The sequence below is a fragment of the Paenibacillus barengoltzii NBRC 101215 genome (assembly GCF_004000745.1).
GTDB classification, from domain to species: Bacteria; Bacillota; Bacilli; order Paenibacillales; family Paenibacillaceae; genus Fontibacillus; species Fontibacillus barengoltzii.
Genome location: NZ_BILV01000048.1, coordinates 1 through 50,979, shown reverse-complemented (window position 1 = coordinate 50,979; position 50,979 = coordinate 1). Strand labels below are relative to the sequence as shown.

Annotated in this window: 44 protein-coding genes, 1 tRNA gene and 1 pseudogene; 14 read left to right on the top strand and 32 right to left on the bottom strand. The window is 52.0% G+C overall.

The window, feature by feature from the left end; all coding sequences use genetic code 11:
• A pseudogene (locus PBA01S_RS14205) lies at positions 1-229 on the top strand (hypothetical protein); the annotation flags it as partial.
• Between the two features lie 539 nt (positions 230-768).
• Here the strand turns inward: PBA01S_RS14205 and secG are convergent.
• From secG to PBA01S_RS14140, 13 genes are all read right to left on the bottom strand, one after another.
• Entirely contained in the window at positions 769-1,002 is a 234-nt protein-coding gene (gene secG, locus PBA01S_RS14200; protein ID WP_016313998.1) for a preprotein translocase subunit SecG, read from the bottom strand.
• Between the two features lie 120 nt (positions 1,003-1,122).
• Positions 1,123-2,799, bottom strand: a complete 1,677-nt coding sequence (locus PBA01S_RS14195; protein ID WP_127576221.1) for a glycoside hydrolase family 13 protein — start codon at positions 2,797-2,799, stop codon at positions 1,123-1,125.
• A 295-nt stretch (positions 2,800-3,094) separates the two neighbouring features.
• Positions 3,095-4,387, bottom strand: coding sequence for a phosphopyruvate hydratase (eno, locus tag PBA01S_RS14190; RefSeq protein ID WP_009224970.1), 1,293 nt, complete (start codon positions 4,385-4,387; stop codon positions 3,095-3,097).
• Between the two features lie 53 nt (positions 4,388-4,440).
• Positions 4,441-5,988, bottom strand: coding sequence for a 2,3-bisphosphoglycerate-independent phosphoglycerate mutase (gene gpmI, locus PBA01S_RS14185; RefSeq protein WP_016314000.1), 1,548 nt, complete (start codon positions 5,986-5,988; stop codon positions 4,441-4,443).
• On the bottom strand, positions 5,989-6,741 hold the full coding sequence (gene tpiA, locus PBA01S_RS14180) for a triose-phosphate isomerase (protein WP_016314001.1): 753 nt from the start codon (positions 6,739-6,741) through the stop codon (positions 5,989-5,991).
• 119 nt (positions 6,742-6,860) lie between these two features.
• On the bottom strand, positions 6,861-8,042 hold the full coding sequence (locus tag PBA01S_RS14175) for a phosphoglycerate kinase (protein ID WP_016314002.1): 1,182 nt from the start codon (positions 8,040-8,042) through the stop codon (positions 6,861-6,863).
• 221 nt (positions 8,043-8,263) lie between these two features.
• Positions 8,264-9,274 (bottom strand): type I glyceraldehyde-3-phosphate dehydrogenase, encoded by a 1,011-nt coding sequence (gene gap / locus PBA01S_RS14170; RefSeq protein ID WP_028538507.1) that lies wholly within the window; start codon positions 9,272-9,274, stop codon positions 8,264-8,266.
• Positions 9,275-9,344: 70 nt separating this feature from the next.
• Positions 9,345-10,394, bottom strand: coding sequence for a sugar-binding transcriptional regulator (locus PBA01S_RS14165; RefSeq protein WP_016314004.1), 1,050 nt, complete (start codon positions 10,392-10,394; stop codon positions 9,345-9,347).
• 341 nt (positions 10,395-10,735) lie between these two features.
• Positions 10,736-12,082, bottom strand: a complete 1,347-nt coding sequence (locus tag PBA01S_RS14160; RefSeq protein ID WP_127576220.1) for a glycoside hydrolase family 30 protein — start codon at positions 12,080-12,082, stop codon at positions 10,736-10,738.
• Positions 12,083-12,115: 33 nt separating this feature from the next.
• Entirely contained in the window at positions 12,116-13,759 is a 1,644-nt protein-coding gene (locus tag PBA01S_RS14155) for a type 2 periplasmic-binding domain-containing protein (protein ID WP_127576219.1), read from the bottom strand.
• Positions 13,760-13,837: 78 nt separating this feature from the next.
• On the bottom strand, positions 13,838-14,725 hold the full coding sequence (locus PBA01S_RS14150; RefSeq protein ID WP_028539614.1) for a carbohydrate ABC transporter permease: 888 nt from the start codon (positions 14,723-14,725) through the stop codon (positions 13,838-13,840).
• A gap of 16 nt (positions 14,726-14,741) precedes the next feature.
• Complete coding sequence (locus tag PBA01S_RS14145) at positions 14,742-15,698, bottom strand: ABC transporter permease (protein WP_028539613.1); 957 nt, start codon at positions 15,696-15,698, stop codon at positions 14,742-14,744.
• Positions 15,699-15,818: 120 nt separating this feature from the next.
• Positions 15,819-16,823, bottom strand: a complete 1,005-nt coding sequence (locus PBA01S_RS14140) for a LacI family DNA-binding transcriptional regulator (protein WP_028539612.1) — start codon at positions 16,821-16,823, stop codon at positions 15,819-15,821.
• 212 nt (positions 16,824-17,035) lie between these two features.
• On the opposite strand from PBA01S_RS14140, the gene PBA01S_RS14135 reads away from it, so the two are divergent.
• The 3 genes from PBA01S_RS14135 to ade all read left to right on the top strand — a co-directional run bounded on the left by PBA01S_RS14135 (position 17,036) and on the right by ade (position 20,331).
• Positions 17,036-17,110: transfer RNA gene (locus tag PBA01S_RS14135), tRNA-Arg, on the top strand.
• Between the two features lie 211 nt (positions 17,111-17,321).
• The gene (gene clpP, locus PBA01S_RS14130) at positions 17,322-17,918 is read left to right on the top strand and encodes an ATP-dependent Clp endopeptidase proteolytic subunit ClpP (protein ID WP_016314010.1); all 597 of its coding nucleotides are present in this window, start codon (positions 17,322-17,324) and stop codon (positions 17,916-17,918) included.
• Between the two features lie 622 nt (positions 17,919-18,540).
• Positions 18,541-20,331, top strand: coding sequence for an adenine deaminase (ade, locus tag PBA01S_RS14125; protein WP_127576218.1), 1,791 nt, complete (start codon positions 18,541-18,543; stop codon positions 20,329-20,331).
• Between the two features lie 233 nt (positions 20,332-20,564).
• Here the strand turns inward: ade and PBA01S_RS14120 are convergent, their stop codons facing one another.
• From PBA01S_RS14120 to PBA01S_RS14055, 14 genes are all read right to left on the bottom strand, one after another.
• Complete coding sequence (locus PBA01S_RS14120) at positions 20,565-21,575, bottom strand: LacI family DNA-binding transcriptional regulator (protein ID WP_127576217.1); 1,011 nt, start codon at positions 21,573-21,575, stop codon at positions 20,565-20,567.
• Positions 21,576-21,594: 19 nt separating this feature from the next.
• On the bottom strand, positions 21,595-23,007 hold the full coding sequence (uxaC, locus tag PBA01S_RS14115; protein ID WP_028539609.1) for a glucuronate isomerase: 1,413 nt from the start codon (positions 23,005-23,007) through the stop codon (positions 21,595-21,597).
• A gap of 196 nt (positions 23,008-23,203) precedes the next feature.
• Positions 23,204-23,983 (bottom strand): DUF3298 and DUF4163 domain-containing protein, encoded by a 780-nt coding sequence (locus tag PBA01S_RS14110; protein ID WP_028539608.1) that lies wholly within the window; start codon positions 23,981-23,983, stop codon positions 23,204-23,206.
• A 131-nt stretch (positions 23,984-24,114) separates the two neighbouring features.
• Positions 24,115-25,161, bottom strand: a complete 1,047-nt coding sequence (locus tag PBA01S_RS14105) for an ABC transporter substrate-binding protein (RefSeq protein WP_028539607.1) — start codon at positions 25,159-25,161, stop codon at positions 24,115-24,117.
• Positions 25,162-25,208: 47 nt separating this feature from the next.
• Positions 25,209-26,015 (bottom strand): ABC transporter permease, encoded by an 807-nt coding sequence (locus tag PBA01S_RS14100; RefSeq protein ID WP_028539606.1) that lies wholly within the window; start codon positions 26,013-26,015, stop codon positions 25,209-25,211.
• Positions 26,012-26,863 (bottom strand): ABC transporter permease, encoded by an 852-nt coding sequence (locus PBA01S_RS14095; RefSeq protein ID WP_028539605.1) that lies wholly within the window; start codon positions 26,861-26,863, stop codon positions 26,012-26,014. Before PBA01S_RS14095 ends, PBA01S_RS14100 begins: the two co-directional genes overlap by 4 nt.
• Positions 26,860-27,834: an ABC transporter ATP-binding protein gene (locus tag PBA01S_RS14090; RefSeq protein WP_028539604.1), complete on the bottom strand. Its 975-nt coding sequence runs from the start codon at positions 27,832-27,834 to the stop codon at positions 26,860-26,862. Before PBA01S_RS14090 ends, PBA01S_RS14095 begins: the two co-directional genes overlap by 4 nt.
• Positions 27,835-28,043: 209 nt before the next feature.
• Positions 28,044-28,799, bottom strand: a complete 756-nt coding sequence (locus tag PBA01S_RS14085; RefSeq protein ID WP_028539603.1) for an SIMPL domain-containing protein — start codon at positions 28,797-28,799, stop codon at positions 28,044-28,046.
• 155 nt (positions 28,800-28,954) lie between these two features.
• Entirely contained in the window at positions 28,955-29,224 is a 270-nt protein-coding gene (locus PBA01S_RS14080; protein WP_009224994.1) for an HPr family phosphocarrier protein, read from the bottom strand.
• A gap of 109 nt (positions 29,225-29,333) precedes the next feature.
• Entirely contained in the window at positions 29,334-30,263 is a 930-nt protein-coding gene (whiA, locus tag PBA01S_RS14075) for a DNA-binding protein WhiA (protein ID WP_016314020.1), read from the bottom strand.
• 5 nt (positions 30,264-30,268) lie between these two features.
• A complete protein-coding gene (gene mgfK, locus PBA01S_RS14070) occupies positions 30,269-31,258 on the bottom strand; it encodes a gluconeogenesis morphogenetic factor MgfK (protein ID WP_016314021.1) in 990 nt (329 codons plus the stop codon).
• A gap of 79 nt (positions 31,259-31,337) precedes the next feature.
• Positions 31,338-32,228, bottom strand: a complete 891-nt coding sequence (gene rapZ / locus PBA01S_RS14065; RefSeq protein ID WP_028539601.1) for an RNase adapter RapZ — start codon at positions 32,226-32,228, stop codon at positions 31,338-31,340.
• Between the two features lie 271 nt (positions 32,229-32,499).
• Complete coding sequence (locus PBA01S_RS14060) at positions 32,500-33,450, bottom strand: ROK family glucokinase (protein ID WP_009224998.1); 951 nt, start codon at positions 33,448-33,450, stop codon at positions 32,500-32,502.
• Positions 33,451-33,803: 353 nt separating this feature from the next.
• On the bottom strand, positions 33,804-35,075 hold the full coding sequence (locus tag PBA01S_RS14055; protein WP_127576216.1) for a DUF438 domain-containing protein: 1,272 nt from the start codon (positions 35,073-35,075) through the stop codon (positions 33,804-33,806).
• A gap of 198 nt (positions 35,076-35,273) precedes the next feature.
• Between PBA01S_RS14055 and PBA01S_RS14050 the strand changes: the two genes are divergently transcribed.
• The 5 genes from PBA01S_RS14050 to PBA01S_RS14030 all read left to right on the top strand — a co-directional run bounded on the left by PBA01S_RS14050 (position 35,274) and on the right by PBA01S_RS14030 (position 39,940).
• The gene (locus PBA01S_RS14050; protein ID WP_127576215.1) at positions 35,274-35,954 is read left to right on the top strand and encodes a response regulator transcription factor; all 681 of its coding nucleotides are present in this window, start codon (positions 35,274-35,276) and stop codon (positions 35,952-35,954) included.
• Positions 35,951-37,357 carry a sensor histidine kinase gene (locus PBA01S_RS14045; protein ID WP_127576214.1) on the top strand — a complete coding sequence of 469 codons (1,407 nt, stop codon included), beginning with the start codon at positions 35,951-35,953 and terminating at the stop codon, positions 37,355-37,357. The genes PBA01S_RS14050 and PBA01S_RS14045 overlap by 4 nt, the downstream gene beginning before the upstream one ends.
• 213 nt (positions 37,358-37,570) lie before the next feature.
• Positions 37,571-38,485, top strand: a complete 915-nt coding sequence (locus PBA01S_RS14040; protein WP_016314026.1) for an ABC transporter ATP-binding protein — start codon at positions 37,571-37,573, stop codon at positions 38,483-38,485.
• Positions 38,482-39,198: an ABC transporter permease gene (locus PBA01S_RS14035; RefSeq protein ID WP_028539597.1), complete on the top strand. Its 717-nt coding sequence runs from the start codon at positions 38,482-38,484 to the stop codon at positions 39,196-39,198. Before PBA01S_RS14040 ends, PBA01S_RS14035 begins: the two co-directional genes overlap by 4 nt.
• A gap of 1 nt (position 39,199) precedes the next feature.
• The gene (locus PBA01S_RS14030; protein ID WP_028539596.1) at positions 39,200-39,940 is read left to right on the top strand and encodes an ABC transporter permease; all 741 of its coding nucleotides are present in this window, start codon (positions 39,200-39,202) and stop codon (positions 39,938-39,940) included.
• Positions 39,941-40,102: 162 nt separating this feature from the next.
• Here the strand turns inward: PBA01S_RS14030 and PBA01S_RS14025 are convergent, their stop codons facing one another.
• From PBA01S_RS14025 to PBA01S_RS14015, 3 genes are all read right to left on the bottom strand, one after another.
• A complete protein-coding gene (locus tag PBA01S_RS14025; RefSeq protein WP_016314029.1) occupies positions 40,103-40,957 on the bottom strand; it encodes a carbohydrate ABC transporter permease in 855 nt (284 codons plus the stop codon).
• A 3-nt stretch (positions 40,958-40,960) separates the two neighbouring features.
• Positions 40,961-41,932 carry a carbohydrate ABC transporter permease gene (locus PBA01S_RS14020; RefSeq protein ID WP_028539595.1) on the bottom strand — a complete coding sequence of 324 codons (972 nt, stop codon included), beginning with the start codon at positions 41,930-41,932 and terminating at the stop codon, positions 40,961-40,963.
• Positions 41,933-42,002: 70 nt separating this feature from the next.
• Positions 42,003-43,412, bottom strand: coding sequence for an ABC transporter substrate-binding protein (locus PBA01S_RS14015; protein ID WP_028539594.1), 1,410 nt, complete (start codon positions 43,410-43,412; stop codon positions 42,003-42,005).
• Between the two features lie 279 nt (positions 43,413-43,691).
• On the opposite strand from PBA01S_RS14015, the gene PBA01S_RS14010 reads away from it, so the two are divergent.
• The 4 genes from PBA01S_RS14010 to PBA01S_RS13995 are packed head-to-tail and all read left to right on the top strand — an operon-like array spanning position 43,692 to position 47,163.
• Positions 43,692-44,603 carry an ABC transporter ATP-binding protein gene (locus PBA01S_RS14010; protein WP_174844488.1) on the top strand — a complete coding sequence of 304 codons (912 nt, stop codon included), beginning with the start codon at positions 43,692-43,694 and terminating at the stop codon, positions 44,601-44,603.
• 2 nt (positions 44,604-44,605) lie between these two features.
• Positions 44,606-45,343, top strand: a complete 738-nt coding sequence (locus PBA01S_RS14005) for an ABC transporter permease (protein WP_028539592.1) — start codon at positions 44,606-44,608, stop codon at positions 45,341-45,343.
• Positions 45,344-45,349: 6 nt separating this feature from the next.
• On the top strand, positions 45,350-46,564 hold the full coding sequence (locus PBA01S_RS14000) for a sensor histidine kinase (protein ID WP_127576213.1): 1,215 nt from the start codon (positions 45,350-45,352) through the stop codon (positions 46,562-46,564).
• Positions 46,561-47,163 carry a response regulator transcription factor gene (locus PBA01S_RS13995; protein ID WP_028539590.1) on the top strand — a complete coding sequence of 201 codons (603 nt, stop codon included), beginning with the start codon at positions 46,561-46,563 and terminating at the stop codon, positions 47,161-47,163. The genes PBA01S_RS14000 and PBA01S_RS13995 overlap by 4 nt, the downstream gene beginning before the upstream one ends.
• 280 nt (positions 47,164-47,443) lie before the next feature.
• Here PBA01S_RS13995 and trxB read toward each other — a convergent pair whose 3' ends face one another.
• Together trxB and PBA01S_RS13985 are read right to left on the bottom strand one after the other, a co-directional pair.
• A complete protein-coding gene (trxB, locus tag PBA01S_RS13990; protein WP_127576212.1) occupies positions 47,444-48,403 on the bottom strand; it encodes a thioredoxin-disulfide reductase in 960 nt (319 codons plus the stop codon).
• Between the two features lie 108 nt (positions 48,404-48,511).
• Positions 48,512-50,248 (bottom strand): tetratricopeptide repeat protein, encoded by a 1,737-nt coding sequence (locus PBA01S_RS13985; protein ID WP_127576211.1) that lies wholly within the window; start codon positions 50,246-50,248, stop codon positions 48,512-48,514.
• A gap of 322 nt (positions 50,249-50,570) precedes the next feature.
• On the opposite strand from PBA01S_RS13985, the gene PBA01S_RS13980 reads away from it, so the two are divergent.
• Positions 50,571-50,975 carry an iron chaperone gene (locus PBA01S_RS13980; RefSeq protein ID WP_016314039.1) on the top strand — a complete coding sequence of 135 codons (405 nt, stop codon included), beginning with the start codon at positions 50,571-50,573 and terminating at the stop codon, positions 50,973-50,975.
• Positions 50,976-50,979 lie beyond the last annotated feature (4 nt).

Genomic DNA, 50,979 nt, shown 5'->3' with positions numbered 1-50,979 from the left:
CAGAGCGGCGTGGACTTCGCTGAAGCGCACCTATATTGCCCTGGGGCTAACCCATCTGCAGGCATATTTGAATGAATACACTGTCCGCCGTTACCTTCGTATGTCCTTTTCCGAGGAAGAAATGCATCAGAACTTGCTGCAGATGTGCTTGTCTATTCCAGCGATCCCTTACCGCAAATTGATCGCCCATTATCAGAATCATTTCATGGCGATTAATGCTGCCGCTTAATCGAAGCACCAGAACGTTCAGGAAATGGGCCAATGAGGTGCTATCGGGGTCTATCGGGGTCTATCGAGGTCTATCGTGTGTTACTACCTTGGGGCTATCTTGTGGCTATTAAGAGGCTATTCAGGGATTTATCTACAGGTTGGTTATTTAGGGGTTAGTAGGAGCGACTTGGAGTTATGGGTGAGTATGAAGGGTGAAACGTATGTATGAGACGGGTATGCGGGATGAGGCGCGTATGAAGCGTATATGAAGCTGTGTATGGAACGTGTATGAAGGCTCCATATGGACGGCATAAAGCTGCGTATGGAACGTGTATGAAGCTGCGTATGGAACGCGTATGAAGCATGTATGAAGTATATTTGAAGCGCGTATGAGGCATATTTGAGGCGTTATGTTATTTATGCGAACAGACGTTCTGACGCAACGGGATATTCCTTAAGGGAAGCGGACAGAGACCCTATATTCCCGTGAGAGCACAACGAAAAAGCCCCCATCTCCCAAAAGAGACGAGGGCTTGCCTGACACAAAGTTTGATTTGCCTAGTCTAGTACGATAGCCACGACGATCGACAAGATGAAGAAGCCAACCGCCAATCCGACCGTGACTCGTTCGAGAACGAGCTCCATGCCGCGCGCTTTCGTTTTTCCGAAAAGATGTTCAGCACCCCCGGAGATGGCACCGGAAAGACCCGCGCTCTTCCCTTTCTGCAGCAACACGACTGCGATCAAACCGATCGAGAAAATAACGAGCAATACCTTCAACAAAATATCCATTCAATCCACCTCCTAAGTGAGAACATCTTTCATCTATACCATTGCTCAGAAATTTAGATACAAAAACAGCATTATTATTGTACCATAGCAATTCTGGGAAAACAACCGTTTTCCCTTAGATTAGCTGAGTTTATACACCCGTGCTTCATACGGCCGTAAATCGAGCTGCCGCACGTCTTCTCCCGCAGGCACGTCATAGTTAGCAATCAAGAGTTCTGCGGACTTCACCTCATCGATGCTCATGGCAACGGCTTCATCTGTCGTCCAAGTGAAGTGGGCCGGTTTATCGTAAAAATTCAAGACAACCAACAGCCGTTCTTCTCCAAGCGTGCGAGTATACGCATATACCTGCTGATCTTCCGGATTCAGCAGCTCGTAACGTCCGTATACGATCACCTCATGCTGTTTACGCAACTGAATTAATCGACGGTAATAGTGGAAAATCGAGTTGTCGTCCGCAAGCGCACGTTCCACATTGATTTCCTGATAGTTCGGGTTAACCGCCAGCCATGGCGTTCCGGTCGTAAAACCGGCATGCGGACTGTCGCCCTTCCATTGCATTGGCGTACGGGCATTATCCCGGCCCTTGGCATAGATCCCCTCCATGATTTGTTCCTGGGAGTAACCCTTCTCCAAGTACTCCTGATACATGTTCAACGTCTCGATATCGCGGTATTCGTCGATCGTCTCAAATCGTACGTTGGTCATGCCAATTTCTTCGCCTTGATAAATGTATGGTGTCCCTTGCAGCGTATGCAGGAGTGTAGCCAGCATTTTAGCCGACACATTATGGTATTCGCGGTCATTACCGAAACGCGATACCAGGCGTGGCTGGTCGTGGTTATTCATATAAATGCTGTTCCACGCTTTTCCTTCCAACATGGTTTGCCACTTCGAGAGGATCTGCTTGAGATCAACCAGTGTCCATGGTTTGGCCCACCACTTGCCATCCGGACCCGAATCGATGCCCATCAGCTCAAACTGGAACACCATGTTGAGCTCATTCCGATCCGTCCCTGCGAATAAGATCGCATCTTCCGGCGTGACGTCCACCGTCTCACCTACCGTCATAATATCGTATTTAGACAAGACCTCACGATTCATTTCTTGCAGAAACTCATGAACCCTCGGGCCGTTAATGCAATTCCCTCCGTCCGCATGGTTTGGCAATCCCTCCGGTTTGGAGATCAGATTGATAACGTCCATACGGAATCCATCAATGCCCTTATCCAGCCACCAGGTCATCATATCGTAGACCTCACGACGCACCTTCGGGTTTTCCCAGTTGAGATCCGGTTGCTTCTTCGAGAACATGTGCAGATAATATTCATCGGAAGCTTCATCGTATTCCCAAGCCGATCCGCTGAAAAAGGATCCCCAGTCATTTGGTGCTTGCCCATCTTTGCCAGGACGCCAGATATAGTAATCCCGATACGGATTATCCTTCGATTTACGCGATTCCACGAACCAGTGATGTTCGTCTGAGCTGTGGTTCACAACCAAGTCCATGATCAGCTTCATGCCCCGTGCATGCAGCCCTTCCAGCAGCTCCTCCCAGTCTTCCATAGTTCCGAACTCATCCATGATCGATTGATAATTGCTGATATCGTACCCATTATCGTCATTCGGCGACTCGTAAACTGGGCAAAGCCAGACTACATCCACGCCCAAGTACTTCAAATAATCCAACTTCGAGATGATCCCGCGCAAATCGCCGACCCCATCCCCGTTACTATCCATAAAGCTGCGAGGATAAATTTGATAAACGACGCTTTCTTTCCACCATTTCTTGTCCACGATGCTTCTCCTCCATCTACCCTTAAATTCAGCCTAGTTTTTACCACTCATTTTTTCTATCTATCCAATGACTTCACAACGTAAACGTTTACTATATTGAGCAACAAAAACCTATTTCACTGATTACTGATTAATAGCATATATATCTTGAACGTAAACGTTTACTTTCAACTATATTACCGTCCTGCCAACTTGTCAATGACAATGCGCAAAAAGGATCTTTAACGTTCAAAGCCCCTGCTTGTAAATCCAAGCAGGGGCTTTGCGTTAGGCCGGAATCATCCGGCTGTCCTTCTTAACGATGAGCTTTCAGGTTGTAGAAGGATTTCAGGCCGTTGTATTGAGCCAAGTCTGCCAATTGATCTTCGATGCGAAGCAATTGGTTGTATTTCGCGATACGGTCCGTACGGGACGGAGCACCGGTTTTGATTTGGCCAGCGTTTGTTGCCACGGCGATATCGGCAATCGTGCTGTCTTCGGATTCACCGGAACGGTGGGATACAACCGCAGTGTAACCAGCGCGTTTTGCCATTTCGATAGCGTCGAACGTTTCGGTCAACGTACCGATTTGGTTTACTTTGATCAGGATCGAGTTACCGATACCCTCTTTGATACCTTTATACAAACGTTCGGTGTTGGTTACGAACAGGTCGTCACCGACGAGTTGAATTTTGCTGCCCAATTTCTCAGTGAGCAATTTCCAACCTTCCCAATCGTCCTCAGCGCAGCCGTCTTCGATTGTGATGATCGGGTATTTTTCAACCCAAGAAGCGAGCAAGTCCACAAATTCAGCGGAAGTAAAGGATTTGCCTTCGCCTTCCAGATGGTATTTACCGTCTTTGTAGAACTCAGTGGAAGCAACGTCCATACCCAGGAATACGTCTTTACCTGGAGTATAGCCAGCTTTCGTAATAGCTTCCATGATCGAGGACAATGCGTCTTCGTTGGAAGAGAAGTTTGGTGCAAAGCCGCCTTCATCGCCTACAGCCGTGTTCAGGCCTTTAGCTTTCAGAACGGATTTCAGGTTGTGGAAGATTTCAGCACCTGTACGGAGCGCTTCTCTGAAGGAAGGAGCACCTACCGGCAGGATCATGAATTCTTGTACGTCTACGTTGTTGTCCGCATGCGCACCGCCGTTCACGATGTTCATCATCGGAACTGGAAGCTGCTTCGCGTTAAATCCGCCCAGGTAAGCGTACAGCGGCAGATCCAATGCATCAGCTGCTGCGCGAGCTACTGCCATGGAAACGGCCAGGATCGCGTTAGCGCCCAGTTTACCTTTGTTTGGCGTGCCGTCCAATTCGATCATCAATTTGTCGATGCCAACTTGGTCCAGCGCGTCCATACCAATCACTTCAGGAGCGATGATTTCGTTAACGTTCTTAACAGCGTTCAGTACGCCTTTGCCCAGGTAACGAGTTTTGTCGTCATCGCGAAGCTCTACAGCTTCATGCGCACCAGTGGATGCGCCGGAAGGAACGATAGCGCGGCCCATAGCGCCGGATTCAAGATAAACTTCAACTTCAACAGTTGGGTTCCCGCGGGAGTCCAGGACTTCGCGAGCGTATACGTCAGAAATAATCGTCATGTTTACAGTCTCCTTTTTAAGTAGTTATTCCATTCAAATGGTGATCTATGTTTTTACGCCTTGCGGCTGGCAATCATCGATTGACCGGTCATTTCCGGCGGCTTCGGCAAGCCCATCAGGTCGAGCAGCGTTGGAGCTACGTCGGCGAGGATGCCTTTATCGCGAAGCACTACGTTCTCGTCGGTTACGATAAACGGTACCGGATTCGTGGTGTGCGCCGTATACGGACGACCTTCATCGTCGATTTCCATATCCGCATTCCCGTGGTCAGCAATAATGACAACCACTCCGCCTTTGGCTTTGACCGCGTCTACGACTTTACCTACGCACTCGTCCGTCACTTCAACCGCTTTGATCGTCGGTTCCATTTTACCGGAGTGACCAACCATATCTGGGTTTGCGAAGTTCAGGATGATCGCATCGTGTACATCGGATTCAATTTCCTTCACGCAAGCTTCAGCAACTTCATAAGCGCTCATTTCCGGTTTCAGGTCGTAAGTTGCGACTTTCGGAGAGTTGATGAGCACGCGTTTCTCGCCTGGCAGCTCTACATCGCGTCCGCCGCTGAAGAAGAAGGTGACGTGCGGATATTTTTCCGTTTCCGCAATCCGCAGTTGTTTCTTCCCATGTTGAGCTAACACTTCGCCAAACGTATTGTCGAGATCCTTCGGCTTGTACGCAACGTACCCATTCACCGTTTCTGCAAACAGCGTCAAGCAGACGAAATGCAGGTCTGTCGGGAATTTAGGGCCGCGATCGAAGCCTTGGAAATCTTTGTTCGTAAATACGTTGGACAGCTGGATCGCACGGTCTGGACGGAAGTTCAAGAACACAACGGAGTCGCCGCTCTCAACTTGTGCGATCGGCTCGCCTTTGTCATCCACAATGACAGTTGGCATCACGAATTCGTCATAGACCGATTTCTCGTACGATTCCGTTACGGCTTTAATCGGATCGGTATATTTTGGACCTTCCGCATAAACCATGGCCCGGTACGATTTCTCGACGCGGTCCCAACGTTTGTCGCGGTCCATCGCATAGTAACGGCCTTGGACGGTGGCAATCTTGCCTACGCCAAGCTCGTTCATCTTAGCGATCAATTGCTCAAGGAAGCCTTTAGCGCTGTCTGGAGCAACGTCGCGGCCGTCCAGGAATGCATGCACATAAACTTCGTGCATTTCTTCCTTCTTCGCCAGTTCCAGCATCGCGAACATGTGCTCGATGTGGCTGTGAACGCCGCCGTCGGACAGAAGGCCGTACAGATGCAGCTTTTTTCCCTTCGATTTCGCGCTGCGCACCGCATCAACCAGCGTTTCGTTCTTAAAGAATTCCCCTTCGCGAATCGATTTGGAGATCCGAGTCAAGTCTTGGTAAACAATCCGGCCGGCGCCGATGTTCAAGTGACCTACTTCGGAGTTCCCCATTTGCCCTTCTGGCAAACCAACGGCTTCCCCGCTGGCTGTCAGCGTAGTGTTCGGATATTGCTTCAAATAACGGTCATAGTTCGGCTTCTTCGCTTGGGCAACCGCGTTGCCTTCCACTTTGTCGCGAAGCCCGAATCCGTCCATGATGATCAGAGCTACTGGTCTTGGAGCCGTCATTTATTTCGCCCCCTCAACGAGCTGGATGTACGATTCTGGCTGCAGGCTGGCACCGCCGACAAGCGCGCCGTCGATGTCGCTTTGGCCCATATACTCCTTCACGTTTTCCGGTTTTACGCTGCCGCCGTATTGAATGCGGATTTTCGCCGCTACGTCGTCACCGTAAAGCCCCTGAACCAGACTGCGGATGTAGGAAATCACTTCGTTCGCATCTTGTGCGGTCGAGGATTTGCCCGTACCGATTGCCCAAATCGGTTCATACGCAATTACTACTTGCGCTGCTTGCTCTGCCGTCAGGCCTTTCAAAGCCGCTTCGGTTTGAACTTTCACGACTTCTTTCGTTTGGCCAGCTTCACGCTCTTCGAGCTTCTCGCCCACGCAAGGGATCGGGGTCAAGCCATGTTTGAAGGCAGCCAGGATCTTCTTGTTGACGATTTCATCGGTTTCACCGAAATATGCCCGGCGCTCGGAATGGCCGATGATCACGTAGTCCACGCCAAGCTCTTTCAGCATGCGACCGCTGATTTCGCCGGTGAAAGCTCCTTCGTCTTCAAAATGCATGTTTTGAGCGCCGATTTTGATCGACGTGCCTTTCGCAGCTTCTACCAAAGCCGGAAGGTTCGTGAACGGAGCACAAATAACGCTCTCTACGCCAGCAACCTCCGCTTTCCCTTTTACGGCTTCGAAGAAGGCTTTGGCTTCGGAAACGGTTTTGAACATTTTCCAGTTTCCGGCGATAATAGGTGTTCTCACAGAGCCCACTCCTTTTATTTCATAGAGGTAGCTCAAAAAACGAACTTTGATCACGATGTATCTCGTGAAGCGGAAGTGCTGAAAGCTCGTTTTTTGAGCCTTGATCCAGCTACTTATTCTTACTTGTCGTTCAATGCTACAACGCCAGGAAGTGCTTTGCCTTCCATGAATTCCAGGGAAGCGCCGCCGCCTGTGGAGATGTGGTCCATTTTGGAAGCCAGATTGAACTTCTCAGCAGCTGCTGCGGAATCCCCGCCGCCGATGATGGTGTAGCCTTCCGTTGTTGCGCAAGCTTCTGCCACTTCTCTGGTCCCGTTAGCGAAAATGTCCATCTCGAACACGCCCATCGGTCCGTTCCATACGACCAACTTGGAGTTCTTGATGATTTCAGCATACTTCGCACGAGTCTTCGGCCCGATGTCCACGCCTTCCCAATCTGCAGGAATGCTGTCGATATCCACGGCTTTGTGGTTTGCGGTTGGGCTGAAGTCATCTGCTACGATGCAGTCGACAGGAAGAAGGAAGTTTTTACCCAGCTTCTTCGCCTTCTCGATGAAGCCAAGGGCAACGTCGAGTTTGGAATCATCCAGAAGCGATTTGCCGATTTCGTAACCTTGAGCCTTGAAGAAAGTATAAGCCAATCCGCCGCCAATCAACACGTTATCTGCAATGTTCAGCAGGTTGTCGATGACGTCGATCTTGTCTTTAACTTTCGAACCGCCGATAATTGCGGTGAAAGGACGGTCCGGGTTCGTCAAGGCTTTGCCGAGAACGGACAATTCTTTCTCCATCAGCAAGCCGGATACGGCTGGCAGGTAATGTGCGATTCCTTCGGTCGAAGCATGTGCGCGGTGTGCTGCACCAAATGCATCGTTGACGAACAGGTCAGCCAGCTCAGCAAATTGTTTTGCGAGTTCTGGATCGTTCTTCTCTTCGCCTGGATAGAAACGTACGTTTTCAAGCACAAGAACGTCGCCGTTGTTCATTGCATTGACTTTCGCTTTCACTGCTTCCCCAACAGCTTCATCGACTTTCGCTACTTCTTTGCCAAGCAACTCGCTCAAGCGTTTTGCCGGCAGCGTAAGCCGCATATCTTCGTTCACTTGGCCTTTCGGACGACCCAAATGGCTCGCAAGAATGACTTTTGCGCCTTGTTCAACCAAGTATTTGATTGTTGGCAGCGTTTCGCGAATCCGGGTGTCGTCAGTAATTTGACCATCTTGCATCGGTACATTGAAATCTACGCGAACAAACACGCGTTTGCCGGTGACTTCCACATCACGTACACTTTTCTTGTTCATCTCCACGTTCCTCCTAAACGATATGCGCAGGTCTCCCAGACCAAAAAAATGCGCATCTACGGCTTTGTCTTGGTTCCTCTCCTAAATAAAAACGCAATGAAACGAATCTCTATCTATAACTTTATTGGGTGTGTGTGAATGCCGTATTACATGCAAGAACCAAAGAGGAGTCCTGAACAGGTTGCTCCTCTTTGGGATGAATCTCTAATATGGGTAACTGCTTATTTTACTTTTTTCGCGAAGTATTCCAGCGTGCGAACCAATTGAGCAGTGTAGGACATTTCGTTGTCATACCAAGCTACTGTTTTAACCAGTTGTTGGTCGCCGACAGTCAATACTTTCGTTTGTGTAGCGTCGAACAGGGAACCGAAAGTCATACCTTTGATGTCCGAAGATACGATTTCGTCTTCAGTGTAACCGAAAGTTTCAGGGTCGGATGCAGCTTTCATTGCAGCGTTAACTTCGTCCGCAGTTACTTTCGTTTTCAGAACGGATACCAGCTCAGTCAAGGAACCAGTTGGAACCGGTACGCGTTGTGCAGCGCCGTCCAATTTGCCTTGCAGTTCAGGGATAACCAGGCCGATCGCTTTTGCAGCACCTGTAGTGTTAGGGATGATGTTCTCAGCAGCTGCGCGAGCACGACGGAAGTCACCTTTCGCATGCGGAGCATCCAGCGTGTTTTGGTCGCCAGTGTAAGCATGGATGGTTGTCATCAAGCCTTCAACGATACCGAATTTATCATTCAGTGCTTTAGCCATTGGAGCCAAGCAGTTCGTCGTACAAGAAGCACCGGAGATTACGGTTTCTGTACCGTCGAGGATTTCATGGTTTACGTTGTAAACGATGGTTTTCATGTCGCCAGTAGCTGGAGCGGAGATAACAACTTTCTTCGCGCCGCCTTTCAGGTGAAGCTCAGCTTTTTCTTTCGTTGTGAAGAAGCCTGTGCACTCCAGAACGATGTCAACGCCAAGCTCGCCCCAAGGCAATTCTTCAGGGTTGCGGTTAGCCAGAACTTTAACTTCTTTGCCGTTAACTTTGAAGAATCCATCGTGTACTTCGATGTCGCCTTCGAAGCGGCCTTGAGTTGTATCATATTTCAACAAATGAGCCAACATTTTTGCATCTGTCAGGTCATTGATTGCTACGACTTCAATACCTTCAACGTTTTGAATGCGGCGGAAAGCCAAGCGTCCAATACGTCCAAAACCGTTAATCCCTACTTTTACACTCATTGATAGTTCCTCCCAGTGTTTGATTTTTTATTATTCAAGACAGGCCGGATAAAACCCGTCATGAGTAAACCTATTTAGCCCCGGATCCGTTGATCAACTCGCTTACGATCTCTTGCGCCGCCGCTTCATCGGTCACTAGGATATCCTCTTGGCCAAACCGCAATACGGCATGGATCGCTCTCGCTTTGCTCTTGCCGCCTGCAATGCCGATCACCGTCTCGGTCTGCATAATATCCTCGAGACGCAGGCCTAAGGTCAGCATTTTGTGCACGACGACGCCGTCCTCATTAAAGTAATATCCAAATGATTCCGCGAGCGCACCTTCTCTTCGGATTTCTTCGACCATGCTTGGCTCCAGCTTGCGCCGACGTGCCATCTCCATAGCGTCTCCGACCCCGTGCACTACGATACGCGCCTGCCGGATCATGTCCACGATATCCTGGATATTCGGATCGTGTACCAATGACTCGTAAGCTTCCTTCCCCAACAGATCAGGGACATGCAGCAAACGATACCCCGCACCCACGCGCTTCGCCATACCGGAAGCTATCGTGTTCGCTTGGATTTCCAGGCTCTCGCCAAGACCTCCGCGTGCCGGTACGAACCAGCTCTGCTTCATCGTGACGTTAGGCGGCGGATTCAGCTGATCTGCGACTTCCGCCAGCGTCGTGCCGCCGGTTACCGCAACCACCTCATCCCCACGCATGACACTAAGCAGCGCTTTGGCGCCTGCGCGCCCCAACTCCCGCTTCACCAGCGGAGAGGCTTCACAATCTCCGGGTACAATCACTACTTTGCGCAGCCCATAATGCTGACGGATCGTCTCCTCCAGGTTGGAGAGGCCAAACAATTCTTTGACGACCGGCTCCAAATCCTCTAGCAACCGCCGTCCCGCGTCGCTGATTCTCATGCCTATATTCTCGATTTCTATCAGGCCTTGGGCCTTCAGGAGATCCGTCTCGGCACGCAACACACGCTCCGTCATGTCCAGCGAATTCGCCAAGGTTCTACGGCCAATGACATCAGACAACATGATCTGGTGAAGTATGGTGTACCTTTTCTTGAGAATGTCCATGAGATCAGGAAGAAGCTGCTTTTGAATCTCTAATATGTTTCGCATGCTTTCCACTCCTGCAAGCTTCGTCTTCTCTCTCCATCTCCTGGCCTTAAAATGTCCCGGGATAACTTTTTAAGTCCCACTGCTATTTTACTCAATATTCTCCTTAGTTGCAAGCCTGACGTCCGTATCATTTACTTTCTTCGGAGCAGTTATACCCCTAGGCACAAAGAATCCCGCAAGAACCTGACATTTGAATCAGAGAATTGTCGAAAAATAGGCCAGCTGTGTCCCGCAAGATTGCGGATGAGGGGATAAGTTCGGTCATTTTCATAGAAAAAAAGACCCTCCCGCATGGGAGAGCCTCTTCGAATATCTACATCATTTTATGGTTTCTCCATGGTTCAATTGTTCAGTCGGATCGACAATGCGCTTTTGGATTCCATCCGCAAACTCGGCAATTCAGTCCCCCGGAGACGCAAGCGAACGTCAGACGCCTGCTCGTCGTCATTAAATAGTACAACCCCAATCGAATCGTCCATATTGCGGAAAGCGACGGAACGAATCGAGGGCTGGTCCGACTCGGTGGCGATTCTAACGGCCTTCGGGCGGATCACTGTGCTGAAATGGGCCAGCGCATAATAGTCCAGCGTATACTCGAGCTCGCGGGTCTGCTGGTTCACCGTTACGATCCCGCGGCAGGTGCTGCGGCCAAAGCCTGGGACGGTCGGACCATTCTGCTCATCTAAAGCCATATTCCAAAGCACCAGCGATTGGCTGTGATTTCGCAAAATCTCAATCCCCGTCCGCATGACATTGGAGAACGCCGGTTCAAACGCCGGAATCCATTCCCCGCCGGAGCCTTCAGAGAAATGAACCTCTTTGTCCGGGAAAGCCTCCTTCACTTGGCTTTGCGCTGAGGCTTCCCCACCATACCAATGCCACGCCACCCCATCGACGGCTTCGCCTGCTTCCTGCAGCACGGAGAGCGGATACTCCGGCCGATCCCAGTTATGGTCATACGCCAAAATCTTCGTGGACAAGCCATGCTTCACAAAAGCCGGCTTCAGATAATTTTTCACAAAATCCGTCTGCATCTCAGCCGTCATTAGCATCCCCGGATAATGCCCAGGCACATACAACGGTTCGTTCTGCGGCGTCACAGCATAAATGAACAACCCGTGCTTAGCGTATGATTCGATATAACGGACAAAATAGTTCGCGTACGCTTCGTAATACTCCTTCTTCAGTTCCCCGCCGATCATGGAACCGCTCGTTTTCATCCAGCCCGGTGCGCTCCAAGGGGAGCCAAACAGCTTGATGGACGGATTTAAGGCCAGCGCCTCTTGTAGAAGCGGTATGACATCAGCTTCATCATGTTCGATCGAGAACCGCTGCATTTCCGGATCGGTCTCCCCTTCGGGCAAATCGTTGTAGCTATAGAAGAAACGGGCATAGTCAGAGGCCCCCATCGGATTGCGCAACACGGATAGGCCGATGCCCTCCTCCGGGTCAAACAGCTTCTTCATCAAGATGGATCGCTGCTCTTCGGGAAGCACCTGATGAATCAGATAGGCAGCCGAATCGGTAAAAGACGCCCCAAACCCATCCATCGTCTGATAAATGAGGCTTTCGTCCAATCGGACCTCGACCTCCACGCCAGCCGAATCCGTCGGTCGCAGTTGTTCCTCTGTTGTACGGACAAAAAGGGATTGTTCTCCAGTGGAATAATAAATATCAAGCTCACGCATGCTGTTTCCCTCCACTTCTTTTAATGGGCTCGGTTATTTGAGGCCAAGTTTCTCTTTATTGGCTTTCATTTTCTCCGTACGGATTTGCACGATTTTATTCCAACCGTTGTCCTCAAGGAACTTCTTGTAGTTGTTGAGCGTGCTTTCGAACTCTTCGTCGCTCTTCGCGCGAATCAGGCTGACCATCGTCGTGTTCCAAGTCGTGTTAATCGCGGTTAAGGAGCGGGCTTCTGGAGATCCAGCATCCGGATTGATATTTTCAAGAACGAAGTGAGGGTACAGCTTCCCTTTGCCCCACTCTTGCATTTGCTTGATCGAATCCGGGAATGCATCGGCGCTCAGCGCTTTATGGCGGTCATGGCCAAAGAACATAAATTCACCCATGCGGTATTCCTTCTTGAATTTATCCGCATCCTTCTGCTGCAGCTCTTTCACTTCCGGCGTAAATTGAACCGTGCCGTCCGCATTTTTCGTATAGGTCTCGCCTTCGATGCCGTAGTTCATCAGCATTTGGCCTTCTTCATCCAACAGGTACGTAAAAATTTGAATCGCCTTCGCCGGGTCTTTGCATTGCTTCGTGATAAAGCTGATCATCCAGCCGGTTATCCCGGATTGGTTCAGCTTCGGCGTGTTGCCCACTGTGCTTTGCGGTCCGTCGATTGCCAGGTAGGCTTGATCCGGATGAGCGGTGGCGAAGATTTGCAAATTACCGCCTTGCTGCGGCGTTCCGTCCAGCAACATCGTGGCGTATTTGCCAGCTTTCACTTTCTCTTCAAAAGCCGGGCCGTCATCGGCAAAGCTGTCGTCGCTGATATTGCCAGCTCTATGAACTTCATTTAACGTTTTGAGCCAAGTCAGATAATCTTCGTCCAGATTGCGGTTGTAGAACTCGCCGTTCTCCGTTTCCAGCGGTACGCCAAGGAAGTCTTGGAACACATCCCCTAAGGAGCCCGTCCCTTCGCCAATTGAGTTAAATCCAAACGGAATCAGATCCGGGAATTTGTCTTTAATTTGCTGCATCACATTGTTGAATTCCTCAGGGGTACCGAACTTAGGCTCGCCCAGCGCTTCATACACGTCCTTGCGAATCACAAAAGCGGTCTTCGCAGGAATGTTACCGCTGTCATAATCAGCCTGCGTGTTAGAGTAGTTCGGGTAACCGTACGTATTACCGTCCTCTTGCTTAAACCAGTTGAGCGTATCTTGCGCAGCGACTTTGTTGAAATAAGGGTCGTATTTCTCCGCCAGCTCGTTCAGCGGTAAAGCCCAGGAAGAGGCCTTCTGCACGACGGCCGAATTGGAATCGAATACGGTGATCAAGTCCGGCATGTCGCTTCCGGCAAAAAACGTATTCAGCTTGGTGTCATCGCCGGTAATAAATTTGATATCAATGTTCAAATCTTCCTTGATCTTCTTCGTGACCACATCATTACCGAAGTCGGTATTCCACCAATCGGCGTTCACGTACCAAGTCAGCTGGGTTGGCTCTTCTTTCTTATCCAGCTTCCAAGCCGGCGTATTCGCGTCCAAGGCATAGCGATCATCCAGAGATACCTCTTTGGCTGCCTTCGAGCTGCCGCCAGAGCCGCCGCAGCCGGTAACAATCAGCGCAGCGGTGAGCAGAGTTGCGCAAGCGGTCATCCCTTTTCTTGCAAGATTTTTGTTCAACTTAAGCATTCGTTGTACCCTCCTTTTTTTGTAAGAAGCATAGCTAGTCCAACTCGCTGATCAAGCCTAGCGTTTCATGCGGATGCGTTACTCCTTCACCGCCCCCAGCATCATGCCCGAGATGAAGTACCTTTGTAATAATGGATAAATCACAACAATCGGCAAAGTCGTAATCACAATTGTTGCGAGTTGAACTCCTTTGGTCGTCGTTTCAATCACGACGGAACCCGCGATGTTCTGCATCGATTGAGTCTGGGACTGCACAATGATTTCGTACAGCTTCATTTGCAGCGGATACAGGTATTCATCTGTGATGTACAGCTTGGTTGTCAAAAAGTCATTCCACTGACTCACCCCGTTGAACAGAGCGATGGTCGCCATCGCCGGCATAGATAACGGGATAAAGATTTTCAGGAAAATTCTCCAGTCACCGGCACCGTCGATTTTGGCGGATTCCTCCAGGGAATCGGGCACGTTACGGAAGAAATTCATTAAGATCACGACATCGTAATAACTGAACAAAGCCGGAATGATATACACCCAGAAGCTGTTCAGCAGCCCCAGGGATTTAATCAGCAAGTACGTCGGGATCATGCCGCCTGAGAAAAACATCGTAATAACGCCCATCGTCACGTACAGCTTGCGACCGCGGACATTGTTCTTGCTCAGACCGTAGCCGATCATCGCACAGAAGAAGACGTGAGTCACAACGCCGATCACCGTCTTGAGGACCGAGATCAGGAACGACTGCCAAATCGTATCGTCTCGAAACACCGCCTGGTAGTTCTCCAAGGAAAACTCCTTTGGCCAGAAGACAAACCCGCCTTCAGCAAGAGCTCGTCCCGAACTAAAGGAAGAGACAATGACGTTCCAGAGCGGAATCACAATAACAATCGTAAATATGATCAGGATCGTCGCGTTCACCGTATCAAAGATTCTGCTGTCGAGATCCCGTTTGAGCACCTTTCGATTCATGGCTGCTGCTCCTTCCTTACAGGACAGATTGATTATCGTTGAGTTTGCTGGTCACCTTATTTGCCAGCACCAACAAAATAACCGATACGACCGAAACCCCAAGTCCTACGGCGGTCGCGTAGGAGAAGTCCCCCTGTGTTAACCCCATCCGGTACACATAGGAGTTAATCACCTCGGCCCTTTCACGGTTCTGAGAGTTCATCAGCACCAAGGTTTGGTCCAGGTTGGAGCCAAGCAGGCCGCTGATGGTCAGAATCAGGTTCAAGCTGATAATCATCCGCATATTGGGCAGCGTGATGTTCCAAATTTGCCGGAGCCGGCTTGCCCCGTCGATCTTCGCAGCTTCATAATAGGTCGGGTCGATCTTGGCCATGATGGCGAGGTATAGGATCGTTCCCCAGCCCGCCTCTTTCCAGACATCCGACAGCACCGCGATCCACCAATACTTGCCCGGATCAAGCAGGATATTTTGCGGCTTCGAGATCAAGCCCAAGTCCAGTAACAGTTGGTTGAACATCCCGGTCGTCGAAAACCAGGTGATCAGCATCCCGCCAAGTACGATCCAAGACAAAAAGTGCGGCAGGTACGAGATCGTCTGCACGATTTTTTTGAACCGCCCCATTCCGACCTCGTAGATCATAATCGCGAGAATAATTGGGATCACGAAGCCGATGGCCAGCTTCAGGAAGCTGATCCCCAGCGTATTCACCACGGATTCCCAGAAGTATTTGTCGGTGGCGATAATCTTAAAGTTTTCCAAGCCTACCCATGGAGCGGAGCTTAACGTATCGATGACGGTATAATTTTTGAAAGCGATCGTTAGTCCGTAGATGGGGATGTAGCAAAAAATAATCATAAAAATAATACCCGGCCAGATCATCGACTGGATTTCCCACTGCCTGCCGAAATCGATAAAGAACTGTTTCACTCGGATTCCCATCGGCTTTTTGGCTGACACAGCTGACTTCGCCATTTTGCGCTCCTCTCTTTATCCCGTATGGATAAAAACGTTTTTATTTTTAGCAATAGAATCCCTTTAATTAACCGCTTACAATTTTCGCTGAGCTCAAGTTCAGCTCCGTCTCAGCTTCTCTTAGCCTAAACGTACATGACTTGAGCCCCGCACAATTAATTGACCATCCAGCTTCTGCACCTTGCCCTGTTCCTGCTTCTTAATCATGTTCACCAGGTGATTAACTGCCAGGATCCCTTGTCTGGCGATTGGATTACGAACCGTCGTCAGAGGCGGCGTAAAATACTGAGCAATATCAATATCGTCAAACCCTACGACGCTGATGTCCCTTGGAACTTCAAGGCCATACGAACGCAACGCTTTGATACACCCGATGGCGCTCAAATCGTTACCGGCCAAAATCGCGTCCGGCACTTTGCCCGGATGCTTGTGAATAAACGCCCGGATCGCATTATAGGTACTCTCTTCCTCAAAATACCCCTGCACAATAAAATCCTCATCGATCGGCAGCTGATGCTCCCGCAAGGCCGCGAGATATCCCTCTTTCCGCTGTACGCTGTCATACATCGTATCGACGCCGGAAATGTAGGCGATTTTCTTATGGCCTAGGCTGATCAGGTATTTGGTCGCTTCATAAGCGGACGCATACGAATTGAAAATCACGGTCCCCATCGTTTCCTTCTGAATCACCCGATCCAGAAATACCGCCTTGATCTTGTCCTTCTCCATCATCGCGATATCATGGTCATCCACCCGCAATTCTTCGTAGATGATCACGCCATCCACCCGGCGCCCCATAATATTGCTGATAATCGTTTGCTTATCGGCAGTAACCATGACGTGCAGACCGTAACCCAACCGCTCGCTCTCGCGAGCCATCGACTCCACCAAAATGTAAAAATAAGGCCCGGATACACTCGTCGTAAAAAAACCAAGCATGTTCGTCTTCTTCGACTTCAGTTGCTTCCCGTTTAAGTTCGGTACATAATTGAGCTGCTTGGCAACCTTCAGCACATGGGATTTGGTCTCCGGATTCAACACATCCACATCGTTCAGCGCGTTGGATACCGTAGAGATCGAAACCCCTGCTGCCTTGGCTACATCCTTAATGGTGACTTTCCCCATCCCTGATTACACCCTTGTCTATAAAAACGTTTTTATATTCCTCAAATTACCATAGAAACGCTTTCATGACAATCCCCTATTTTTTGATCCCTTACAAAAAACGATCCGTCGCACCTCTTTGGGGGTTCCCATTTATTTTCTGCAAAACCTTTGGATCTACACCTTGCATTTTGTGTGGAAATGCCATATAATCTATTTTGTTCGCTAAATTTGCGCCCGTGGTCCAATGGATATGACGTAGGCCTCCGGAGCCTGAGATCGAGGTTCGATTCCTCGCGGGCGCGCCATATCATACACATGCAAAGTCCTGTCACAGAAGTGTTCTGGACTTTTTTATTATCTTGAGTTTGACTTTCTTTGACTTTCTCAAATAAATTGTTTATGATGAGATTAATCCTCATCATTTCCGTCAATTCTTAGATAGAGATGATGAACCCAAACCATTCCATTCGACGGGGCGGTTCACTTGAACACCCGAATTTTAAGGAGGTTTTATCGGTGAGTTATATTCCTATGGTCGTAGAACAAAGCAACCGCGGCGAACGCGCTTATGACATTTATTCCCGTCTGCTCAAAGACCGGATCATTTTCCTGGGCTCGCAAGTTAACGACGTTGTGGCCAACTCCATCATTGCTCAGATGTTGTTCCTGGACGCGGAAGATCCAACCAAGGACATTCACCTCTACATTAACAGCCCTGGCGGTTCCATTACGGCCGGTATGGCGATTTTTGATACCATGCAATTTATCAAAGCGGACGTCTCCACCATCTGCGTTGGGTTGGCCGCTTCGATGGGCGCCTTCCTGTTGAACGCAGGTGCGCCTGGCAAACGTTATGCGCTCCCTAACAGCGAAATTATGATTCACCAGCCGCTCGGCGGAGCGGAAGGTCAAGCGACAGACATCGAGATCCGCGCTCGCCGCATCCTCAAGATGCGCGATAAACTGAACCGGATCCTCTCGGAACGCACGGGTCAACCGCTGGAACGGATTGAGAAGGACACCGACCGCGACTACTTCATGAGCGCGGCAGAAGCGAAGGAATATGGCTTGATCGACCAAGTGATCGAGAAAGTGAATCCAGCCAAAGCTTAAGGCGATATAAAAAAAGGCTGCTCTCCGAACAGAAAATACTGTTCGAGGAGCGGCCTTTCTTGTTATATTAATCTTTAAATAACTTAACGCGAAGGTTCAAAAAGTCGGATCGCAAGTTACTACAGGCACATAGCCTCTAGATAAGCCTTCGTTCTGCTGACTGTCTTTCAGCTGATAGCCCGTCTGCGGGTAGCCTATCTGCTGGCTACTCTGCTGCTGATGGCGTGTATCTCGTAGCACTTCTGCTGGCAGCCTTCTACGACAGCACATCTGCCGATAGCCGGTATCTAGATGCACTTCTGCTGACAACCCTGCTGATGATGACCCGTATCTAATTGCACTTTTGCTGTAACCCTGCTGTCGATGACGTGCATCTAGTAGCCATTCTGCTCTAACGCTGATGAGAAGCACTATTGGGGCGAAATTAGCGTGCTCGCGGCTCTAACGACGCTGAGAAACACTATTTCGACGGAAATGCCTATTTATAGGCAGATACGGGGGAAATAAGCAGTCTGGTAAGCGTTACAGTTGAAACATCGTGATTTTGGCAGGAATAAGGTCGGTGGCAAGCGTTAGAAGTCTGACTTTTTGAACGACATTGTTTAAAGGAGCGAACCGGGAAATGAAATCCAGAAAAAAATTGTATGAAGTAAGCCGTACGTTGGCGGATGTCGCCATGGGCAAAGCCAAAGCCGATTTGGTGGTTAAGGGCGGCACCTTAGTCAATGTGTATACCGGAGAGCTGTTGCCGAATACGGACGTTGCGGTGGCTGAAGGGCGGATCGCCTTCGTAGGGGACGCAGCGCACACCATTGGCGAGAACACCGTCGTGATCGATGCGGCAGGTCGTCACCTCGTTCCCGGGCTCCTGGACGGGCATATGCACGTGGAGAGCACCATGCTGTCGGTGGCGGAGTTCGCCAAAGCTGCGCTTCCGAAAGGAACGACCGGTATTTTTATGGACCCGCATGAAATTGCCAATGTGTTCGGGGCGGAGGGCGTGCGCTGGATGCACGAGGAGGGCCAGGCCTTGCCGCTGAAGGTATATACGACCTTTCCTTCCTGCGTACCTGCCACCGATCACTTAGAGGATGCCGGGGCGTCGCTGGACACCCGCGATATTGCCGAAGGGATGACTTGGGACGGTGTTGAGGGGCTGGGCGAAGTCATGAACTTCCCTGGCGTCGTATTCGGAGACCCGAAAATGCTCGGCGAAATCCAAGCCACAATGGAAGCGGGCAAAACCGTCACCGGTCATTTTCCAAGCGACGACGAGCGGATGCTCCAGGCTTACATCGCCTCAGGCGTGACTTCCTGCCACGAGACCGTGACCCGGGAGCAAGGGCTCGCCAAGCTGCGCCTCGGCATGCACCTGATGATCCGGGAGGGATCGGCGTGGCATGACGTCAAGGAAGTGATTAAGGTCGTCACTGAGGATAAGGTGAATACCTCGAACATTATGCTGGTCACCGACGATGTGTATCCGCAAACCTTGATTGAAAAAGGTCACATGAACCATGTCGTGCGCCGGGCGATTGAAGAGGGCGTCGACCCGGTGACGGCGATCCAGATGGGGACGATCAATACGGCGCGGTACTTTAAGGTCGACGGCGATGTGGGGGGCATTGCGCCAGGCAAATGCGCGGACCTGCTGCTGATCGACGACCTGCGGCGGATGGAGCCGTCGACGGTCATCACCGACGGCAAAGTCGCCTATGACGCCGGACAGCTCTGCGTCCCGTTCCCGGCGTACCCGTACCCGGCGCAGGCGCGCGCTTCGGTGAAATTGGCGCGTCCGCTGACCGCCGACGATTTCCTCTACCGCAGCGCCAGCGGCCAAGCGGAAACGACGATCCACGTTGTCGACGTGATCGAGAACAGCGCCCGCACGGCGAAGGGGACGGCAACCGTTCCGGTTGACGGAGATGGCGTCGTGCGTCCGGGCGCCGAGCAGGACATCGCCACGCTGGCCTGCATCGACCGCCACCGCGGTTCCGGCGAGCTGTCCCTCGCCTTCGCGCGCGGTTTTGGGCTCAAGCAAGGAGCCGTGGCCTCCACCGTTGCCCATGACAGCCATAACCTCATCGTCATGGGGACAAATCCCGAGGACATGGTGTTTGCTGCCAACGAGCTGGCGAAGCTGGGCGGCGGCATGATCGCCGTCCTGAACGGCCAAGTGCTCGCTGCCGTGCCGATGGCCATCGCTGGCCTGATGTCCGATCAACCGCTGGAGACGGTGGTCACCCAGGTGAATGAGCTGGAGGCCGCCTGGAAACAGCTCGGCTGTCAACTGAACGCGCCGTTCATGACGTTTTCACTGATCGCCCTGCCGGTTATTCCGGAGCTGCGGATCACCAACCGCGGCCTAGCGGACGTGAACGAGTTCAAGCTCGTGCCGGTCGAAGTCGGTTAAGCCGCAACCAGCAACAGCGACGGCAATAACAACAGCAACAAGCTCTCTCACTTGAAAAACCCGCCAAGAAAGGTTATCCTCTCTGGCGGGTTTGTTTTTCGCAATTCCTGCAAAAGTGCAGTTTTCTGCCTCATACGGCCGTCGCACAGCCGATGCCGTGCCGCCGGAGACGCTTGCGTGGGCCTCCTGGCTGCTACTGCGCCGATAAAACATACAGCCGGAAACGCTCGCACCTACAGATGAGCACGCGGCTCCTCCACCGACTCCCGCCGCACCAGCTCCGTATCCAGCAGCACCAGCTCCCCGCCGGCCGCCGCCCCGTCGATCAGCTCAAGGATTTTGCGCGCGCCCATCCGGCTAAGCTGCTCAATCGGCCGCTTCACCGTCGTCAGTGGCGGATTCGTGTAATGCGAGAAGCCAATGTCGTCAAAGCCAACGACCGAGACATCCGCTGGAATCCGCATTCCCGCCTCTGTCGCTGCCTTCATCGCACCGATGGCCATGTCGTCGTTGCAGCAGAACACCGCAGTTGGCCGCTCCGGCAACGCCAGCAACCGGTGCATCGCCAGATAACCGCTCTCCACGTCGTAGCGGCCCTCGACAAGCCATTCCTCCCGTACGGCCAAGCCCGCATCCTTCATCGCCCGCAAATACCCTTCCTTGCGCTCCTGCGTCGACTTATAGCCGGCGATTCCCTCTACCAGGCCAATGCGCGTATGCCCGCAGCCCGCCAAGTATCGCGTCAACTCGTAAGCCCCTGCCCGGTCATTGGACACGAAATTGACGATGGTCGGATCGTCTGCATTCCGATTCAGCACGACCAGAGGAATTCCTTGCTCCCGCACATGACGAATAAATGTGTCGTCACGCTCACTTTGGCTCATGAGCAGGATGCCGTCGAACCGCCGCCGATGGATTGAGCTAAAGTCCTCAAAATCGTCGATCCCCCGCAGAAACAAGTTGTACTGGACGCCAACCTCCTGACTCACACCGCGGATCGCCTCGGCCAAGAAGCTGGAGGAAGTCCCTTGAACCATACTCGTAAAAAACAATCCAATCGTATGCGAACGCTGCAGCACTAAACTTTTGGCATTATAATTCGGCACGTAGTTCAGCTGCTCAGCAATCTCCATAATCTTGCGTTTGGTCTCCTCTTTAATCAGCGGGCTGTTGTTCAACGCCCGGGAAACCGTCATATGCGAGACATTCGCCAGCTTGGCGATGTCTTTGATCGTAGCGGACATACAACAGCGTCAATCCTTTCTATGCTTCGGGAAAAGCAAAATACCGCTTAGCATTGCCGTAGCAAATATCCGTGACGATCCGGCCCAGCAGAGCATAGTCCTCCGGCGCCTCGCCGCGCTCCACCCAATCGCCAAGCACGTCGCATAAGAGGCGGCGGAAGTATTCATGCCGCGTATAGGACAGGAAGCTGCGGGAGTCCGTCAGCATCCCGATGAACTGCGACAACACGCCAAAGTTGGCCAGCGTGTGCATCTGCTGAATCATACCGTCCTTGTTGTCGTTGAACCACCAAGCGGTGCCAAATTGGATTTTACCAGGAACGCCCCCGCCTTGGAAGCTGCCCATAATGCTGGCTAACGCCCAGTAATCATTGGGGTTCAGCGAATACAGGATCGTCTTCGGCAGCCCGCCCTCCTGCTCGATGGCGTCCAGCAATCGGGCCAGCGCTTCAGCCAAAGGACCGTCGTTAATCGCATCATAGCCCGTATCCGGACCCAGCCGCCGGAGCATCGCCGTGTTCGTGTTCCGCAACGCATGGATATGCAGCTGCATCGCCCAGCCCCGAGCGGCGTACTCCTTGCCGAGGAACACCATCGTATACGATTTGTATTTCCGTTCCTCCTCCGGCGTCACCGAACCCTGACTCAGCGCCTTAGCAAAGATCGCTTCCACTTCCTCCAGCGTCGCTTCCTCGTATTCCAGCGTATCCAGCGCGTGGTCTGATACGCGCCCGCCGACCTCATGGAAGAAGTCGATCCGTTCCCGTAACACATCCAACAGCGTTCCATATCCCTGAATCGACTTACCCGCCGCCGCCTCCAGCTTCGCCAGCCAAGGTTTAAAGGTATCGCGATTAATCTCCAGGAACTTGTCTGGACGGAAGCTCGGCAGCACCAACGTATCGAAGCCTTCCAGCTCCTTGATCTTCAAATGGTACTCCAGCGAATCCGCCGGATCATCCGTAGTGCAGACCACCGTCACCTTCGACTTCGTAATCAAATCTCGCGCGCCAAATCCTTCACTTTGCAGCTGGGCATTCGCTTGTTCCCAGATGACCGGTGCAGTCTCCTCATTCAGCAACTCATCAATCCCAAAAAAACGCTGCAACTCCAAGTGCGTCCAATGGTACAGCGGATTCCCCAGCAGCTGCGGCACCACCTTCGCCCAAGCGAGAAACTTATCGTAATCATCCGCCCCGCCGGTGATCCGTTCCTCGTCGATGCCGCAAGCCCGCATCACCCGCCATTTGTAATGGTCGCCGCCCAGCCAAGCCTCGGTTAAGTTGCGAAACGTCTTGTTTTCATAGATTTCCTGCGGGCTTAAATGGCAGTGATAATCGATAATAGGCAGATCCTTCGCATACTGATGATACAATTTCGCCGCTGTCTCGCTGCCAAGCAGAAAGTTTTCCCCTAAAAATGTCTTCGCCACTTCTCATTCTCCCTTCCTTCAGCTCCGTAGTTTACTCGTTGTTAACGTTAACATAAGTTGCAATGCTTTTATTGTAAACGTTTTATCGGAAAACGCAAGAGAGAATATCGGCCCTGGCCCGCAGATCGCATTCAGCAAAAAACCCCCTCAGCCGCGAATGCAGCCAAGAGGGCATGACCCTAGATTCGACAAAACCTCAGCGTGTGTTGAAATCAAACGGATTCGTTCCCGGCGGCAGCAGTTGGCTAAACGGGAAGTAGAATTCCGGGAAACCAAACACGTAAGGCAAGTATTCGTACAGTTGGAAAAAGATCGTCACGCCCTCGTCCTTCACATAATACGACGGATTCGAGCCGATCGTTTTGAAGTTTCCGAAGTAGCCTTCCGTCTCCTGCAGCTTCTTGGCAATTTCCGGATCCACGATGCTGCGATAATTCGGGTTTGCCCGGAGCAGCTCGTCCAGCGTCAGCAGCTTTCCGTTATCCAGCCGGAAGGTCAAGCCGTCACGTACGGTAATCCCGTGCGCACCGCCAGTGTAAGAGTACCAATCCTGATAAAGACTGAGCACCCCGTCACGGTTGTACGTCACTTTGTAAGTACCGACATACTCATAGGGGTTCCCACTTTGTGTCGACGGTTGTCCCGCCTTCGCTTCCTTCAACGCATTGGCCACAAATTTCTCGGCTTTTACCTTAAACAGCTTATTGATCTTCTTCTGTACCGACTTGTGCTTTAATCCGCTCACCTGCGGATAGTCGACTTTAATCGACGCTTCGGGAATTTTCTTCACGATCGTATGATTCGTGATTTTAACGCCTTGCCGCTCCTGCACCATTGCCGAGCCTGTCTCTGGCTTCTCCCCGCTGATCTGGACCGGAGCCTGCGGCGCGGCTTCTGCCGGAACAACGGTCAAGCCGGAGATCATCAAGCCTGCGGTCATCAGCGAAGTGATCATTTTTACCGTATTACGCTTCACTTGTTATCGCCACCCTCTATCGGTTAATACCTAAATTATGACCCGGGTGGCAAAAATTCATGTACGCAAAAACGCCAGCACGCCTTCCCTCACGGAAAGCGCCTGGCGCTGTTGCAATAGGTAAGCCGATCTTACTCGCGGCCGCTCTTCAATTCGGTCCAGTACCGGTCGTACAGCTGCAGCTTATCGCCTACGTCACCCAGCCATTCAGTACGAGACAGCTCATCCTCGGACAGATTAATCATCTTGTCGTTCCGGTATTCTTCGCTGTGGAACTCCGCAGCTTTCACATTCGGATCGCTGTATCCGATTGCTTCGTAGTTCTTCGCGCTTACTTCCGGATCAAGCATGAAGTTGATAAACTTCTCAGCCAGCTCTTTATGCTTCGAATCCTTCGGAATCGCGTAGTTATCCGACCAGATCGTGCCGCCTTCCTTAGGTACCACATAAGCGACATCGGGATTGTCTTGAGCAATGTAGGAAGCGTCACCCGACCATACAGTGGCGATCCAGCCTTCTTCTTGAATCATTTTTTGCTTGATGTTGTCGGTATCGAAGGCCAGTACACTTGGCAGCAGCTTCTTTAAGTCCTCCACAGCCGTTGTGATTTCCCCTTCGTCGGTGGAGCTATTGGAGTATCCGTTCTTTTTCAAGGCCATGCCAATCACTTCGCGGTTATCGTCCAGCAAAATGACTTTGCCCTTGTATTCCGGATTCCACAGATCTTCCCAGCTGTTGATCTCATCTTTCACGTATTTCTTGTTGTATGCAATCCCCGTCACCCCTGAGGTGTATACGATCGAGTATTTATTTCCCGGATCGTAGGCAGGGTTCTTATAAGCGTCAGACAGGTTGGCGAAGTTCGGAATGTTGTTCATGTCCAGCGGTGCCAACAGATCCTGCTTGATCATCGTGGCCACCATATAATCGGACGGTTGAATCAAGTCGTAACCGCCGCCGCCCGCCTTAATTTTAGCCAGCAAATCCTCATTGTTGGCAAATACGTCATAATTGATCTTTACGTCGAACTCTTTCTCGAACTGCTCCAGCACTTCTTCGTCAAAGTTATCGGCCCAGCTGTAAATGTTAAGCGTCTCCTTCGATGATCCGCAACCCGACAACAGTCCGGCAACCAACATCCCTGCCAGTACGAGACCGGCCCATCTCTTTTTGTTCAATTCCCAATCTCCCTTCGATTATCGTCTTAAAGAATATCAAAAATCGCCTAAAATGGCAGCAATGATTGTTTCTTCTGGCCCTTGCCGCGATTGAGTACAAATTGCGCCAGGAAGATCAAAATGACCGTCACCAAAATCAAAATCGTACACAATGCGTTAATTTCCGGGGAAATACCCCGTTTGACCTGCCCATAAATATATATCGGCAATGTGGTCGAATTTGGCCCGCTGACAAAGAAGCTGACCATGAAATCATCCAAAGACAGCGTAAACGCGATCAAGGCCCCGGAGATAATACCCGGAGCAATTTGCGGCAACGTCACATATCGGAAGGTTTGCCACGAGCTCGCCCCCAAATCCTGCGCCGCTTCCTCCAGTTGACCTCCCATACCGGAAAGCCGGGTGGTGACAACAACGTAGACATAGGACAAGCTGAACGTGATATGAGCGATGATGATCGTGATTTTGCCCAGCGGCATATGGAGCTGATTAAACAGCACCAGCAACGACAAGCCCATGATAATATCCGGAATGATAATCGGCAAATACAGCAAGCCGCCCATCCCCGACTTCAAGCGACGTCCGATCTTCCGCATCGCGAGCGCCGCCAGCGTGCCAAGCACCGTCGAGATCACCGTTGAAACGATCGCTACAGTTAAGCTGTTGGCCAGCGCCTCCATAACATGGCGATTATCAAACAGCGAAATGTACCAGTCAAACGTAAAACCGCTCCAATCTGCAGCCAACCTGGAGCTGTTAAATGAGTAAGCTACGATAAACAGAATCGGCACATAGATGAAAATCATCATAATCAGCGAATGAACGCCGAGCAGCGGATGGCTTTTGGTTTTCATGAACGCACCTCCCGCACCCTTTGATACCGGGACGTCATCGCCCGATTAAACAGCGCAATCAGAATCAGCGAGGTGATCACGAAGATCACGGACAGCGCCGAACCAAACGGCCAGTTGCGTGCCCCAAGAAACTGACTTTGAATGATGTTGCTGATCATCGCCGATTTCGCCCCGCCGAGGATATCCGTCACGACAAACATGCCGGTCGTCGAAACGTACACCAGCACAGAACCCGTCATGATCCCCGACTTCGTTTGCGGCAGCGTAATGTGCCAGAACGCTTTCCAGCGCGACGCGCCCAAATCGCTGGCCGCCTCCAGCAGTCGTTTGTCCATCTGCTCCAACGCGACAAAGATCGGCAACACCATAAACGGAATAAACGTATATACCATGCCGAGCAACACCGCGCCCTTCGTGTACAGCATCTGCAACGGCTCGGAGATCAGTCCGATGCGAAGCAAGAACTCATTTACGATCCCTTGCGTCCGCAGCAGCAGCACCCAGGCATAGGTACGGATCAGGAAGTTGATCCAGAACGGCACGGTAATTAGCACAAGGCCCCAGGTTTGCATTCTCGGACCGGCGTTTGCAATATAATAGGCCAACGGGTAACTAAGCAATAGACATAGTGCGGTCGTCAGCACGGATAACACAATCGTATCCCAATAGATGCCCAAATATAACGGGTCAAAAAATAACGCATAGGCATCCAAATTAAAGTCCAGTACCACATTGCCCAGTTCGTCACGTCCCATAAAAGAGATGCCTACGACGATCAGCATTGGCACAACCAGGAACAGGCATAACCACAGGAACACCGGCAGCATGCTTAAGCCAGATTTTTTCATGATCCGATGACCACCTCATCCTCCGGCTTCCAATCCACCCCAACCGTCTCCCCGATTTGCCACGTACGCTCATCGTTGACATCCAGCACAATGGATACGGTCATCGGTTCATTCTCCAGCTGCACGATCAGCTTATGCACGCCGCCGAGGTATTGCACGTCCATCAGCTCGCCGCTGCGCTTCGTTTCGACGCCTTCCCCGCTCTGTACGGCCTTGAGCTTCTCCGGACGCACAGCGAATAACTGCCCGTCTCGGGAGAAAATATTGTTCTCGCCCACGAAGGTGGCCGAAAACAACGTGGCCGGCTGTGCGTAAATTTCCCGCGGGGTGCCGATCTGCTCCACTCTGCCGCTGTTCATCACGACGATGCGGTCAGACATCATCATCGCTTCTTCCTGGTCATGCGTGACGTAAACGAATGTAATGCCCAAGCTGCGCTGCAGCTGCTTAAGTTCAGCCTGCAGGCTCTTACGAAGCTGCAGGTCGAGCGCGCCCAGCGGCTCATCCAATAGCAGCACCCGCGGCTTGTTGGCGATCGCCCGCGCGATGGCCACCCGTTGCTGCTGCCCGCCGGACAGCTGGTGCGGGTATCGCTTCGTGAGCGCGGTCAGTTGCGTCATTTCAACCGCCTCCCGCACACGTTCCTGTTGCTGCTTGATCGGCATCTTCTTCATCTTCAATCCAAAGGCGACATTCTCTTCCACCGTCATATGAGGAAATAAAGCATAATGTTGAAAGACAAGGTTCAAATCCCGGCGATTTGGCGGCAAATTCGTCAGGTCCTTTCCGTCCAACAGGATTTTCCCGGAGGTCGGTTGCTCGAACCCAGCGATCATGCGCAAAATCGTCGTCTTGCCGCAGCCGCTTGGGCCCAGCAAGGTGAGGAATTCCCCTTCCTTAATCGTGAGCGATAGCGGATGCAAGGCGACCTGTCCCGCAAAGTGCTTCTCCACCGCGGCCAGTTCTATCATCTTTGCATCAACTCCTTCAATGTAGGCTTGTCTTCCTAAGAAAAAAAAGCCATATCCATTGGTATGGCTTTGTCGGGTACTTCGATTCATTTTTTCGCATATTCACTATACCTTGTTTTGGCGCGGGTTACAATAGTTTTTGTTGGGTTCTATGGGAGTCAAAAACAAAACCACCTCCAAATAATGAGAGGTGGTCTAAAATTGACTATTTATTTTAACTCATACATCACTGTTAACGTGGTTTGCAGGTCGATTTCGCCTGGTTCCACCGGTGTGCTCACCGCAGAATCCGCTGCCGCCATTTCCATCATTTTCACGTTCTGCGTGAAGATCGGCGTGCTTGTGCTGCCTTGGCTGATGCTAAGCACAATGCCCAGCTGGCGGTTGGCGGCTTTCGCGATCGAGGCGGCTTTCTTGTTCGCATCATTCATCGCTTTTTGAATCACTTGGTCTTGGTACTGATCCGGATTTTCGGTGCTGAAGCGAATATTATTGATCCGGTTGGCTCCCGCCGCAGACGCCGCATCCAGCAATTGTCCTACTTTCGACAAATCCCGGTAAGTGACCTCCAGCGAATGCGAAGCGCTATATCCCTTGATCTGTTGGCCTTCCTTGTCGCTGTACGTATAGTTCGGCTGTACGTAGAATTGACCGGTTTGAATGTCCTTGTCGGCAATCTTCCACGTCTCCTTCAGCAGCTTCGTCAGCGCAGCCACTTTAGTCGCATTGGCGCTTTGAGCCTCTTTCGCTGTCTTGGCCTCCGTCACCACGCCAATGGACAGATACGCCACGTCCGGCTTCACGGACAGCTCACCGCTACCCACCACTGTCACCACATTCTTTTGCATTTCGCCATCCGCATAAACCGGCACCGGTGCGTTAAGGGCACCGCTTACAAAGATTCCTCCGGCAATCAAGGTTCCCGCAACCAGCAAAGAAGCTGCCGGCTTCAACCAGGTTTTCATTTTTCATGACCTCCATTCTGTTTTCGGTTAAAGATTGGTAATTTTACCTTCTAAACGTAAATCGTGGACAAATGTTGCAGTATAAAGCAAAAAAGGATGATCCCGTGATCCTTCCACGGAAACATCCCCTTGTTTCGCTAAGGCTTAACCAGCGTTTACTGGTTCTCCAGCTCCTCTTTGCTGACTAAATTGATTAAAGCGTTTGCAGCCTGCTCAGCGTCCGCACCTTCCGCACTAATGTAAATCTCGGTACCTGTGCTGATTGCAAGGCTCATAATCCCCATGATGCTCTTGGCGTTCACTTTTTTATCGTCTTTCTCAACGAAAATCTCTGAAGAATATTTATTCGCTTCCTGAACGAAAAGCGCAGCCGGCCGAGCATGCAGCCCCGTTTTCAAACGAACGGTAACCGGGTGTTTAACCATGAAAACTTACCCCCTATACGAATTCAATCCATTTCGTCACATTCGTTGACATTATAATTTCTATCATTATAGCATACGGAGTACAAATCACACTAGCAGCAAAACCAGATTAGCCTCCGCGAATTTTTTCAGCAAGCTCATCGATCTTGCGTAACCGGTGATTTACCCCCGATTTGCTGACCGTTCCTTTCAGCAGTTCGCCCACTTCCTTCAGGTTCATATCCGGATGAGCCAGGCGAACCTCGGCGACCTCCCGCAGCTTCTCCGGCAGGTTCTCGAGCCCCACTTCCTTCTGAAGCAGCTTGATGTTGTCGATCTGACGGACCGCAGCGCCAATCGTCTTGTTCAAGTTGGCCGTCTCGCAGTTCACGATGCGATTGACGGAATTGCGCATGTCGCGCATAATCCGCACGTCCTCGAATTTGAACAACGCCTGGTGTGCGCCGATGATGCTGAGGAGCTCGATGATTTTTTCGCCTTCTTTGATGTAGAAAATAAAGCCTTTCTTCCGCTCGATGCAACGTGCGTTCAGATGAAACTCGTTCGCCAGATCGACCAGCGCCTTGCAATGCTCTTCGTACATCGAGGCGATCTCCAAATGGTAAGACGAACCCTCCGGATTGTTGACCGACCCGCCGGCCATGAACGCCCCGCGCAGATAAGCCCGCTTACAACAGTTTTTCCGTGTGAGCTCCGGATTAATCCCGGGATGAAAAATAAACCCCTCGGAGACGATTTTCAGCTCCTTTAGAATCTCCTCCACCCGAGCCGGAATGCGAACGATGTAGACATTGTTTTTCTTGAGGCGCATCTTTTTGCGGACTAGCAGCTCCGTGTGAATGTGGAAATGCTTCTTCAACAAGGAGTAGATCCGCCTTGCGATCGCGGCGTTTTCGGTGGAAATATCCAAAACGATCTTCTTGTTCGAAACCTGCACTGATCCGTTCATTCGGATGAGGGCGGATAGTTCAGCCTGCTCACAGCAGTCTGAGGCTTCGACCATCGTCAGCTCTTTTTTGGTTTGCGCCGCAAAGGACAAGAGACTCACCTCTTTCGTAAAATCCAGTTTTCAACTAGTTGGTATATATGATGGCTTAATTTATCGGCATCATGCCGCAAATATCTGCGGAACAACACCAGGGTATCGGCAATCACCTTATAGCCTTGACCCGTCACGTTATCCCAGTCCACCTGGACGGGCTTGGCGCCTTTCTCCGCGTAAAAATCCTGAACCTGCGGCGGAATTTCGCCGTCGTTCACGATAACGTAGTCGAACAAATGCTTGCCCACGTGATTATACACGGCTTGCAAATGGTCGCTGACCGTATAATCGTCCGTTTCGCCCGGCTGGGTCATAACATTGCATATGAATATTTTGATTGCGGAAGTATTTTCCAATACCGCCTCTGCCAGTTTCGGTACAAGCAAATTCGGAATAATGCTGGTGTACAAGCTGCCCGGTCCAATCAGAATAGCGTCTGCCTCCCGAATGGCCTCTACGGCCTCCGGCAATGGCTCGACCTCTTCCGGTTCAAGGAAAATGCGCTTGATCTTGCCTCGAACCTCCGGGATCTTCGATTCCCCAGTCACGATTGTACCATCTTCCATCTCCGCGTGCAGCACGACCGCCTGACCCGCAGCCGGCAACACGCGCCCGCGTACGGCAAAGACGCGGCTCAGCTCACGCACCGCGGTGACGAAATCACCGGAAATATCGGTTATTGCCGCCAAGATCAGATTGCCCAGACTGTGCCCAGCCAACCCCGAACCCGATGCAAACCGATAGTTCAGCATATCCGACAACAACGGTTCGACGTCAGCCAGTGCGGTAAGTACGTTGCGAATATCCCCGGGCGGCGGCATTTGTAATTCGTTGCGCAAGATCCCGGAGCTGCCCCCATCGTCGGCTACAGTTACAATAGCCGTGATATCGAGCGGTCTCTCTTTCAACCCGCGGAGCATGACAGACAAGCCAGTACCGCCGCCCATCACAACGATCCGCGGAACTCTTATATCCTTAGCCCGATGTATCACTAGGTTCACCTCTTAATGAGGGTTCAAAAAGGGAACAGGTTATCCTTTTGAATGTCCTCTATACTTGCAGGGGGCTTGGTTAGCGGTCCCGGCCTTCATCGCGATGACTGACGCGAACCGTTTCCGTTTCGCTGACGCCAAGCATCTTACCCAGGTACTCGGCAATGGCAACCGAACGGTGTTTGCCGCCGGTACAGCCGATGCCGATGATGACTTGGCTTTTCCCCTCTTTATGATATTGCGGCAGCAGGAAATGCAGCATATCCAGCAATTTAGCCAAGAATGTCTGCGTCTCCGGCCACTTCATAACATATTCATATACCTCGCTGTTTTGTCCCGTGAGCGGCCGCAGCTGCTCGATATAATGGGGATTCGGCAGGAAGCGCACGTCGAACACCAGGTCGGCATCGATCGGAATCCCATATTTAAATCCAAACGATGTAATGTTCACCGATAGGTTGCTGCTCTCCAAATGCGAGAATCGGGAAATGATCTTCTCCTTAAGCTGTGCCGGCTTCATGTTGCTGGTATCGATCACTTGAGTTGCCGACATCCGCAAATCATCCAACATTTTGCGTTCCAGCCGGATACCGTCCAGCGGCATCCCGTCCGGGGCCATCGGATGGCGGCGGCGGCTCTCCTTATACCGCTGCACGAGGATCGAATCGGTGGCATCGAGGAACAGGATTTCACACTTAATGGTGAAATGCTCCTTAATATATGCCAGCGACTCCGAAAGCGCCGTGAAGAACTCCCGGCCGCGCAGGTCGATGACCAGCGCAACCTTGGCGATTTTCCCTTTGGATTGTTCAATCAATTCTGCGAATTTGGGAATCAGCACCGGAGGCAAATTATCTACGCAAAAAAATCCGAGATCCTCCAAACTGCGCACGGCCAGCGACTTGCCTGCCCCCGACATGCCCGTGATAATGATCAGATTGGCGACCGAACTTGTTTCTTTCTCCGGCATGAGTATTCCCTCCTCGCGTACTTCTCCTTGTCCATAATCTAATTGTAACGGACCGTAATGACTCTATTTCTCGATTTCCCGGCTATTTCCCACTGTAACGGACCCCAGATACCTTAAAGGGCTCTGAGAATGGCCACTGAGCAGCATTTCCCACAAATAAGGTCTCCTCAGTCCGCTAGAAACTGTCATCCGTTCACGACAGGCAAATAACGGCTCTGGTGTCCGTTAGATGCTTCGTGATGGAAAGACGACCTCTTGAACTACCTTATGATTAAGAACGGAGGAAGAGGCCAGCGGCACCGACCATTCCCGCGTCATTGCCCAAGGTTGCAGGAACGATTTGCATGCCGCGTTGCACCGGCTCCGGCGTCAATTTGGCGAATACGCTGCGAACTTCGTTAAACAGAATGTCACCGGCTTTGGACACGCCCCCGCCGATAATAAACAGCTCTGGATTCAGAACGACAGCGACAGCCGCCATCGATTTGCCCAGATAGAAGGCCGCCCGGTTCACGATGCGAATTGCCGCTTCGTCACCCGCTTTAGCTGCGTCAAACACATCCTTCGCCATAATGTTCTCCACATGAGCCAGCGAGGTCCGGTCACCGCGCGCCACAGCGTCTTTTGCCATGCGAATAATCCCCGTAGCCGAGGATACGGTTTCCAAGCAGCCCATTTGGCCGCAGCCGCAGCCGATCGCTTCCAGATCCGGAACTACAGACATATGTCCAAGCTCTCCGGCCATTCCGGAGAAGCCTTGATAAATCTTCCCGTTAATGATGATCCCGCCGCCAACGCCGGTTCCCAGCGTGTAGCATACGCAATTGTCGATGCCTTTGCCTGCACCGCCCCAAGCTTCTCCAAGTGCGGCCACATTGGCATCATTGTCTATTTTGATTGGCTTGCCCAGTCGCTCCTCCAAAATGGCGCGAATCGGGAAATCCTTCAAACCTACATTCGGCGCCAAAATGATGATCCCTTCGCGGACATTCGTAAACCCGGCGACCCCAGCGCCTACCCCGGCCACCTGTTCCCAGGCGAACGGCGATTCTTCCACGACACGCCGGACGTACTTCTCGATATTCGCCACGACCGTATCCGCGCCCTTATCGACTTCGGTCGGTCCTTCGTACGTATGAAGAAGCTGCCCTTCTTCATTGCAAATGCCGACTTTGACTGCCGTACCTCCCAGGTCAACGCCAATGTAGATTTTTTCAGACATTTTCACAAGCCACCTTTTTCATAAATATATAGATCATTTACGTACCTATACGTGCAAAAAGGCCATTCTCGATCCATCGCCGCTTTATTCCGCGCCATGACTGAAAACGCCTTCGCAAGTAGTTTTCTCCTACGTACCAACTATAAGCGAACCCATCGGTTCGGTCAAGAGAAGGGAAGAAACGGCAATCCCAATACCGATAAGGGATTTTGCGTAAATGACACAGATCACAGGCAAGCGTCAGCGAGTGTAGTTTCCGTTATATGAAAAAACCGGCATTCGCAAATGCAAACGCCGGATGCAAGAAGAAGAGTGAGCCATTTTGGACAGGATCGAGCCGCTTTTGCTCGGAACTAGGACAAAATACGTTTCTGCCCTTGCAGCTCGCGAATAGGAGCGATGTTCTGCGTGAACTCCAGCGTTCCTAAATAACGTCCATCCTCGCTGCGTACAGCGAAATAGCGGATGTACACAAATTTGTCCTTCACCGGAATCCAGAAGTCCTCGACATCCTTCCGCCCCGCCTTGAAATCCTCCAACAGCTGGTTGACGACATGGACGCTTTGCGGCGGGTGGCAATTTTGTACGGTCCGGCCAATGACCGCCTTCGTCCGGGCAAAGATGCGCTCTTTACCGTGGGAGAAATATCGGACGACATCGTTCTCATCGATAAACGTCAGATCCACTGGAAGATGGTTCATTACCGCCTCCAGCTGTTCCATCGAGAGAACGCCGGTCTCAAATTTAACGTACCCTTGGGGAACTCCTGCTTCCGTACCTGCCTGCGCGGTTCCTTCCTCTTCTTCACCCAAGGATTGCAGCGGTACGCGCTCTGGAATCCATTCGCGCTCCGGCGCGGTTAAGCAGAAGCCGATCTGATCGCTTTCCCGCGCAATGCTGACCCATTCGTCCTCCGTTAACTTCTCAAGGGCCATCGGGAGCAGAATATTTTCTTCTTTAAAAATCATCTCATTGACTTCCTTAATAATCCGTTCCAGATTCATCACTATCGTCTCCGAATCCGCGCTGCCGTCCGCCAGCTTGCCCTTCGTTTCCTTGATCATCATGCGGATGCCGTCGTCCACGCCCCACATCACCTTCGTCGGTCCGTAGATGCCGTACTTCTCCAGATACGGGAACAGCAGGTTTTCCTTACGGCTGTAGTGCTTATCAAGATCCATCAGCAGGTTTAAATCCTCTAACAATTTGTATACGATCTCGCTGCTGGGGGCCTTTCGGTACTTGTCCAGATGAAGCTGAAGCTTGAAATTCACCAGCCGCTCGATCTCGCGATTTTCCAGCTTGAAAGTATGCACCGGGTGCCCCGGCTGCTCCTCCGGCTTGGACGACCGGTGAATGTCCTCGATCGAGCCCTTAAAAATCGCCGTATGCACCGAGCACAGCCGCTGAACCTCTTCGACTGGAATGCCCTCCTCATCCATCAGCGCATGCTCCATCGCAGAAATTTCCGTAACCGTCACGTCACCGACAGCCTCTTCAAACCGCGCCTTCACTTCCTCCACGCTCTTCCCCTGATGCAGCTCCTTAATAATCTCCTTTAGCATCTGCTGCCGGCGGCTTTGTTCCGGTGCGCCATACTCCCGATTATTAATCAGTTCGCTCATCGCCTAACCCCTCCTTATAGAAATCGATCTGATTCCAGCTTCGAAATGTCCCGTTGACTTTCGTTGATAACCATTCTCAATAACAACGTAGCACAGGGAAAATCACTGACTTGTGATTGCAATCACAAATATTTCACGGAACCCCCCGTTTCTTTTTGTTCCGTCTTTTGCCAAAATAGAGTCAGGAGGAGTGTCATTATGCCTACTACACATTTGCTATATATTGAAGACGATCCCGAAATCGGGGAATGGGTCAGCTCCAACCTGGAAGCGCGCGGGTATACAGTCACCTGGCTGAAGCACGGGGATCAGGCGGTGGAGAAAGCTGTCGATTGCCAACTAGTAATCCTGGACGTAATGCTGCCAGGGTTAGACGGCTTCACGATTGGGGGACGGTTGAAGCAGAAGTATCCGAAGCTGCCGGTATTGATGCTATCGGCTCGCACTTCGATTGACGACAAACTGCAAGGATTGAAGTTTGCCGACGACTATTTAACGAAGCCGTTCCATCCGGATGAGCTCGCCGCGCGAATCGAGGTGCTGCTTCGCCGCAGCGGGGGGATTGCTGACCCGGCGCCGCTGCGGATCAAACATTTGCTTGTGTATGAGAAAGAAAACCGGATTATCCATCAGGATACCAACGAGGAGATCGTGCTGACCGGCAAGCAGTTTCATATTTTCGCCTACCTGCTGCGCCACCTCGGGCAAATCCTGACCAAGGAGCAGATCTATGAGGCGGTATGGAACGAGCCCTACCTCGACGGGGACAAAACCTTGATGGTGCATATCCGCCACCTGCGCGAGAAGCTCGAACGGGATCCTGCCAATCCTGAAGTAATCGAAACCATCCGCGGGATCGGCTATCGGGTGAGGGCATGAAATTTCGTCCAGTGCGCAAGTTCCGTAAATCCCTGCTGACGCGATACGTTTTGATTTTAGGGATCGCATTTGTCTTTATTCCTGTCATGATTCCTATCAGCTTCATTGCAGCCTGGGGGGTGAATGTGCTCCTAAACCCTGACCATTACGGACACGAGATCCGTCCTTATGGCACCGGAAAACAAATTGAGGCCGCTTGGCATCAAGCGGCTGCTGAGCTCAAGGGAGCTCAAGCCGAGACCATCAACGCGAAGCTTAGAGAGATGAAGCAGCGGTATCCTGACGCCGCGCTGTATTGGGTCGACACCGCCGGCATGACCCGCCTGCAGCTGCCGGAACAAGCGTCGGTGCCCCCGCAATGGTCCCTAGAGGATACCATCGCCTTCATGAAGCAGCGTGTAGATGCTGATCCTTTTACGGTCGTCGCTTTTATTGGCGGGGACGAACAAGCCAAACAAGGCTTCATGGTGCTGGAGCTCCCGCGTAAATATATGGTGATTCAAAAAGGGGAGCAGTTTAGCGACAATCGCTTTTACGGCGTGTTTATCGCGATTCTGCTAGGGGCGTTCGTCTTGCTCTCCTATCTGTTCTTCAGCGATATCCGCAAGCGCCTGCTGCGCCTGGAAGCCGGCATGACCCGTCCGGGTCCCGATGGTCTGCCGTCCCCCATCGAGGAAGGGCGTCCGGACGAAATCGGTCGATTGGAGCTCGCTTTTAACCATATGGTGTTCGCCCTGAAGGACAGTCGCCAGCGGGAGCGTGAGGAAGAGGAGCTGCGCAAGAGCCTGATCAGCCACCTGTCCCATGACTTGCGGACGCCGTTAACCGTGCTGGGCAGCCATTTGTATTCGCTCCGTCAGGAATCTCTATCCGAACAGGGAAAGCAATCCCTGGCTTTGATGGAGACGAAAATCAGTGATTTATCCGGACTGATGGATCATCTGTTATCGTACAACCTGCTCTCCAGCGGACGGTATGCCATGTCCTTGGAGCGGCTGGATATCCTGCGGATCGTGCGGGAAAGTGCGGCGGCCTGGTACCCTGTCTGGGAGAAGAACGGGATTACAGCCGATATTGAGCTGCCAGAGCAGCCGATTTACTGGAACGTGGATGCCCAAGGGTTCCGCCGCGTACTCGATAACCTGTTCCAGAACCTGGTCCGCCATGCCGGATCGGGTCGGTATGCCGGGATTGCGGTAGAGCCATACGAGGGCACTACGGCTCTCACGATCAGCGACCACGGCCCTGGAATGGAGTCGGTTTCCGCAAATGGAGGCGCGGGGCTAGGCCTGCAAATCGTCGATCTGCTGCTCCGAGAAATGGGACTCACACGAGCCACCATATCCAGTGAAGCCGGAACGAAAGTGTATATTTATCCAGCGGCGAAATTGTCGTTGAAATAAGGAGAGAGACTGTCTCCAAAGCTGCTTCCTTTCCCTCGATTCGGAGGCAGTATCTCAGCGATTCGCGATGCCTGCAATGATACATTTTTGTGAGGGAGCAATCCCCGTTTTGTGTGTAAAAATGTTTCAAGCCCCAAAATTAAACGAATCTTAAACTTATCCCGCCTTTGCCTTTAACCTCCGGGCGATATGATCATGACGAGGTGATAATTCGTGAGTGAAATGATCATTCAAACGGAAGGTTTAACCAAAAAATATCGCGGCCGTTACGCCGTGGACCACTTAAACCTGGAGATTGCGAAGGGGGACATCTACGGGTTCCTCGGACCTAACGGTGCAGGGAAAACCACAACAATCCGCATGCTGCTGGGCTTAATTCAGCCCACTTCGGGCAGCATCCGCATCTTTGGCCGCGAGCTGCAACGCGATAAGCTGGCGATTCTGCGCCGCATCGGTTCGCTGGTCGAATCCCCGTCCTATTATGGACATTTGAGCGCCATCGACAACTTGGAAGCGATCCGCCGTATCTTGCAGGTGCCGAAATCGCGCATCGACGAGGTGCTGGATATCGTCTCGCTGTCTAGCGAAGCACGACGGCCGGTGAAAGGCTTCTCCCTGGGGATGAAGCAGCGCCTGGGCATCGCCGCATCGTTGCTGGGTAACCCTGAACTGCTCATCCTGGACGAACCGACCAACGGACTGGACCCGTCCGGGATTCATGAGATCCGCGAATTAATTAAGAGCATGCCGAAGCGTTACGGCATCACTGTGCTCGTATCCAGCCACCTGCTCGGGGAGATGGAGCTGATGGCCAGCAAAGTGGGCATTATCCGCGAAGGTCGGATGGTGTTTCAGGATACGATCGACAATCTGCGGCTTCAGGCGGCTCACGATATGGAACTCGTTGTTTCAGAGCCGGATGAAGCCCTTTGGGTAGCCCGTGATCTAGGCGCCATCGGCAAGCTGCGAAGCGGAGTTCTCTCGTTCCCGGGGATGGCTGACGCCCAGGTCGCACGCCTGGTCAAACAGCTGGTGGAGAACGGACATGCGATCTATCGCGTTGAGCAGAAGAAGAAGTCGCTGGAGGATATCTTTATGCAGGTCATTGGGGAGGGGACCGCGGTATGATGTTACGCTCCCTCTCAGCCGACTTTTTGAAGATCCGGCGTAAAGGTATCTGGTTTCTTATCTTTCTCGCTCCGCTCGGATTGGTCGCCATGCAGGCGCTCAATTTCGGGCTGCGCTACGACTGGTTGACCAAGCAATATGCCGATGACCTGTGGGGAGGTCTCCTGCAGAATATTTCCTTCTTCGTGCCGATTGCGATATATCTCGGCTGTACCTTGGTCAGCTCGCTAGTGGCGAACGTCGAACATCAGCTTAGCTCCTGGAAGCAACTGCTGGCTCTGCCGATCTCACGGACCGCGGTGTATTGCGCCAAATTCCTGCTGTGCTTCCTGTTGCTGTCCGTTTCCTGCGTGCTGTTATCGGTCGTAACCGTAATTCTAGGTATCGCTCTCGGTTTCGAGGCCAGTTCCATCCCTTACGCGGATTTGGCTCGCCTTGGGTTCTATCCGTTTTTTGCCGCGTTGCCGCTGCTGGCCCTCCAGCTCTGGCTGTCGCTCTCCTATCGGAACCAGTCGTTGCCGGTATCCCTTGGCGTCACGATTTCCATCCTTTCGCCGTTTACATTGAACCTGTCCGAGTGGTTTCCACTGAACTGGCCGTTGTTCGGGTTCGAAGGACCACACCGCGAATGGTTTGTCGCAGCCGGACTTGCCTGCGGCGCAGTTATCCTGTTGACTGGACTTGTTCATTTCAACCGAAAGGACGTGGATTAAGATGAAGACGTTCCTGAACGTACTGGCCGCAGAACGGCTCAAAATGTCACGCTCGCGCCTCTGGCTCGTCCTGCTGATCAGCCCGGCCCTGTCTGCCTTGATCGGCGCCCTGGTTAATCTGCCAAAGGGGGCCGATGCAGCAGTCTGGCCGCTCTTGATCAGCGCCATGTCGATGCTTCATGCACTACTATTTCTGCCAATCATGTCCGGCTTATTTCCGTCGTTCCTCTGCCGTTATGAGCACACGGGCGGCGGTTGGAAGCAGCTGCTGGTGCTTCCTGTCTCACGGAGCGCCGTTTATCTGGCCAAATTCACCGTCGTTGCCGTCTTATTAGCCGCCTCTCAGTTGCTCTTTCTAGCTGCCCTGTTGATTGTAGCCCTATTCCAAGGGATCTCTGGCCCAATGCCATGGGGGATGATCGCCACGAGCCTTATCGGCGGCTGGATTGCCTGTATGCCACTGGTTGCCTTACAGCTGGGCGTCTCGCTGGTGTGGTCCAGCTTCGCAGCGCCGCTTGCGGTGAACGTATCCCTGACGATTCCAAATCTGCTGATCATCAATTCAGACAAGATTGGCCCTTTCTATCCTTGGGCACAGCCGTTGCTGGCCATGATGCCGCGCGGGCAAGCGGATTACGGTGCCTTTAACCTGCCGTACGAGAGTTTGCTCATTACGGTTCTCGGCAGCTTCCTGTTGTTCCTGATCGCTGGGATGTTGTACTTCCGCCGCAAAGCGGTATAAATCAATCAAACTACATCAACCTGATCCACTGAATACAAAAAAGGCCTTGTAGATGAGCCGGATGAGCATGTTAGCCATCCAGACCCTCTACAGGCCTTCTATTTAATGGGGAGGTTATTCATCTTTCATTTGGCTTTCAAGCCAGGCAAGTGAGTTGCCCGATTATTCTTTGACGCCGCCCAACGCTACACCGGCAATAATGTACCGGGACAGCAAGAAGTAGACGATAAACAGAGGCAACGCCGTCAATGCCAGACCCATGTAGATCGAACCGAATTCTGTCTTGTAAATATCGCCGCGCAGCAAGCTGACCATAATCGGCATCGTATATTTACTCTTATCCGTCAACAAAATGAGCGGCATAAACAGGTTATTCCAGTTCGCAACAAAGGCGAAAATCGCTTGCGTTGCAATCGCCGGCATCATCAGCGGCAGAATGATCCGGTTAAATGTCTTGAATTCACCGGAGCCGTCAACGCGCGCCGCTTCCACGATCTCAAGCGAGAGCGTACCCAGCAGGTACTGACGCATGAAGAATACAACTGCTGGAGCTGCGATCGCTGGCAAAATCAAAGGCAACAGATTGTTGGTCCAATGAATTTTGTACATAAATTGATAGAAACCGATCGAGCTGGCCTGTGCTGGAATCAGCATCACTGCCATAATAAAGGTAAAGAATGGTTGACGCAGCTTCCAGCTATAAGCGACCAGACCATAGGCTGTCAAGGACGAGAAATAAACCGTCAACAAAGTCGCCGAACCCGAGATAATAAACGAGTTCATGAAGCCTTGAAGCGGATCAAAGCTCTTGTCCAGCAGTACCTTCAGGTTGCTCATCATATGAGTAGATGGGAGCAACGAGAGGCCCGCTTGGATCTCTGCCGTTGAACGCGTAGCGTTCACGAACATGATCCAGAATGGAAGGATGCTGAGGAGTGCCAGCAAAATACATACGACATATACGATCGTCCGATTAATTCGGAGAGCGACCGCACTGCCTTCTTTAATTTTTTCCATGGCTTACACCTCCCCTTTCATAGCTGCACGTTCTGCTTTCTTTTGTTGCTTAATCAATTTATTTAATTTCGCCGCATCCCGGTCACGCATCAAATAGAACAGGATGGCGGACAATGCAGCGGCAATGACGAACAGAATCATACTTGCGGCAGCCGCACGGTTATACATATAGCTTCCTTTAAATGCTTGCCCATAGATAAACATCGAGGTGGTCAGCGTGGAGTCGTCCGGTCCGCCTTGAAGGAACAATTGCGGAATATCGAACATCGTCAGACCGCCGATCATGGACGTAATTAACGTATATAGCATGATGGTGCGCAGACTTGGCAAGGTAATCTTGAAGAAGGTCTGCCAGCCGTTAGCTCCATCAATCGCAGCAGACTCGAAGATCGCTGGATTGATCCCCATGACACCTGCAATCAAAATAATCATCGTGTTCCCGTACCACATCCAGAATTGAATGAAGGAAACGATCCCACGTGCTGTCGTCTTATCCTGCAGGAAGAAAATTGGAGCATCCGACCAACCTAACAACTGGAACAGACTGTTTACCGGCCCCATCGGATATGCAAACAGAGAGCTAAAAAGCACCGCAATCGTACTTGCAGTGATAATATTCGGCATATAGAGCATGATCTTAAACGCGCCTTGGCCTTTAATGTTCAGACGTTTGTTCGTAAACCAGGCCGTAAGCAGCAGCGCAAGACCGATCTGCGGAATAAAGTTCACAATCCAAAGAATAAACGTATTCACAAGCGACTTCTTGAAAGAAGCATTTTCAAGGATCAGATCTTTAAAGTTCTGAAACGGATTATCGAGAATTTCCAATGGTTTAGGGATAATCCCTTGTAAGTTAGTAAAGCCAATCACGGCCGTATAGAGAATCGGATACAGTGAAAAAACCAAAAAAGCCAACACAAATGGCAACGTAAAATAGTAACCGTATCTCGAATAGTTAACACCTTTGCGGCGCATGCTTTCACCTCTTTCATGGATATGAAGGGGCGGGTTATATTCCCCGCCCCTTCGCATCTACTGCGTATTCTTATTCGCTGTCGATGCCAAGTTGGTCTTTAACTTGTTGTTTGAAGGTTTTGATCGCATCTTCACGGGATTTGTTGCCTGCCGTGTATTCGCGAACTTGGTCGCGCCACAGTTTGTTGATCGTTTCGTCGTATTGCGTCAAGTTCTTACCGGAAGCGTTCTCGTTCGCTGGAACGAAGATGTCAAACATGTTTTGACCGCCCAGCATTGGAACTTCACCGTTCGATTTTGCCATCACCACGGAGGAAGCTACGCTATCCTTCGTACCTGCTTCGCCCTCTTTCATCGTACCGTTTGCCCAGAAATATTGGAGGCCGGTTTCAGAGGTATCCAACGTTACCCAGTTAATGAAATCAGCAACCGCTTTCTTCTTCGCTTCGTCTTTCGTTACGTCTTTGTTAGCCAAGAGCCAAGTACCGCCCCAGAAGAACCCTGTTGGTGGTTCAGTTACAGCCCAGTCACCGTTTGTATCTTTAACTTGACCGTTCATGACATAGTTGATCAACCAAGCTGGACCAAAGAAACCAAAGATCGGTTGAGCACCGGAGCCGGACATGTCAGCATACCATGCTTCTGTCCAGTCTGTCGTGTCGTTGTGGTAACCGTTGTCTTTCAACTTCTTGGAGAGATCCAAGAACTGTTCACGCTTCGGATCGATGTGCAGTTTGCCGTCAACGATCCAGCCTTTGTCGGAGCTGTTCTCGATCGCGTGCCAGATATCACCGTCACCGGATACGATACCATAGCCTTTAGCTTTCAGCTTCGCAGCTGCATCGAAGAACTTATCCCAACCAGGACCAACTTCATTTTTGATAGCAGCTGGGTCATCTGTCCCGAATACGTCTTTCGCAATCGAACGACGATAGATGAAAGCGCCGCCAGTTGCTTGGTAGCCAAGAGCTTTCAGCTCGCCGTCTTTACTACCGATATCTACGGAGTATTGAGCGATGCCAGCATCTTGAACCATTTGGTCAGTCAAGCCCAGGTCAGCGTAGTTCGCTGCATACCCGGAAGCGTCGCCTTGCGTATATTTCAGAACGAACGCTGCTTCAGCAGCATAAATGTCCGGGGCGTCTTTGCCGCCGCCAGCCAAAGCTTGGTCAAGCGCAGGTTGGTAAGCGCCATCAGTTGTAGCGATAACCGTTGTTTTGAATTCAACATTAGCGTCTGGATGCGTTTCCAAATATTTTGTAGTCATATTTGGAATTTCATCCGTGAAGCTCCACAGATTGATGGTAACCTTTTCGCCGCTGGAACCTTTACCTGCGGAAGAATTCGTTTCCGTAGGTGTTGTATTGTTCGAGGACGACTCATTCTTGGAATTGCCGCCGCAAGCCGTGAGAGCTGTTGTCATCACCAGCAAGGCGGAGATCCCGATCAACAGGTGTTTCATACGTTTCATGCGTTTCATGCTTTGCCTCCCCTTTTGTTTACTCTTCTCGGTATTTTGTAACCGCATTCACATTTTAATACATCTTTTTGTTCTCCATAAGTAAGCGCTTATTGGGAAAAGTTCAACTATTTTTGGGTCTTGAGATCGAGGGGGCCTTTTCAGACTCAAATCAGAATGACAATTGTCATCTCAATGTCATGACAGTCCTTACTAACAGAGGGGCCGCAGTTCCTTTATGCTTAAGTTAACCGAGGAAGAAATAACCAAGATGAAACCTTGATCGGAGGCGAAGCTTTCGTGGAACCTATTATTGAAATGAAGGACGTCAGCAAGAGCTTCAAAGATAAAAAAGCGGTAGATCATCTATCATTTACCATTTCCAAAGGCACCATCACCGCCATTCTAGGACCAAATGGAGCCGGGAAGACGACGGCGGTCTCGATGCTGCTCGGCTTGCTGGAACCAACAGCCGGAACGATTCAACTGTTCGGAAAGCCGCCGAAAGACCGCTTGGTCCGCGAGCGGACTGGGGCGATGCTGCAGGAGGTCAGCGTGATGGATCGGCTAAAGGTACGCGAAATCCTGGAGCTGATTCGCAGCTACTACCCCAACCCGATGGCGATGGACGAATTGGTTCGTCTGACGGGGTTGTCCAATAGCGATTTAAACCGCTATGCCGAGAAGCTGTCCGGCGGGCAGAAGCGCAGCCTTAGCTTTGCCCTTGCCTTGGCAGGGAACCCGGAGTTGCTCTTCTTTGATGAGCCCACAGTGGGGCTGGACATCACGTCGCGCCGCCGCTTCTGGGACAGCGTTCGCAAGTTGGCCGCACAAGGGAAGACGGTCGTTTTCACAACGCATTACTTGCAAGAAGCCGACGATATTGCCGATCGAATCTTGTTGTTTAACCGGGGCTCCTTAGTCGCAGACGGCACGCCTGAAGCGATCAAATCGCGGATTGTCAAACGTTCGATTTCCTTCCTTGCCGACGGCGATGGTCCCGAACTGCGGAGCCGATTGCTGGCGCTCTCCCCTGTCGCGGAATGCTACAACAAAGACGGACGTATCCATGTGACAACGGAGGATACCGACGCAGCATTGGCAGCTTTGTTTACCGCCGGTCTGCCCGTGCACGACATCCAGATCGAGCAAGGACGGTTGGATGAAGCGTTCGAACAGCTAACGACAAACCATGAAGAGGAGGCAATCTAACGATGCGTACCATTACGATGCAATGTAAAGCGGAAATGCTTCGGGTGATCCGCAACCCCTATTATGTATTTTGGTCGTTGTTGATGCCGGTCTTGTTCTACTTTATCTTCACGCGGGTCGTTAATACCGGGGCCGACAATCCGAGCGAATGGCGGGCGTATTACCTGATGTCCATGACGACCTTCAGCGTAATGGGGTCGGCGATTATGACGCTTGGCATCCGCCTGGTGCAGGAGCGTACCCAAGGCTGGGCGACCTTCATGCGAATCACGCCGCTGCCCGGTTCGATTTATTTCTTCGGCAAAATGTTCGGCCAAACCATGATGCACCTGTTTTCCGTAGTGTTTATTTTTATCGCGGGGTATTTAATTAACGGGGTAACACTGCCTTGGTATCTGTGGATTTCCAGCGGGTTGTGGATCATTGCAGCTTCGCTTCCTTTTCTCGCGTTGGGGACGCTGGTGGGTCTGATGAAGCGCGTGGATACGGCGAGCGGCGTCAGCAACGTTGTGTACCTGCTTCTCGCCGTCGCAGGCGGTATGTGGATGCCGTTCGAAGTGCTGCCTAAGGTGATGCAGGCCATCGGCAAATGGCTACCCTCCTACCAGTTCGGAAGCGGGGCCTGGTCCATCGTTCAAGGGGATGCCCCGAGCTGGCAAAGCGTGCTGATTTTGCTGGGCTACCTCTTCCTGTTTATGATACTATCCACATATATCCGAAAAAAACAGGAAGCGGTGTAACTCCAAATGAAGTTAGGTAAGTTCCAGTTTGAATGGTTTCCGAAAAAATACGGCTGGTTCCCCTACGTCTGGCCGATCTACTTGATTCTTCCCTTCTTCAATATTCGGGGAGAGCATGGAATCAAGCTGTGGATCGGCTGCGCAATGATCGTCTTGTTTGCCGTGACTTATCGCCAGTTATACTGGGTTACCGGCAAAGTCTTCAACTTGTGGCTTGCGCTGCAAATGGCCCTCATTCTGGCGCTCTGTATGTTCTATAGTCCGTATAACTTCTATTTGGGCTTCTTCACCTCGAACTTCATCGGTTGGTACACCGATCACAAGAAGTTCCATGTGGCTATTTCCTGCTTCGCTGCAGTAGAAGTACTGTCGCTCCTGTTTGGCGCCCGGAATCTGGTTGCCAGCGATCTGCCGTTTATGTTGCCTTTTCTGGTCATTATGCTGGTGATGCCTTACGGCATCCGTTCAATGTCGAGACGGCAGCAATTGGAGCGGGAACTGGACCGGGCGAACGAGCAGATTAAGGAGCTGATCAAGCGGGAGGAACGTATGCGCATCGCCCGCGATTTACACGATACGCTCGGCCATACTTTATCTCTAATCACGCTCAAAAGCCAGCTGGTCGAGAAGCTCGCCGCCAAAGATGCGGAACGGGCCCAAGCTGAGGCGCGGGAGATCCAGCGTACCTCCCGGGCCGCGCTGCGACAAGTGCGGGAGCTCGTCTCCGACATGCGGGCGATCACCGTCGCGGAGGCGTTGGCGGAAGCCAGCGAAATCCTTCGCGCAGCCGACATCGCCCTCGACGTGGAAGGCGACCCGCGACTCGCCGGCGTGTCGGACTTGATGCAGAACATCGTCAGCCTCTGCATCAAAGAGGCAGTGACGAACATCGTCAAGCATAGCCGGGCCACGCGCTGCGTCGTCACGATTGAGACCGCACCGGCGGAGGTGCGGCTGCAGATCGAGGACAACGGGATCGGGTTGTCCTCGGGGAAGGCGGGCAGCGATCGGCTGGCCCCGCCTTCGGGCGACAGTGTCGCAGGCAATGGCTTGAAGGGCATGGCCGAGCGGTTGTCGCTGATCGACGGCACATTAACCGTCGGAGCGGGGAGCTTGGAAAACGCGGATGGTTCCGAGGCCGGGGACGGCCGGGGTACCCGGCTGCAGATCACCATCCCGCTCATCGTGAAAGAAGCTGCTAAAGAAGGTGAAACCGCATGATTCGCATCGTCATCGCCGAGGACCAACGCATGCTGCGGGGGGCGCTGGCCTCCCTGCTCGATCTGGAGGACGACCTTGAGGTCGTCGGCCAGGCCGGTGACGGCGCGGAGGCGCTGGCGCTCATCGAGAAGCTGCGCCCCGATGTCTGCCTCATGGACATCGAGATGCCGCTGATGAGCGGTCTGGAGGTGGCCGAACGGCTGCAGGCCCAGGGATCGCCGTGCCGCGTCATCATCTTAACGACGTTCGCGCGTCCCGGCTACTTCGAACGGGCAGTGAAGACCGGCGTCCAAGGCTACCTGCTCAAGGATGAATCCAGCGATCGGCTGGCAGAGGCGATCCGACGGGTGATGGCCGGCCACCGCGAAGCTTCGCCGGAGCTGGTCTTCGGCAGCCTCCGCCGGGACAATCCCTTGACCGCCCGCGAGCAAGATATTCTGCGGCTGGCTGCTAAAGGCTGCACCGCCAGCGAAATCGCGGTTTCTCTGCACTTGTCCTACGGCACCGTTCGTAATTATATTTCCGAAATTTTGAACAAGCTGGAGGTCAAGAGCCGCATCGAAGCGGTTCGCCTCGCCGAGGAGAACGGATGGATTTAAGTACGCAAATATCATAACGCCAAAAAGGACGCCGATCTCGGCGTCCTCTTAAATTTTCACGTTGCAATCTATTCGATTTTTCGTGTTCATTCAGGTGTTAGATGATCGAAAACCTGAAATGTACTCGATTTTTCATATAGATTCTTGCGGTTTAGGATCGGATCGGCAAAATGTGTATGAAATTTCATATACAATCCTTTGAAATCGCCGAAATCCCCTCAATATACTCGATTTTTCGAATACATTTCGGACAGCAAAAGACCGTCCTGTGTCCCCAACGTTAACTCCCCGTCGGGCCGCTCCAATCATGCACCATGCTGCCCTCCAGGAACTTCTCGCAGTCCATCGCCGCCATACAGCCGGAACCCGCCGCGGTGATCGCTTGGCGGTAACGTGTATCCTGGACGTCGCCGCAAGCAAATACCCCCGGCACGTTCGTCTCCGTGGTTCCCGGCTTCACCACGATATAGCCGTGGTCGTCGGTCTCTACGGCGCCGCCGAGAAACTTCGTGTTTGGCGTATGACCAATCGCCACGAACACTCCGTCGGCCTCCAGCAGCTCCTCTTGCCCATCGGCATTGTTCCGCACCTTCAGGCCCTTCACTTTGACGCCGTCCTCATCCGTCACCACTTCCAACGGTGTGCGGTTAAGTGCCCAGCGGATTTTCTCGTTGGATCTGGCGCGACCCTGCATGATTTTGGAGGCGCGCAGCTCCTCCCGACGATGCACGATCGTCACTTCGGTCGCGAATCGCGTCAGGAAATTCGCTTCCTCCATGGCGGAGTCACCGCCTCCGACAACGATGAGTTTTTTGCCGCGGAAGAAGAACCCATCACAGGTGGCACAGGTGCTGACCCCTCGTCCTACATTCTCTTGCTCGCCCGGGATGCCCAAATATTTCGCCGAGGCCCCGGTCGATATAATCACCGATTCGGATTCCAGCACCTCACCGCCTTCGAGCGTCACTTGAAACGGCCGCTTGGAGAAATCCACCTTCTCCACCCAGCTGGCCCGAAACTGTGCGCCAAACCGTTCTGCTTGCTTGCGCATATTGTCCATCAGCTCAGGGCCCATAATGCCTTCCGGAAAGCCGGGGAAATTCTCTACTTCCGTCGTCGTGGTCAACTGACCGCCCGGCTCCAGCCCCTCGATCACCACCGGGCTCAGATTCGCCCGCGCCAAATAAATCGCCGCCGTTAATCCGGCCGGCCCCGTTCCAATCACCAATACTTTGTGCATACGCTCGTACCTCCTTGGTTCCTAGGAAATAGCTCGACCCGTCGATTCCTATGTAAATGGAATACTCCATCAAATTTTCCCCAAGTTGGACCTGCTTTACCCATCAAACTATTGGACCGAAGGAAAAATGTCCGCGAGCTTCTCCTTCACGCCGCAAACTTCATCCACCCGTTGAACGTAACGACGAGCCGTAGAAGCGGAAATATTGTATTTCTGCGCCACCTGCTCGTAGGTAACGGATTGCCCGTGCATTTTGGCCGTCAAATATTCAAGCGCTGCGGCCCAGCCCTCCAAATGGGAGACCGTTGGCGTATCCGGATATAACCGGGTAAGAAACTCCGCCCACAACGTCTCCATATCATGCTGCTGCTGAAGATCGAAGCTCGGCTTCATCCGCTCCAGCGCCAAATCTACCACCGCTTGCCACTCACTCCGCCATACCGGCAGCTGTGTAGATACCCGGCTCGGATCAACCAGCGTTGTCGTTGCTCCAGAACGAACGGGCAGCGGCTGGTTCACGCCAAGATTGCGGAGGACAAACAAAGCCATTTCTTTCAAATACGCATCCTCATCCGGCTCCAGCAAGAAGGCTTGCAGCGCCTCCTCAACCTCCTGGTCAGCGATCAGGCCCATCGCTTGAATGACTTGAAGCTTGGTTTTGTGATCCCCGTGGCGCAGCGCCCAGAAGAACGAGGAACGAATCAGCGGGTTCTCCTTCATCTCAGCCGGGATCCCTTCTTCCGAAGCCTCCCAGCGTTTCATTTGCTCCTCGAACGGCAGCAGGTACTGGTAATTCACCGGAACCGGTTCTGCCTCGGGATGTTCACGCTCCTGGGACAGAATGTTCAAGTAATAGCCCGGCACACTCGAGCTGGGATCCAGTCTTTTGGCAGCCTTCCAGAGCTTCTCGGCTTCCTCCTTCCGCCCCGTATGGTAGGCAGCCACAGCCGCATAGTGATACAGGCTGGCATCCAAGTTCGTCTCACTCCCGCGCATCAGCCGTTGAAAATGGCCAAAGGCCGCTTCGTGCCGCCCCAAGATGCCCATCGTTGTTGCCAGCTTGAACACGTGCTCTTGGTGGAATGGAACGATATTTTTCAATCGCCCGGCCAACTCTTCCAACGCCTCACGGTTCCCGGCATGCTGATAAAAAATCGCCAGATTACACAAGCCGTGCAAATTACCCGGATCCTGCACCAACACCTCTTCCACGGTCTCTACCGCTTTGCGGAACAATCCGAGGTAGTAATACCCTAAGGCCAGATTATTGCGGGCCGCCAGAAAATCAGGACGAGTCTGCACCAGCTCCTCCAGCATTTTAACGGCTTGTGCGAACTTGCCTTCCTCCAGCAACGCACGCGCCTGATCGTGCTCATAGACGCCATGGCGCGATTTGATGCTCTTTAATTTCGTCGGGCGATCCAGCTCGTATTGCAGCAGGTCGATCATCTCCTCGGCCTCGCTCAGGAACTGTCCTTGTTCATCCTCCTCCAAATAACGGATGAGCGCTTCTTCGGCCGCTTCAAACATATCCATATTGGCGTAATTGTTCGCCATATAGAAATAACATTCCGTCATGGACGGGTCGATCTCCTCCAGCACGGTCTGGAGCACCTCATTGGATGCCGCATAGTCTCCCATCTCCGATAGAATCCCGGCCATATTGCAGTGATTCACCGGGTTGCTCGGCTCGTATTCCACGGCTTTGCGGAAATATTTTAATGCCTTGTCATAGCGATAACGGTCCAACGAAGAAACGGCTCTCTCGAAGAAAAATCCCGCATCCATCGAGATCGGCAGTACTTTCCCCCGCTGGTTCTTAGCCGGTCGCTTTCTTTCCTTCAAGCAAGGCACCTCCTTTGATTTCAATCTTCCAAGTCTACTTTCCGTACGTTTCAGGTAAACTCTCCATTCCACAGTATAACATAGGAGAAGCTGTCCTCCCACGGGGAATCCAAGCGGAAAATAACGGATGTGCCGCGTCTGGAAGGAAATCCACGCTCCGCAAGCGAATTATTAAGATATTTGCAGAGAAAGGAGCTATCCCCATAATGTATTTTGTTTGGGAAAATACGGTTATTGCCTTATTGATTCTCTTACTGGTCATTTACGCGATCTGGTTTTTTCTTCTTAGAAAAAAACGACACTAAAGGAGGGCTTCCGGACGATGGACACGAACCACCCCCAATTTACGACGATCGACGAATATATCGCCCAATTTCCGCCGGAGATTCAGGACAGATTGCAGCAAATCCGTAAGCTGGTCCATGAGATTGCGCCTCACGCCACTGAGCGGATCAGTTACAAAATGCCGACTTTTGAAACTGATGGCAAAGTTCTGGTACATTTTGCAGCGTTTAAGAAACATATCGGTTTCTACCCAACCCCGAGTGGAACGGAGCAATTTGCCGAGGAACTGTCCCAGTACCAAGGCGGAAAAGGGTCCGTACAGTTTCCTTTGGACCAGCCGCTGCCGCTGGATCTGATTCGCCGCATGGTTCTCTTCCGCGCAGAGGAAAATCGCCGGGCCGCCGAAGCCAAAGCGGCTAAGAAGCCGAGGAAGAACCCCTAACTCG

Bases quoted from the DNA above. Each gene is read 5' to 3' on its own strand.
- PBA01S_RS14005 (WP_028539592.1), top strand. From the start codon at position 44,606: ATGCGTACCATTACGATGCAATGTAAAGCGGAAATGCTTCGGGTGATC.
- PBA01S_RS14155 (WP_127576219.1), bottom strand. From the start codon at position 13,759: ATGCTTAAGTTGAACAAAAATCTTGCAAGAAAAGGGATGACCGCTTGC.
- PBA01S_RS14015 (WP_028539594.1), bottom strand. From the start codon at position 43,412: ATGAAACGCATGAAACGTATGAAACACCTGTTGATCGGGATCTCCGCC.
- PBA01S_RS14120 (WP_127576217.1), bottom strand. From the start codon at position 21,575: ATGTCCGCTACGATCAAAGACATCGCCAAGCTGGCGAATGTCTCGCAT.
- PBA01S_RS14175 (WP_016314002.1), bottom strand. From the start codon at position 8,042: ATGAACAAGAAAAGTGTACGTGATGTGGAAGTCACCGGCAAACGCGTG.
- PBA01S_RS14045 (WP_127576214.1), top strand. From the start codon at position 35,951: ATGAAATTTCGTCCAGTGCGCAAGTTCCGTAAATCCCTGCTGACGCGA.
- secG (WP_016313998.1), bottom strand. From the start codon at position 1,002: ATGGATATTTTGTTGAAGGTATTGCTCGTTATTTTCTCGATCGGTTTG.
- PBA01S_RS13995 (WP_028539590.1), top strand. From the start codon at position 46,561: ATGATTCGCATCGTCATCGCCGAGGACCAACGCATGCTGCGGGGGGCG.
- PBA01S_RS14100 (WP_028539606.1), bottom strand. From the start codon at position 26,015: ATGAAAACCAAAAGCCATCCGCTGCTCGGCGTTCATTCGCTGATTATG.
- PBA01S_RS14140 (WP_028539612.1), bottom strand. From the start codon at position 16,823: ATGGGGAAAGTCACCATTAAGGATGTAGCCAAGGCAGCAGGGGTTTCG.
- PBA01S_RS14060 (WP_009224998.1), bottom strand. From the start codon at position 33,450: ATGTCTGAAAAAATCTACATTGGCGTTGACCTGGGAGGTACGGCAGTC.
- PBA01S_RS14165 (WP_016314004.1), bottom strand. From the start codon at position 10,394: ATGCGAAACATATTAGAGATTCAAAAGCAGCTTCTTCCTGATCTCATG.
- PBA01S_RS14055 (WP_127576216.1), bottom strand. From the start codon at position 35,075: ATGAGCGAACTGATTAATAATCGGGAGTATGGCGCACCGGAACAAAGC.
- PBA01S_RS14000 (WP_127576213.1), top strand. From the start codon at position 45,350: ATGAAGTTAGGTAAGTTCCAGTTTGAATGGTTTCCGAAAAAATACGGC.
- PBA01S_RS14160 (WP_127576220.1), bottom strand. From the start codon at position 12,082: ATGCGTGAGCTTGATATTTATTATTCCACTGGAGAACAATCCCTTTTT.
- PBA01S_RS13980 (WP_016314039.1), top strand. From the start codon at position 50,571: ATGGACACGAACCACCCCCAATTTACGACGATCGACGAATATATCGCC.
- PBA01S_RS14020 (WP_028539595.1), bottom strand. From the start codon at position 41,932: ATGCGCCGCAAAGGTGTTAACTATTCGAGATACGGTTACTATTTTACG.
- PBA01S_RS14095 (WP_028539605.1), bottom strand. From the start codon at position 26,863: ATGAAAAAATCTGGCTTAAGCATGCTGCCGGTGTTCCTGTGGTTATGC.
- PBA01S_RS14035 (WP_028539597.1), top strand. From the start codon at position 38,482: ATGATGTTACGCTCCCTCTCAGCCGACTTTTTGAAGATCCGGCGTAAA.
- PBA01S_RS14090 (WP_028539604.1), bottom strand. From the start codon at position 27,834: ATGATAGAACTGGCCGCGGTGGAGAAGCACTTTGCGGGACAGGTCGCC.
- PBA01S_RS14085 (WP_028539603.1), bottom strand. From the start codon at position 28,799: ATGAAAACCTGGTTGAAGCCGGCAGCTTCTTTGCTGGTTGCGGGAACC.
- PBA01S_RS14030 (WP_028539596.1), top strand. From the start codon at position 39,200: ATGAAGACGTTCCTGAACGTACTGGCCGCAGAACGGCTCAAAATGTCA.
- gap (WP_028538507.1), bottom strand. From the start codon at position 9,274: ATGAGTGTAAAAGTAGGGATTAACGGTTTTGGACGTATTGGACGCTTG.
- PBA01S_RS14050 (WP_127576215.1), top strand. From the start codon at position 35,274: ATGCCTACTACACATTTGCTATATATTGAAGACGATCCCGAAATCGGG.
- PBA01S_RS14025 (WP_016314029.1), bottom strand. From the start codon at position 40,957: ATGGAAAAAATTAAAGAAGGCAGTGCGGTCGCTCTCCGAATTAATCGG.
- trxB (WP_127576212.1), bottom strand. From the start codon at position 48,403: ATGCACAAAGTATTGGTGATTGGAACGGGGCCGGCCGGATTAACGGCG.
- PBA01S_RS14145 (WP_028539613.1), bottom strand. From the start codon at position 15,698: ATGGCGAAGTCAGCTGTGTCAGCCAAAAAGCCGATGGGAATCCGAGTG.
- PBA01S_RS14150 (WP_028539614.1), bottom strand. From the start codon at position 14,725: ATGAATCGAAAGGTGCTCAAACGGGATCTCGACAGCAGAATCTTTGAT.
- ade (WP_127576218.1), top strand. From the start codon at position 18,541: ATGAAATCCAGAAAAAAATTGTATGAAGTAAGCCGTACGTTGGCGGAT.
- gpmI (WP_016314000.1), bottom strand. From the start codon at position 5,988: ATGACGGCTCCAAGACCAGTAGCTCTGATCATCATGGACGGATTCGGG.
- PBA01S_RS14080 (WP_009224994.1), bottom strand. From the start codon at position 29,224: ATGGTTAAACACCCGGTTACCGTTCGTTTGAAAACGGGGCTGCATGCT.
- rapZ (WP_028539601.1), bottom strand. From the start codon at position 32,228: ATGCCGGAGAAAGAAACAAGTTCGGTCGCCAATCTGATCATTATCACG.
- eno (WP_009224970.1), bottom strand. From the start codon at position 4,387: ATGACGATTATTTCTGACGTATACGCTCGCGAAGTCCTGGACTCCCGC.